General features: G+C 64.7%; 53 protein-coding genes. 37 read left to right on the top strand and 16 right to left on the bottom strand.

Going from position 1 to position 52,105, the window contains the following annotated elements:
• Positions 1–340: ATP-dependent protease subunit HslV (gene hslV / locus ORS3428_RS23730; protein ID WP_083355270.1), on the bottom strand; the 340-nt coding region annotated here is incomplete at its 3' end.
• Between the two features lie 217 nt (positions 341–557).
• Between hslV and hisB the strand changes: the two genes are divergently transcribed.
• The 13 genes from hisB (at position 558) to ORS3428_RS23665 (ending at position 10,334) form a co-directional block, all read left to right on the top strand.
• A complete protein-coding gene (hisB, locus tag ORS3428_RS23725; protein WP_071100722.1) occupies positions 558–1,157 on the top strand; it encodes an imidazoleglycerol-phosphate dehydratase HisB in 600 nt (199 codons plus the stop codon).
• Positions 1,158–1,161: 4 nt separating this feature from the next.
• Positions 1,162–1,638 carry a DUF2628 domain-containing protein gene (locus ORS3428_RS23720; RefSeq protein WP_071100721.1) on the top strand — a complete coding sequence of 159 codons (477 nt, stop codon included), beginning with the start codon at positions 1,162–1,164 and terminating at the stop codon, positions 1,636–1,638.
• Between the two features lies 1 nt (position 1,639).
• On the top strand, positions 1,640–2,290 hold the full coding sequence (hisH, locus tag ORS3428_RS23715; RefSeq protein WP_071100720.1) for an imidazole glycerol phosphate synthase subunit HisH: 651 nt from the start codon (positions 1,640–1,642) through the stop codon (positions 2,288–2,290).
• Between the two features lie 2 nt (positions 2,291–2,292).
• The gene (locus ORS3428_RS23710; RefSeq protein WP_071100719.1) at positions 2,293–2,583 is read left to right on the top strand and encodes a DUF1330 domain-containing protein; all 291 of its coding nucleotides are present in this window, start codon (positions 2,293–2,295) and stop codon (positions 2,581–2,583) included.
• A gap of 2 nt (positions 2,584–2,585) precedes the next feature.
• Complete coding sequence (gene hisA, locus ORS3428_RS23705) at positions 2,586–3,332, top strand: 1-(5-phosphoribosyl)-5-[(5-phosphoribosylamino)methylideneamino]imidazole-4-carboxamide isomerase (RefSeq protein ID WP_071100718.1); 747 nt, start codon at positions 2,586–2,588, stop codon at positions 3,330–3,332.
• The gene (locus ORS3428_RS23700; protein ID WP_071100717.1) at positions 3,329–4,168 is read left to right on the top strand and encodes an arginase family protein; all 840 of its coding nucleotides are present in this window, start codon (positions 3,329–3,331) and stop codon (positions 4,166–4,168) included. The genes hisA and ORS3428_RS23700 overlap by 4 nt, the downstream gene beginning before the upstream one ends.
• The gene (gene hisF, locus ORS3428_RS23695; RefSeq protein WP_071100716.1) at positions 4,165–4,959 is read left to right on the top strand and encodes an imidazole glycerol phosphate synthase subunit HisF; all 795 of its coding nucleotides are present in this window, start codon (positions 4,165–4,167) and stop codon (positions 4,957–4,959) included. Before ORS3428_RS23700 ends, hisF begins: the two co-directional genes overlap by 4 nt.
• A 71-nt stretch (positions 4,960–5,030) precedes the next feature.
• A complete protein-coding gene (locus ORS3428_RS23690; RefSeq protein ID WP_071100728.1) occupies positions 5,031–5,357 on the top strand; it encodes a phosphoribosyl-ATP diphosphatase in 327 nt (108 codons plus the stop codon).
• Between the two features lie 80 nt (positions 5,358–5,437).
• On the top strand, positions 5,438–6,397 hold the full coding sequence (gene coaA / locus ORS3428_RS23685) for a type I pantothenate kinase (protein WP_071100715.1): 960 nt from the start codon (positions 5,438–5,440) through the stop codon (positions 6,395–6,397).
• Positions 6,398–6,475: 78 nt separating this feature from the next.
• Positions 6,476–7,483, top strand: coding sequence for a glycosyltransferase family 2 protein (locus ORS3428_RS23680; RefSeq protein ID WP_071100714.1), 1,008 nt, complete (start codon positions 6,476–6,478; stop codon positions 7,481–7,483).
• Positions 7,483–8,253 carry a class I SAM-dependent methyltransferase gene (locus ORS3428_RS23675; RefSeq protein ID WP_071100713.1) on the top strand — a complete coding sequence of 257 codons (771 nt, stop codon included), beginning with the start codon at positions 7,483–7,485 and terminating at the stop codon, positions 8,251–8,253. The genes ORS3428_RS23680 and ORS3428_RS23675 overlap by 1 nt, the downstream gene beginning before the upstream one ends.
• A 16-nt stretch (positions 8,254–8,269) precedes the next feature.
• The gene (locus ORS3428_RS23670; protein ID WP_244508082.1) at positions 8,270–8,662 is read left to right on the top strand and encodes a GtrA family protein; all 393 of its coding nucleotides are present in this window, start codon (positions 8,270–8,272) and stop codon (positions 8,660–8,662) included.
• Positions 8,655–10,334: a hypothetical protein gene (locus ORS3428_RS23665; protein WP_201788339.1), complete on the top strand. Its 1,680-nt coding sequence runs from the start codon at positions 8,655–8,657 to the stop codon at positions 10,332–10,334. Before ORS3428_RS23670 ends, ORS3428_RS23665 begins: the two co-directional genes overlap by 8 nt.
• On the opposite strand, the gene ORS3428_RS23660 is transcribed toward ORS3428_RS23665, so the two are convergent.
• From ORS3428_RS23660 to ORS3428_RS23650, 3 genes are all read right to left on the bottom strand, one after another.
• A complete protein-coding gene (locus ORS3428_RS23660; protein ID WP_071100727.1) occupies positions 10,279–10,914 on the bottom strand; it encodes an alpha-ketoglutarate-dependent dioxygenase AlkB in 636 nt (211 codons plus the stop codon). The genes ORS3428_RS23665 and ORS3428_RS23660 overlap by 56 nt on opposite strands.
• A 187-nt stretch (positions 10,915–11,101) precedes the next feature.
• The gene (gene arfB / locus ORS3428_RS23655; protein ID WP_071100726.1) at positions 11,102–11,539 is read right to left on the bottom strand and encodes an alternative ribosome rescue aminoacyl-tRNA hydrolase ArfB; all 438 of its coding nucleotides are present in this window, start codon (positions 11,537–11,539) and stop codon (positions 11,102–11,104) included.
• A gap of 78 nt (positions 11,540–11,617) precedes the next feature.
• Positions 11,618–13,228, bottom strand: a complete 1,611-nt coding sequence (locus ORS3428_RS23650; RefSeq protein ID WP_071100710.1) for a phosphoenolpyruvate carboxykinase — start codon at positions 13,226–13,228, stop codon at positions 11,618–11,620.
• 341 nt (positions 13,229–13,569) lie between these two features.
• Here ORS3428_RS23650 and ORS3428_RS23645 point away from each other — a divergent pair, with 341 nt between their 5' ends.
• The 13 genes from ORS3428_RS23645 (at position 13,570) to ORS3428_RS23585 (ending at position 31,659) form a co-directional block, all read left to right on the top strand.
• Positions 13,570–14,271, top strand: coding sequence for a response regulator transcription factor (locus tag ORS3428_RS23645; protein ID WP_006201274.1), 702 nt, complete (start codon positions 13,570–13,572; stop codon positions 14,269–14,271).
• An 80-nt stretch (positions 14,272–14,351) separates the two neighbouring features.
• The gene (locus ORS3428_RS23640) at positions 14,352–16,136 is read left to right on the top strand and encodes a sensor histidine kinase (protein ID WP_071100708.1); all 1,785 of its coding nucleotides are present in this window, start codon (positions 14,352–14,354) and stop codon (positions 16,134–16,136) included.
• A gap of 35 nt (positions 16,137–16,171) precedes the next feature.
• Positions 16,172–16,633, top strand: coding sequence for an HPr kinase/phosphorylase (locus ORS3428_RS23635; protein WP_071100707.1), 462 nt, complete (start codon positions 16,172–16,174; stop codon positions 16,631–16,633).
• 164 nt (positions 16,634–16,797) lie between these two features.
• A complete protein-coding gene (locus ORS3428_RS23630; RefSeq protein WP_071100706.1) occupies positions 16,798–17,199 on the top strand; it encodes a PTS sugar transporter subunit IIA in 402 nt (133 codons plus the stop codon).
• The gene (locus tag ORS3428_RS23625; protein WP_071100705.1) at positions 17,196–17,492 is read left to right on the top strand and encodes an HPr family phosphocarrier protein; all 297 of its coding nucleotides are present in this window, start codon (positions 17,196–17,198) and stop codon (positions 17,490–17,492) included. The genes ORS3428_RS23630 and ORS3428_RS23625 overlap by 4 nt, the downstream gene beginning before the upstream one ends.
• Positions 17,493–17,818: 326 nt before the next feature.
• Complete coding sequence (ahcY, locus tag ORS3428_RS23620) at positions 17,819–19,219, top strand: adenosylhomocysteinase (RefSeq protein ID WP_071100704.1); 1,401 nt, start codon at positions 17,819–17,821, stop codon at positions 19,217–19,219.
• 188 nt (positions 19,220–19,407) lie between these two features.
• Positions 19,408–21,972 carry a sensor histidine kinase gene (locus ORS3428_RS23615; RefSeq protein ID WP_071100703.1) on the top strand — a complete coding sequence of 855 codons (2,565 nt, stop codon included), beginning with the start codon at positions 19,408–19,410 and terminating at the stop codon, positions 21,970–21,972.
• A 6-nt stretch (positions 21,973–21,978) separates the two neighbouring features.
• On the top strand, positions 21,979–23,490 hold the full coding sequence (gene tsaE, locus ORS3428_RS23610; protein WP_071100702.1) for a tRNA (adenosine(37)-N6)-threonylcarbamoyltransferase complex ATPase subunit type 1 TsaE: 1,512 nt from the start codon (positions 21,979–21,981) through the stop codon (positions 23,488–23,490).
• Positions 23,487–24,209 (top strand): nucleotidyltransferase family protein, encoded by a 723-nt coding sequence (locus ORS3428_RS23605; RefSeq protein ID WP_108723154.1) that lies wholly within the window; start codon positions 23,487–23,489, stop codon positions 24,207–24,209. Before tsaE ends, ORS3428_RS23605 begins: the two co-directional genes overlap by 4 nt.
• Positions 24,206–27,340 carry a double-strand break repair protein AddB gene (gene addB, locus ORS3428_RS23600; RefSeq protein WP_071100701.1) on the top strand — a complete coding sequence of 1,045 codons (3,135 nt, stop codon included), beginning with the start codon at positions 24,206–24,208 and terminating at the stop codon, positions 27,338–27,340. The genes ORS3428_RS23605 and addB overlap by 4 nt, the downstream gene beginning before the upstream one ends.
• Positions 27,337–30,849, top strand: a complete 3,513-nt coding sequence (gene addA / locus ORS3428_RS23595) for a double-strand break repair helicase AddA (RefSeq protein ID WP_071100700.1) — start codon at positions 27,337–27,339, stop codon at positions 30,847–30,849. Before addB ends, addA begins: the two co-directional genes overlap by 4 nt.
• A 75-nt stretch (positions 30,850–30,924) precedes the next feature.
• Positions 30,925–31,248, top strand: coding sequence for a thioredoxin (trxA, locus tag ORS3428_RS23590; protein WP_040972836.1), 324 nt, complete (start codon positions 30,925–30,927; stop codon positions 31,246–31,248).
• 129 nt (positions 31,249–31,377) lie between these two features.
• Positions 31,378–31,659 (top strand): cupin domain-containing protein, encoded by a 282-nt coding sequence (locus ORS3428_RS23585; RefSeq protein WP_071100699.1) that lies wholly within the window; start codon positions 31,378–31,380, stop codon positions 31,657–31,659.
• Positions 31,660–31,664: 5 nt separating this feature from the next.
• Here the strand turns inward: ORS3428_RS23585 and ORS3428_RS23580 are convergent, their stop codons facing one another.
• The 6 genes from ORS3428_RS23580 to ORS3428_RS23555 form a co-directional block, all read right to left on the bottom strand.
• A complete protein-coding gene (locus ORS3428_RS23580) occupies positions 31,665–32,084 on the bottom strand; it encodes a VOC family protein (RefSeq protein WP_071100698.1) in 420 nt (139 codons plus the stop codon).
• Positions 32,085–32,134: 50 nt separating this feature from the next.
• Entirely contained in the window at positions 32,135–33,460 is a 1,326-nt protein-coding gene (locus tag ORS3428_RS23575) for a bifunctional folylpolyglutamate synthase/dihydrofolate synthase (RefSeq protein ID WP_071100697.1), read from the bottom strand.
• Between the two features lie 222 nt (positions 33,461–33,682).
• Positions 33,683–34,609, bottom strand: a complete 927-nt coding sequence (accD, locus tag ORS3428_RS23570) for an acetyl-CoA carboxylase, carboxyltransferase subunit beta (RefSeq protein ID WP_071100696.1) — start codon at positions 34,607–34,609, stop codon at positions 33,683–33,685.
• A gap of 94 nt (positions 34,610–34,703) precedes the next feature.
• Positions 34,704–35,543, bottom strand: a complete 840-nt coding sequence (gene trpA, locus ORS3428_RS23565) for a tryptophan synthase subunit alpha (RefSeq protein WP_071100695.1) — start codon at positions 35,541–35,543, stop codon at positions 34,704–34,706.
• A 2-nt stretch (positions 35,544–35,545) separates the two neighbouring features.
• Complete coding sequence (trpB, locus tag ORS3428_RS23560) at positions 35,546–36,766, bottom strand: tryptophan synthase subunit beta (RefSeq protein WP_071100694.1); 1,221 nt, start codon at positions 36,764–36,766, stop codon at positions 35,546–35,548.
• Positions 36,767–36,858: 92 nt separating this feature from the next.
• On the bottom strand, positions 36,859–37,518 hold the full coding sequence (locus ORS3428_RS23555) for a phosphoribosylanthranilate isomerase (protein ID WP_071100693.1): 660 nt from the start codon (positions 37,516–37,518) through the stop codon (positions 36,859–36,861).
• 111 nt (positions 37,519–37,629) lie between these two features.
• Here ORS3428_RS23555 and ORS3428_RS23550 point away from each other — a divergent pair, with 111 nt between their 5' ends.
• Positions 37,630–37,848: a hypothetical protein gene (locus tag ORS3428_RS23550; protein ID WP_071100692.1), complete on the top strand. Its 219-nt coding sequence runs from the start codon at positions 37,630–37,632 to the stop codon at positions 37,846–37,848.
• A 149-nt stretch (positions 37,849–37,997) separates the two neighbouring features.
• Here the strand turns inward: ORS3428_RS23550 and ORS3428_RS23545 are convergent, their stop codons facing one another.
• The 4 genes from ORS3428_RS23545 to ORS3428_RS23530 form a co-directional block, all read right to left on the bottom strand.
• Entirely contained in the window at positions 37,998–38,765 is a 768-nt protein-coding gene (locus ORS3428_RS23545) for a M48 family metallopeptidase (protein ID WP_071100691.1), read from the bottom strand.
• Between the two features lie 119 nt (positions 38,766–38,884).
• Positions 38,885–39,364, bottom strand: coding sequence for a DUF2852 domain-containing protein (locus tag ORS3428_RS23540; protein WP_071100690.1), 480 nt, complete (start codon positions 39,362–39,364; stop codon positions 38,885–38,887).
• 115 nt (positions 39,365–39,479) lie between these two features.
• The gene (locus ORS3428_RS23535; protein WP_071100689.1) at positions 39,480–40,622 is read right to left on the bottom strand and encodes a benzoate/H(+) symporter BenE family transporter; all 1,143 of its coding nucleotides are present in this window, start codon (positions 40,620–40,622) and stop codon (positions 39,480–39,482) included.
• A gap of 3 nt (positions 40,623–40,625) precedes the next feature.
• The gene (locus tag ORS3428_RS23530) at positions 40,626–41,396 is read right to left on the bottom strand and encodes an alpha/beta hydrolase (protein WP_071100724.1); all 771 of its coding nucleotides are present in this window, start codon (positions 41,394–41,396) and stop codon (positions 40,626–40,628) included.
• Between the two features lie 226 nt (positions 41,397–41,622).
• Between ORS3428_RS23530 and infC the strand changes: the two genes are divergently transcribed.
• The 8 genes from infC (at position 41,623) to ORS3428_RS23490 (ending at position 48,557) form a co-directional block, all read left to right on the top strand.
• Complete coding sequence (gene infC / locus ORS3428_RS23525) at positions 41,623–42,159, top strand: translation initiation factor IF-3 (RefSeq protein ID WP_083355269.1); 537 nt, start codon at positions 41,623–41,625, stop codon at positions 42,157–42,159.
• 138 nt (positions 42,160–42,297) lie between these two features.
• A complete protein-coding gene (locus tag ORS3428_RS23520) occupies positions 42,298–42,945 on the top strand; it encodes a methyltransferase family protein (RefSeq protein ID WP_071100688.1) in 648 nt (215 codons plus the stop codon).
• A 183-nt stretch (positions 42,946–43,128) separates the two neighbouring features.
• Positions 43,129–43,332: a 50S ribosomal protein L35 gene (rpmI, locus tag ORS3428_RS23515; RefSeq protein WP_071100687.1), complete on the top strand. Its 204-nt coding sequence runs from the start codon at positions 43,129–43,131 to the stop codon at positions 43,330–43,332.
• Between the two features lie 37 nt (positions 43,333–43,369).
• Positions 43,370–43,771, top strand: coding sequence for a 50S ribosomal protein L20 (rplT, locus tag ORS3428_RS23510; RefSeq protein WP_071100686.1), 402 nt, complete (start codon positions 43,370–43,372; stop codon positions 43,769–43,771).
• A gap of 140 nt (positions 43,772–43,911) precedes the next feature.
• Positions 43,912–45,009, top strand: coding sequence for a phenylalanine--tRNA ligase subunit alpha (gene pheS, locus ORS3428_RS23505; RefSeq protein WP_071100685.1), 1,098 nt, complete (start codon positions 43,912–43,914; stop codon positions 45,007–45,009).
• Positions 45,006–45,428, top strand: coding sequence for a GFA family protein (locus tag ORS3428_RS23500; protein ID WP_071100684.1), 423 nt, complete (start codon positions 45,006–45,008; stop codon positions 45,426–45,428). Before pheS ends, ORS3428_RS23500 begins: the two co-directional genes overlap by 4 nt.
• Positions 45,425–47,833 (top strand): phenylalanine--tRNA ligase subunit beta, encoded by a 2,409-nt coding sequence (gene pheT / locus ORS3428_RS23495; RefSeq protein ID WP_071100683.1) that lies wholly within the window; start codon positions 45,425–45,427, stop codon positions 47,831–47,833. Before ORS3428_RS23500 ends, pheT begins: the two co-directional genes overlap by 4 nt.
• 121 nt (positions 47,834–47,954) lie before the next feature.
• On the top strand, positions 47,955–48,557 hold the full coding sequence (locus tag ORS3428_RS23490; protein ID WP_071100682.1) for a nucleotidyltransferase family protein: 603 nt from the start codon (positions 47,955–47,957) through the stop codon (positions 48,555–48,557).
• Positions 48,558–48,701: 144 nt separating this feature from the next.
• Here the strand turns inward: ORS3428_RS23490 and ORS3428_RS23485 are convergent, their stop codons facing one another.
• On the bottom strand, positions 48,702–49,697 hold the full coding sequence (locus tag ORS3428_RS23485; protein WP_071100681.1) for an aldo/keto reductase: 996 nt from the start codon (positions 49,695–49,697) through the stop codon (positions 48,702–48,704).
• 198 nt (positions 49,698–49,895) lie between these two features.
• Complete coding sequence (locus ORS3428_RS23480) at positions 49,896–50,207, bottom strand: DUF1272 domain-containing protein (RefSeq protein ID WP_071100680.1); 312 nt, start codon at positions 50,205–50,207, stop codon at positions 49,896–49,898.
• Between the two features lie 54 nt (positions 50,208–50,261).
• Between ORS3428_RS23480 and ORS3428_RS23475 the strand changes: the two genes are divergently transcribed.
• A complete protein-coding gene (locus ORS3428_RS23475) occupies positions 50,262–51,245 on the top strand; it encodes a GlxA family transcriptional regulator (protein ID WP_071100679.1) in 984 nt (327 codons plus the stop codon).
• 39 nt (positions 51,246–51,284) lie between these two features.
• On the top strand, positions 51,285–52,105 hold an 821-nt coding region (locus ORS3428_RS23470), incomplete at its 3' end, for a LysR substrate-binding domain-containing protein (RefSeq protein WP_071100678.1).

Genomic DNA, 52,105 nt, shown 5'->3' with positions numbered 1-52,105 from the left:
GCGAGATCGACTTGTCGGCCACCAGCATCATCGCCTCCAGCCGGCGCAGGTAGCGGTCGGTGCGCCAGTCCTTGGCGAGCTCGACGCAGGCGCGCGTCAACTGGTCCGGATATTGTTCGAGCTTGGCCTCGAGCCGTTCCAGGAGGGTGAAGGCATCGGCGGTGGCGCCGGCAAAACCGGCAATGACGCTGCCGCCCTTGCCRATGCGGCRCACCTTGCGGGCGTTGCCCTTCATGACRGTCTGGCCAAAGCTGACCTGGCCGTCGCCGGCGATCACAACCTTGTTGCCCTTGCGCACGCTGACGATGGTTGTGGCGTGCATGGTCAATTCATTCGACATTTGGTGCTCCGATTCGYGCTATCCCTTTGAAAGGCGATCGGCGCGGTACGAGTGACTTTGATTGCCATATGTATGCATGGGGCGAAGGTTTGCAAACCGCCCTTTCGGCTACGCCGATACCGCCCGGAATGGCAACTGGCAATCGCCGGATCATGCTGATAGAAGGCTTCCGTTTTCAAGCCCGTGCCACGGGACAAGGACCGCAAGGACTTAAATTATGCCGCCCCGTTCCRCCGAAATCAGCCGCAAGACCAAGGAAACCGAGGTTTCGGTGTCGGTGCATGTCGATGGCAAGGGCAAATCCGACATTTCGACGGGCGTCGGCTTCTTCGACCACATGCTCGACCAGCTTTCCCGCCATTCGCTGATCGACWTGACGGTGAAGGCGAAGGGCGATCTGCATATCGACGACCACCACACGGTCGAGGACACAGGCATCGCGATCGRCCAGGCGCTGAGCAAGGCGCTCGGCGAACGGCGCGGCATTATGCGCTATGCCTCGATCGACCTCGCCATGGACGAGACGCTGACCAGGGCGGCGATCGACGTTTCCGGCCGGCCCTTCCTGGTCTGGAACGTTTCTTTCTCCTCGCCCAAGATCGGTACCTTCGACACCGAACTGGTACGGGAGTTCTTCCAGGCGCTGGCGCAGAATGCCGGCATCACGCTGCATGTGACCAACCACCACGGCGCCAACAACCATCATATTGCGGAGACCTGCTTCAAGGCGGTGGCCAGGGTGCTGCGCGCGGCGCTGGAACCCGACCCGCRCCAGCCGGATGCGGTGCCGTCCACCAAGGGATCCCTGAAAGGATGACCCTATGGCCAGCTATGTCGTGATGGAGCCGCCTGCAGGCGGCGGAAACGCCGAAGCGACGGCCTTCGTGCGCGAYGGCTTCACCTGGCTCGGCTTCCTGGTTGCGCCGGTCTGGCTCGCGTGGCACCGGCTGTGGGTCGAGGCTCTGCTCGCTTTCGCGGTCATGGCGATCCTGTCGGTGCTTGGCGAAAGGCTGGGGATCGAATGGGTTGGATCGGCCCTTTCGCTGCTGGTCTCGCTCTATGTCGGGCTCGAAGGCCAGGGGCTGCGGATCTCGGCGCTGCGGCGCCGCGGCTGGCGCGAATGGGGCATAGTGGAGGCGGGCGACCGCGGCGACGCCGAAATCCGCCACGCCCTGGAAACCGATGAAGACGACGACGAGCCTGAACCGATGCCGCGCATCGTTCCCGATGCGAACCTGGCGCGCCCCGCCCAGACGGGCTTGGCGCTTGGACTGACCCACACGCCTGGAAGGCCCTGAGATGCGGGTTGCGATCATCGACTACGGGTCGGGCAATCTGCGCTCGGCGACCAAGGCCTTCGAGCGCGCCGCGCATGAGGCCGGAATTGCCGCGGCCATCGAGCTTACGGCTGACGCCGAACGGGTGCGCAGCGCCGACCGCATCGTGCTGCCTGGGGTCGGGGCCTATGCCGACTGCGCGGCGGGCCTGCACGCCGTCGCCGGCATGTGGGAAGCGGTGGAAGAGGCGGCCCTTCGCAAAGGACGGCCGTTCCTCGGCATCTGCGTCGGCATGCAATTGATGTCGGAACGCGGCCTCGAGAAGACGATCACCAGGGGTCTCGGYTGGATCGCCGGCGACGTCAAGGAAATCACCCCGAACGATCCGGCGCTGAAGATCCCGCAGATCGGCTGGAACACGATCGAGCTCACGCGCAAGCATCCGCTGTTTTCCGGCATCGAAACCGGTCCGAAAGGGCTGCATGCCTATTTCGTCCATTCGTACCATCTCGAGGCGAAAAATTCCGACGAGGTGCTGGCCGTCGCTGACTATGGCGGGCCGGTAACGGCAGCGGTTGCCCGCGACAACCTCGCCGGYACGCAGTTCCACCCCGAGAAAAGCCAGGCGCTCGGCCTGGCGCTGATCACCAATTTCCTGACGTGGAGGCCCTAGACATGAGCAAGAAGGGCTATTGGATCGCCATGATCGATGTCCGCGACCCGGGCGMCTACAAGAATTACATCGAGGCCAACGCAAAAGCCTTCGCCAAATATGGCGCCAAGTTTCCGGTCCGGGCCGGACGCTACACAAGTCCCGAGGGGCCGACGGGGAACCGCCATGTGGTGGTTGAGTTTGACTCCTACGAAACGGCGCTCGCCTGCTATGAGTCGCCGGAGTACCAGCAAGCCCTGAAATTCCGGCTGGCGGCGTCGACCGGCAATTTCGTCATCGTCGAGGGCGCCTGACCGTGATCCTGTTTCCCGCGATCGACCTCAAGGATGGCAAATGCGTGCGCCTGAAGCATGGCGACATGGCGACCGCCACGATCTACAACGATGATCCGGCCGCCCAGGCGAGAGCCTTCGAGGAGCAGGGCTTCGAATGGCTGCACGTCGTCGACCTCAACGGCGCCTTCAAGGGCCAGAGYGTCAATTCAGCGGCTGTCGGCGCCATCCTCAAGGCGACGAAGAACYCGGTGCAGCTCGGCGGCGGCATCCGCACGCTGCCGCAGATCGAGGACTGGCTGGATCGCGGCCTGGCGCGCGTCATCCTGGGCACGGTGGCGGTGCGCGAACCCGAGCTGGTGAAGGAAGCCTGCAGGGCGTTCCCCGGCAGGATAGCGGTCGGCATCGACGCCAAGGGCGGCAAGGTGGCCGTCGAGGGCTGGGCCGAGGCCTCGGAGCTCGGCGTCATCGAGCTGGCGAAGAAATTCGAGGGCGCAGGCGTCGCCGCCATCATCTACACCGACATCGACCGCGACGGGGTGCTTTCCGGCATCAACTGGGATTCGACGATCACCCTCGCCGAGGCGGTGACGATCCCGGTGATCGCCTCCGGCGGACTGGYCTCGATCGCCGATATCGTGCGCATGACGATGCCCGACGCCAAGAGGCTGGAAGGCGSGATCTCCGGCCGGGCGCTCTATGACGGACGCATCGACCCGGCGGAAGCGCTGGCGATACTGCGGGGCGAACGGACGGAGGCAGGAGCGTGAACGTCTCGATCATCCTGGCGCCTTACGACAGCGGCCACTATCACGGCGGCTGCGGGCAGGGCCCCGACGCGCTGATCTCGGGCGGACTGGCCGAGGCGCTGAAGCTCGCCGGCCACGAAGTCGTCGTGCACGACATCGGAAGGGTAAGCGAGGAGGAAGACGAGCGCGAGATCGCAACCGGATTTGCGGTTTGCAACGCCGTGTGCGGCGAAGTCCGTATCGCGCTGGACAACGGTCGATTCCCCATCGTGCTGGCAGGCAATTGCCTGACCAGCGCCGGCTCGGTCGCCGGCGAAGGCGCCGATGCCATCATCTGGGCCGACCAGCATGGCGACCTCAACACACCCGATAGCTCTACCTCCGGCTTTCTCGACGGCATGGCGCTGGCAACCGTGCTTGGCCTCTGTTGGCGGCCGATGGCGGCGCAGATTCCAGGYTTCAAGGCAATCGATCCGGCCCGCTRCATTCTGGTCAACGCGCGCGACCTCGACCCGGCTGAGAAAGAGCGTCTGGAGCTGTTGCCCATCATCCGCACCGAATGCCCGGACTGGGGCGCTGCCGCCGAGAAGCTGAAGGCCACCGGCGCCGAGCGGATCCACCTGCATATCGATCTCGACATCCATGACCCRGAGGAGCTGCAGGCCAATCGCTATGCCGCGCCCGGCGGCCCTTCGCCGGAGCAGATGCGCGCGGCGATGTGCGGTCTTGCCGGCCCGCTGACCATCGCCGGCCTCACCATTTCCGCCTATGATCCGGCCTTCGACGCCAAGGGCGACGTGCCGCCGCTGGTCGGCGAGCTGGTCGTTGACCTGCTCTCGTCCATGGAGGGCAAGTGATGCTGAAGGCGCGCGTCATCCCCTGCCTCGACGTCAAGAACGGCCGTGTCGTCAAGGGCGTCAATTTCGTCGATCTGGTCGATGCCGGTGATCCGGTCGAGGCCGCCAAGGCCTATGACGCGGCCGGCGCCGACGAGCTCTGCTTCCTCGACATCACCGCGTCGTCGGACAATCGCGAGACGATCTTCGACGTCGTCGCCCRCACGGCCGAACAATGCTTCATGCCGCTCACCGTCGGCGGCGGCGTGCGCCAGGTGGCCGACATCCRAAAGTTGCTTCTGGCGGGTGCCGACAAGGTGTCGATCAACACCGCAGCGGTGAAGAATCCGGATTTCGTCGCGGAAGCGGCCGACAAGTTCGGCAACCAGTGCATCGTCGTCGCCATCGACGCCAAGAAGGTATCGGCGCCCGGCGATGCCGACCGCTGGGAGATCTTCACCCATGGCGGGCGCGAAAAGACCGGCATCGACGCAGTCGAATTCGCCAAACAGATGGTCGATCGCGGCGCGGGCGAGATCCTGCTGACCTCGATGGACCGCGACGGCACCAAGGCCGGCTACGACATCGCGCTGACACGCGCCATCGCCGACGCGGYGCGCGTGCCGGTCATCGCTTCGGGCGGCGTCGGAACGCTCGACCACATGGTCGAGGGCATTCGCGACGGCCATGCAGGCGCCGTACTTGCCGCCTCGATCTTCCATTTCGGCACCTACACCATCGCCGAGGCCAAGGCGCATATGGCGAGCGCCGGCCTGCCGATGCGGCTGGACTCAGCCGTCCATCGGGCTTAAAGCATGATCTCGAAAAGTGGGAACCGGTTTTCGCAAAAGATCTTGCTTAAACAAGCAGATAGATGACTGCCATGGCGCAATTTTCGCTCGCCGAGCTGGAAACGATCATCCACCAGCGCGCCCATTCGGGCGACCCGGAGTCGTGGACGGCGAAGCTGTTCGCCAAGGGCATGGACAAGGCGGCGCAGAAGCTCGGCGAGGAAGCCGTGGAGGCCGTGATCGCCGCCATTCGCGGCGACAGGCAGGCCCTCGTTTCGGAAAGTGCTGATCTTCTATATCATTGGCTGGTCGTCCTCGGCATTGCGGGCATTCCGCTTGACGACGTGCTGAAGGAGCTCGAGCGCCGCACCGGCCGCTCGGGCATCGCCGAGAAGGCGTCCCGGCCGCGGGCTGATTAGAAGAGACGGATAGAGCATGATGTCGCCCGAAAACCGCTTCACACTTTTCGGCATCATGCTCTAGGAGGGCAGGAGACTCGATGGACCAGCTCGCTCCGACCGAGAAGTATTCCCCCTACCGCTTCTTCTCGGCCGAGCAATGGTCACAGTTCCGCGCCGATACGCCGCTGACGCTCACCGAGGACGAGATCGACCGGCTGCGGTCCCTCAACGACCCCGTCGACCTCGAAGAGGTCAAGCGCATCTACCTGTCGCTATCCCGCCTGCTCTCGGCGCATGTCGAGTCGAGCCAGCTTCTGTTTAGGCAGCGTCAGGCCTTTTTCAACGCGCAGGACGTGGTCAAGACGCCGTTCATCATCGGCATCGCCGGCTCGGTTGCAGTCGGCAAATCGACCACGGCGCGCGTGCTCAAGGAATTGCTGGCGCGGTGGCCGTCCAGCCCGAAGGTCGATCTCATCACCACCGACGGCTTCCTCTTGCCCAACGAGATCCTGCGCCGCAACAATCTGATGGAGCGCAAGGGCTTYCCCGAAAGCTACGACGTCGRCGCGCTGCTGAGGTTCCTGTCCGGCATCAAGTCGGCGCAGCGCAATGTCCGCGCGCCGGTCTATTCGCACCTGACCTATGACGTCATTCCTGGCGAATTCGTCACCATCGACAGGCCGGACATACTGATCTTCGAAGGCATCAATGTTCTGCAGCCGGGCAAATTGCCGAAGGACGGCAAGATCGTGCCGTTCCTGTCGGATTTCTTCGACTTCGCCATCTACATCGATGCCGACGAGAAGCTGATCCACCAATGGTACATCCAGCGCTTCATGCGCTTGCGCGAGACCGCCTTCCGCAATCCGGACTCCTTCTTCCACCGCTACTCGCAGCTTTCGGAAGATGCCGCGCGCGCTATTGCCGAAGGCCTGTGGACCAATATCAACCTGAAGAACCTGCGCGACAACATCCTGCCGACGCGGGCGCGGGCCGACCTCATCCTGCGCAAGGGCACCAACCACCTGGTCGAGGAAGTGGCGCTCAGGAAACTGTGAAATTTCCGCGCATACCTTAAAGCCATCTTAACCCCGGCGTTTCTATTGTCGTGCCCGGTCGGCGGGCTTGGGCAGGCAATGAACGCGCCATTTCTTCACATCGATCGCACGACGCCGGATCGTCTCACCGGTCCGAAGAGCGGCGTGGCGACGATCGCGCTGATCGTACCGGTCCACAATGAGGAAGCCGCAGTAGCGCCGTTTCTGGGAGCCGTGCGCGAGACCGTCGACCCGCTGYGCGAGCGTGGCACCACCTTCGAGTTCATCTTCGTCAATGACGGCAGCAGCGACGCGACGCTGGAGCGGCTTGTCGAGGCGCAGCGCGCCGACGCCCGCATCAGCGTCATCGACCTTTCGCGCAATTTCGGCAAGGAAGCGGCGCTGACGGCCGGGCTCGACGCATGCGATGCGGACGCGGCGATACCGATCGACGTCGATCTGCAGGATCCGCCGCACGTCATCCCGCTGCTCATCGAAAAATGGCGCGAAGGCTATGAGGTCGTCCTTGCCAGGCGCGCGGACCGGTCGAGCGACAGTTTCCTCAAACAGCGTTCCGCCTCGCTGTTCTACCGCGTGCACAATTGGATCGCGCAACAGAAGATCCCGGATGATGTCGGCGACTTCCGGCTGATCGACCGCAAGGTGATCGACGCGCTGCGTTCCCTGCCGGAGCGCAGGCGTTTCATGWAGGGTCTGTTCGCCTGGGTCGGCTTCCGCACCGCGACGGTCGAGTATGTGCGCGRCCAGCGCGTCGCCGGCCAGTCGAAATTCTCCGGATGGCGGCTGTGGAACTTCGCGCTGGAAGGCATCACCAGCTTCTCCACCGTGCCGCTCGAAATTTGGACCTATGTCGGAGCGGCGATCTCCGCCCTTTCCTTCCTCTATGGGCTGCTTATCATCGCCAAGACAATGATCCTCGGCATCGATGTGCCCGGCTATGCGTCGTTGCTGGTCAGCGTCCTTTTTCTCGGCGGCATCCAGCTGCTGGGGATCGGCATCATCGGGCAATATCTCGGCAGGGTCTATGCCGAGATCAAGCAGCGTCCAATCTATATCGTGCGCCGCGTGTTCGAGGGTGGGGCCTGATGGAACTCGATGCCTATCGCAACATGGCGGYAACCGAAGACGAGCACTGGTGGTTCTGCGGCCRCCGCGCTATCGCCGATGCGGTCATCCGCGGACTTGCGCTGCCCGGCGGCGCGCAAATCCTCGAGATCGGCGCCGGCACCGGCGGCAATATTGCCATGTTGGAGCAGTTCGGTGCCGTCACCGCGGTGGAGATGAGCGACCTCGCGCGGCAGATCGCGCGCGAGAAGACCGGCCGCGACTTCCTTGCCGGATATCTTCCCGACAACTTGCCCGTGGCGCCTGCGAGCTTCGACCTCATCTGTCTGTTCGACGTRCTTGAGCATGTCGCGGAGGATGAGGCATCGTTGGCGGCGATCAGACAGATGCTGAAGCCAAACGGCAGGGTCGTTCTCACTGTGCCCGCGCATCAATGGCTCTGGAGCACGCATGATGTCGGACTGCATCACATGCGGCGCTACTCGCGCAATCTRCTGAAAGCGCGCATCGAGCAGGCAGGATACCGGATCGAGAAGCTGAGCTACACGAACGCGGCGCTGTTTCCGGTGGCGGCGCTTGCCCGCCTTGCCGATCGTCTGCGCCGCTCCAACACCGCATCAGGRCAGGCAATGCCGCCGAAGCCRATCAATGCTGCGATGAAAGCGCTGTTTTCGGYGGAAAGCCGGATACTGCCGAATTCCGAACTGCCCTTCGGAGTCTCGCTGCTTGCGGTATTCGGCAAAGACGCGGCTTCCGACGCTCAACCCGCCGACACCAGGGTGGCGGCCTGACCCCCGGATGCTGAATATGCTGCGCCACTACCGGCTTTCACGTTTCGCTGTGATCGRCATGGCGGCGACGCTGATCTACGGCGGCTGCGCGTTGCTGCTGTCGGGAGGTGCCACCGGTGCGGCCCTGTTGCCGGCGATGCCTGCATCCATCGTCGCCTATGCGGTAGCCGGCCTGTTTTCTTATGCCGGGCATAAATATTTCACCTTTGTTTCGGCAGGTGCCCACGCCTTCGAACTGCCGCGCTTCCTGCTGCTCAACGCTGCGGGCCTGGCCATCGCCATCGCCTTGCCCGGACTGCTGGCTGGAAGGCTGGGCATGCCCGCGGCAGTGGCCGTCCTGCTCACCTGCATCGCCGTGCCGCTCGTGAACTACATCGTGCTCGGCCGCTGGGTGTTCCGGAATGTCTAGGGCGGAATATTTCGGCAAGCCGGTGACGACTATGGGCCTGTCGCTGCGGCCGGCACGGCTGACGGCCATACCGCTTTTCCTGACGCTGGCGGTCGTCGGCTACGCGTCATGGCTGGCGATTGCCATCGTACCGACCAATGTCGACGTGTCGTGGCTGCTGGTCGTCTGCGATCGGTTGCTCAAAGGTGAGCATCTTCATACCGATGTCATGGAGATCAATCCGCCCTTCTCGATCTGGCTCTACATGCCGTTCATGCTGCTGGAGCGGTTGACCGGCGTGCGGGCCGAACTCTGGCTGACCCTCGGCATGGTCGGCCTGGCACTGGCGAGCCTCGCCTTCTCGGCCCGAATCCTCGTGCGTGCCGATCCAGCCTATCTGCGGMCTCGCGCCGTATGGRCATTGCCGGCGGTGYTCTTCCTCATCCTCTGTTTTCACCCCGGTGAGTTCGGCCAACGCGAACACTTCGCCACGGTCGCGATCTTGCCCTGGATTGCGCTTCAATGCGCCCGTCAGCGCAGCCCCGGATATGCCGCAGGCGCTGGATGGGAACATGTCGTCGCGGGCCTGTGCGCGGCCGCCGTGGTCATGGTCAAACCGCCRCATTTCGCGCTGGCCCYTGCATTGCCGGCCGCCTGCCTGGCCATCGCGCGCCGCTCCGCCAGGCCGCTGCTCGTCACGGAGAACATCCTCGGCGCTGCGATCGTTRCTCTCTACGTCGGCTATGTCCTGCTTTTCCAGGCCGAGTTCGTGACCGACATCCTGCCCTTTGCGAGAGACGTCTATCTACCGGTGCGAGAGCCACTGTTGGCGCTTCTGTTGAACTGGCCGCGGTGGCTGCTGTTTCTGGCAGGCGCGACCGTCCTTCTGGCGGGCGGTCCCGGGCGGATGCATTGGGATGCGAAGATCCCGCTGCTCGCGGCGCTGGGATTCTTGCCGGCCTTCCTGGCCATGGGCAAGGGCTGGCCGAACCATGCCCTGCCGATGATAGTGCTTGGCATTGTCGCCTTCGTCGTGCAGCTTCTGTATGTCGAGGATTTCCGCCGGCTGACGCCCGTCAACAGAATTGCCGCGGTTTTCGGCTGCTTTGTGGTGCTGCAAATCGCGACCAGCATCCAGTGGTTCATGCTGACCGCCGACAATGGCGCCCTCGAGCGGACGATCGCCTCGATCCAGCGGGTCGATCAAAGGCCGACGATCGTCTCCCTTGCAGCTCGGCTGCAGGCGGCRCATCCGCTCGCCCGGCGGGTCGACGGCAATTTCGTCTCGCGTTACCCGGCCGCGTGGGCGGTCTACAACGCCAACACGCTCGCCGAAGCAGCCGACGATCCCGGGGAGCGACGCCGGCTTGCAGGCATCCGAGACGATCTGATCGGGCAGCTTGCGTCGGAGATCGCCACCAAGAAACCGGACATCGTGCTCTATAGCGCAGAGACCGGGCGGGACTGGGATGATCTGATGCTGCACGATCCGAGGATTGCGCTCGAACTGCAGCAATACGAGGTCCTCCATCGCGAGCCGGAGGTGACGGTGTATTTGCGCAAAGGCGTGCGGCTGCAGCCAGTTGCGGGGACGGTTGCGGTCGAGGCGAAGAGCCAGTCCGTTGGCCCCAGCCAACTCACCGATCCTGGTTCTCGGTTGGAGGCACCGTCACCCGCCGCAGCGTCAGATTGATCCGGCCGCCATTCTTCAACAGCGCCGAGGTCGACGGGTAGATGCGGTCGACACCGTGGAAACAGAGGCGCCCCTCGCCGCCGAGGACCACGACATCGCCGCTCTTCAGCCTGAATGACTTGGTGGCTCCGTCGCGCGAGGTCTGGCCGACGCGGAAGAGRCAGTCGTCGCCAAGCGACACCGAGACGACGGGTGYTGCGAAATCCTGCTCGTCGCGGTCCTGGTGCAGGCCCATCCTGGCTTCGCTCGAATAGAAGTTGACCAGGCAGGCCTCCGGCGGATGCGGATAGGCCGAAACCTCGCGCCACAATTGCAGCAATGCCTCCGGGATCGGCGGCCAGGGCTCGCCCGTCACCGGGTGCGTCGGCTGGTAGCGGTAGCCACGCTCCCTGTCGGTCACCCAGCCGAGGGCGCCGCAATTGGTCATGCGCACGCTCATTTCCTTGCCGCTGCGCGGCATGGCCGGCACGTAAAGCGGTGYGGCCTGAACGACGCGCCTGATCTCCTCGACCAGCGCTTCCTGGGCGGGGCGTGCAATGTAGCCCGGCATGTGGCGGACGCCCTTGGGCAGAACGAGCATGAATTCTATCCGATCGGTTCGCCCGAGCATGCCACCTCAGGGACGGCTCCGCGACCCGAAAGCGGTCGCTGATCAGATCTCGGGCCTTAAAGCGCGTCGCGTCGAAACGGGTTCGAGCAACGCGCTTTAGGTCTTTGTCTCATGCATGTCGTTTCCCAAACCGCTGCACATTTTTGGGCGACATGCGTTAGTCGCTATCGACCCGGCCGCGCAGCTTCTTCACTGTCGAGCGGCCGGCCTTGGTCTTGAGGCGGCGCTCGACGGCGCCTTTCGAAGGCTTCGTTTTCTTGCGTGGCGGCGGCGGYGGTTCGGCCGCCTTGGCGACCAGTGCCGTCAATCTTGCCCGCGCGTCGGCCCGGTTCTGCTCCTGGGTGCGGAAGCGGCCGGCCTCGATGACGATAACGCCATCCTTGGTGGCGCGCTGGCCGGCAAGCTTGATGGCGCGCTCGCGCACGCGCTCCGACAACCCGGCAGCATTCGCCGCGTCGAAGCGCAGCTGCACGGCCGTCGCCACCTTGTTGACGTTCTGGCCGCCCGGGCCTGATGAGCGGATGAAATCCTCATGCAGGTCATCCGGATGGATGACCGCGTCATTGGCGATGATGATCCTGTCGTCGGCACTCATGCGCGCAGTCATGACGCGGCGGCGGCAAAAAGAAAAGGCCCGGCGGAAGCCGGGCCGAGGGCAAGGAACGCGTCGATATTATTCGGCCGCCTCCTGCAGGCGCGGAGCCGCGCCGAGGATGGCCGCGTCGACATGCGTTTCGAATTTCTCGAAATTGACGGCGAACATATTGACCAGCTTCGAAGCCTGCCGGTCATAGGCCGCCTTGTCGGCCCAGGTCGAGCGCGGATCCAGGATGGCGCCGTCGACGCCCGGAACCACCACCGGGACCTCGAAGCCGAAATTGGCGTCGGTGCGGAATTCGGCGGCATTGAGCGAGYCGTCGAGGGCGGCGCCAAGCAGGGCGCGCGTCACCCTGATCGGCATGYGGCGGCCGGTGCCGTAGGCGCCGCCGGTCCAGCCGGTGTTGACCAGCCAGCAATCGACGCCGTGGCCGGYGATCAGCTGGCGCAGCAAATTGCCGTATTCCGACGGATGGCGCGGCATGAAGGGCGCGCCGAAGCAGGTCGAGAACGTCGCCTCAGGTTCGGTGACGCCCTTCTCGGTTCCGGCGACCTTGGCGGTATAGCCGGAAAGGAAATGGTACATCGCCTGCGCCGGGCTTAATCTGGCGATCGGCGGCATGACGCCGAAGGCGTCGGCCGTCAGCATGATGATGTTCTTCGGGTGGTCGGCGCGGCCGGTCCGTGAGGCATTGGGGATGTAGTCCAGCGGATAGGCGCAGCGGGTGTTCTCGGTCAGGCTGCCGTCGTCGAAATCCGGCATGCGATCGGCGTTCAGAACCACATTCTCCAGCACGGTGCCGAAGCGCTGCGTGGTGGCGAAGATCTCCGGCTCGGCCTCGGCCGACAGCCTGATCGTCTTGGYGTAGCAGCCGCCTTCGAAATTGAAAATGCCGTGCGGACCCCAGCCATGCTCGTCGTCGCCGATCAGCGTGCGCGACGCATCGGCCGACAGCGTCGTCTTGCCTGTCCCGGACAGGCCGAAGAAGACGGCGGTGTCGCCGGCGGGTCCCTCATTGGCCGAGCAATGCATCGGCATCACGCCCTTTTCCGGCAGCAGGTAGTTCAGCATCGTGAACACCGACTTCTTCATCTCGCCCGCGTAGGACGTGCCGCCGATCAGCACGATCTTGCGAGTCAGGTCGACCGCGATAACCGTCCCGGAGCGGGTGCCGTGGCGAGCCGGGTCGGCGCGGAAGGACGGCAGGTCGATGATCGTCATCTCCGGCAGGAAGCGTTCCAGCTCGGCGGCCCGCGGGCGGATCAAGAGATTGCGGATGAACAGAGAGTGCCAGGCGAATTCGGTGACGACCCTGACCGGCAGCTGCAACCCGGCGTCGGCGCCGCCGACGAGATCCTGTACATAAAGGTCCTTGCCAAGCGCATGGGCGCGAAAATCTCCAAGCAGCGTCTCGAACTGCACCGGCGAGATCGCCTTGTTGTTGTCCCACCAGACATGCGGGGCGGTGCTGTCGTCGCGCACGATGAACTTGTCCTTGGGCGAACGGCCGGTGTGCTGGCCTGTCTCGGCAACCAGCGCCCCTTGCGCCGTCAGTTTCGCCTCGCCGCGGCGGAGCGCTTCCTCGTAGAGCTCGGCGGCAGCGAAATTGTAACGCACCGTGCCGGTTGTCTTCAGGCCGATGGCGTCAATGGCGCAATCGGGGTTGCGTTTGCCGGCTTCCGACATCAAAATTTCCTCTCTGGATTTGGCCGCACTCGTCCGGTGGGTTCCGGAGCCCGCAAAGGGGCTGATAGCTTCAGAACCAGAAAAACCGAATGATATCAAATCATTAATCGATTTAAAAAATTTGAAAGTTGTTTAAATCGTTTATATGTGCGAAAAACCACAGAGGTTGCCCAGAGGATTGACGGGCTTTGTCTGTCCAATCCCCGAGTCGGGTGCGATCGTATGTAGCGGCAGGCCGACCGTGACTTCGGAGAGGGCCCATGCCACATTTTGTACCCAATTTGTCCACAAAAGCCCCTTCTCGACGACAGAAGGGACAGCTCATGAGGRAGCCGCTTGAAATGGCAACTATCGCGCTTGTCGATGACGACCGCAACATCCTGACTTCGGTGTCGATCGCGCTCGAATCCGAGGGCTACCGGGTCGAAACCTATACAGATGGTGCGTCGGCGCTGGAAGGCTTGGCGGCTCGGCCGCCGAACCTCGCCATCCTCGACATCAAGATGCCACGCATGGACGGCATGGAGCTGTTGCGCCGGATGCGCCAGAAATCCGACCTGCCGGTGATATTCCTGACCTCGAAGGATGACGAGATCGACGAACTTTTCGGCCTCAAGATGGGCGCCGACGACTTCATCCGCAAACCGTTCTCGCAGCGCCTGCTGGTCGAGCGCGTGCGGGCGGTGCTGCGCCGCACCAGCGCCCGCGAGGCGGCCGCCAAGGCGCCCAGCCAGCAGGCCCGCTCGCTCGAACGCGGCCAGCTGGTGATGGACCAGGAGCGGCACACCTGCACCTGGAAGGGCGAGCCGGTGACGCTGACGGTGACGGAGTTCCTGATCCTGCATTCGCTGGCGCAGCGCCCCGGCGTGGTAAAAAGCCGTGATGCGCTGATGGATTCGGCCTATGATGAGCAGGTCTATGTTGACGACCGCACCATCGACAGCCACATCAAGCGGCTGCGCAAGAAGTTCAAGGCCGTCGACGACGACTTCGAGATGATCGAAACCCTTTACGGAGTCGGATACCGGTTCCGGGAAGCATGAGTTGATGCATGTCGCCCAAAAATGCGCAGCCGGTTTTGGGGCAACGACATGCATAGGAACAGGCCGGGAGCTGCTATTCGATGGCAGTTGAGATAGAGCGAGGCAGGCGGGCGGGCATGGCGAAGCGCCCGCCACGGATCGTCCCCGCATTCGTGTCGAAGATCACGGTGCCGATGCGCCGGTTCCTCGGCCATCACGTCTTCTCCAGCCTGACGCGGCGCATCCTGTTCCTCAACCTGGCCGGCCTCGCCGTGCTGGTCACCGGCATCCTCTACCTCAACACCTTCCGCGACGGGCTGATCGACGCCCGCGTCGAAAGCCTGATGACACAGGGCGAGATCATCGCCGGCGCGATCGCGGCCTCGGCGACGGTCGAGACCGACTCGATCAGCATCGATCCGGAAAAGCTGCTCGAGCTGCAGGCCGGCGAAAGYCTGGGCCCGGGCTCCGACCAGCTCGACAATCTCGACTTCCCRATCAATCCCGAGCGCGTGGCGCCGGTGCTGAGACGGCTGATCTCGCCGACCCGCACGCGCGCCCGCATCTATGACCGCGACGCAAACCTTTTGCTCGWTTCGCGCCATCTCTATTCGCGCGGACAGATCCTGCGCTACGACCTGCCGCCCGTCGATGACGAGCAGCCGGACCTTCTGGAGCGCGTCGAGAAATTTGTCTTCGACTTTTTCCGCAACAAGGATCTGCCGGTCTATCACGAGCAGCCGGGCGGCAATGGCGCGGCCTTCCCCGAAGTGGTCAAGGCGCTGACCGGCAGTCCCTCCACCATCGTGCGGGTGAGCGAGCAGGGCGAGCAGATCGTCTCGGTCGCGGTGCCGATCCAGCGCTTCCGCGCCGTRCTCGGCGTGCTGATGCTGTCGACCGAGGGCGGCGACATCGACAAGATCGTCGCGGCCGAACGCAAGGCAATCCTGCGCGTGTTCGGCATCGCGGCCCTCGTCACCGCCATACTCTCACTGCTTTTGGCCTCCACGATCGCCAATCCGCTGCGGCGGCTTTCCGCCGCCGCCGTGCGGGTGCGGCGCGGCGTCAAGAGCCGCGAGGAGATCCCGGACTTTTCCGATCGTCAGGACGAGATCGGCAACCTGTCGATCGCCGTGCGCGACATGACCAATGCGCTCTATGCCCGCATCGAGGCGATCGAGAGCTTCGCCGCCGACGTTTCGCATGAGCTCAAGAATCCGCTGACCTCGCTACGCAGCGCGGTCGAAACGCTGCCGCTGGCGAAGAATGATACCTCACGCGCTCGCTTGATGGAGATCATCCAGCACGATGTTAAGCGGCTCGATCGGCTGATCACGGACATTTCGGATGCTTCCCGCCTCGACGCCGAGCTCGCGCGGGAAGACGCGACCACCGTGGACCTGAAGACGTTCATCACCGACCTCATCGCGGTCTCGCGCGAGACGACGCGCAACAAGAAGGCGGTCCAGATCGAATTCAAGGTCGCAAAGCTGCCGCAAGGCGTCAAAGGCTATGTCGTCGTCGGCCATGACCTCAGGATCGGCCAGGTCGTCACCAACCTGATCGAGAACGCCCGCTCCTTCGTTCCCGAGGAGCATGGCCACATCACGATCTCGCTGGCCCGCGCCGGCAAGTTCAACATCGTCACTGTCGACGACAACGGCCCGGGCATCAGGGCCGAGAAGATCGATCGCATTTTCGAGCGCTTCTATACCGACCGGCCCGCCGGCRAGGCTTTCGGCCAGAATTCCGGCCTTGGCCTGTCGATCAGCCGCCAGATCGTCGAGGCGCATGGCGGCACGCTGACGGCGGAAAACATCCCCGGCACCAAGCCCGGCGAGATCAAGGGCGCGCGCTTTGTGGTGACCCTGCCGGCCGAAGGCTGATCGCAGGCCCAGGGATACGATTTCAAGACACGACCATGCCCGACCCTACCGTGAAGCCTGAAAACATCCACGGGACGGCGATCCTCATCGGCGAGCGCGGCGTGCTCATCACCGGGCCGTCGGGCGCCGGCAAGACAACTCTGGCGCTGACGCTGATCGATCATTGCCGGGCGCGCGGGCTGTTCTCGCGGCTGATCAGCGACGATCGGCTGCTTGCCACCGCGCATCAAGGACGGCTGGTCTGCCGGGCGCCGGCCACCATCGCCGGCCTCGCGGAGGTGCCGGGCTTCATTCCGAGCCCGCTGCCGTTCGAGCCGGGCGGTGTGATCGACCTTCATATCCGGCTGGTGCCGAAGAAAGAAATGGCCCGTTTCCAGGAAGAGATCAGCGAGCCGGTCGCGGGCTGCCCGGTGCCGCGCATAGATCTGGCCGAGCGCAATGCCGTCACCGCCCTGCCGGCCGTGATGGCGCGGCTGTCGATACCGCCTTTTTTATGATCCGCCCGGGGTTTTTTGCTRCAATGCGTCAAAATGGCTCGGGCCGTCGCAATTTTGGGCTTGTCAACCGGCCGCACGTCGACAAGATAGCGCTCCCGCYGCCTTGAATGGCCGGCGAAGATAAGAAACGCCAGTGAAGCGGCGATGACGGGAGCCACCAGAGAATGATTGGACTCGTGCTCGTGACGYACGGTCAACTCGCCACCGAGTTCCGACATGCCGTGGAACATGTGGTGGGGCCACAAGACAATTTCGAAACCGTGGCGATCGGTGCCGACGACGACATGGAGAAGCGCCGGGCCGACATCGTCGACGCGGTCGCGCGCGTCGATACCGGGGCCGGCGTGATCGTGCTTACCGACATGTTCGGCGGCACGCCTTCCAACCTCGCCATATCGGTGATGGAATCCGGCCGCACCGAGGTTATCGCGGGCATGAACCTGCCGATGCTGATCAAGCTCTCCTCGGTCCGCAAGGGCGACAACATGGCCGTGGCGCTCGACGAGGCGCAGGCTGCGGGTCGCAAATACATCAACGTCGCCAGCCAGCTTCTGAGCAGCAAATGAACGACCAGGYGCCGGACAAGCACGAGGTGGTGCGCGAGTTCCCGATCGTCAACCAGCGCGGCCTGCACGCGCGCGCCTCGGCCAAGTTCGTCCAGGTCGCCAGCGGCTTCGATGCCACCATCCATGTCGAGAAGGACGGGGTGAAGGTCGRCGGCACGTCGATCATGGGCCTGATGATGCTGGCGGCAAGYCCTGGCTATTCGATCCGCGTCACCGCCATAGGGCCCGAAGCYRCCCCGGCCATGGACGCGCTGGAGCAGCTGGTCGCCTCGCGCTTCGGCGAGGAAATCTGAACTTCTTTGCCTTGGTGCATGTCCTAACCCCAAATCCGCTRCACAGTTTTGGGCGACATGCTGTTTTGTCTGTGCATGTCGCGTTCCCAAAACCGCTGCACACTTTTGGGCGACATGCTGCTTTGTCTGTGCATGTCGCGTCCCCAAAAACCGCTGCACAGTTTTGGGCGACATGCACTGGCCCCGAAGACATGCACGAATAAAGATTTCTTTATATCCCATTGTCGTTTGGCGGCCGATCTGYTAGTCAGGCCGGCAAATCCGCGCCCCTCCATGCGCCGTCCCCGGCGCGGCGCGGTTTGAGACAATCACACCGGAGCACTGCCATGACGGGTAGCAAGGACTATGTGGTCGCCGACATCTCGCTTGCCGGCTGGGGCCGCAAGGAGATCGAGATCGCCGAAACCGAAATGCCGGGCCTGATGGCCTGCCGCGAGGAATTCGGCGACAAGAAGCCGCTCAAGGGCGCGCGCATCTCCGGCTCGCTGCACATGACGATCCAGACGGCGGTGCTGATCGAGACGCTGAAGGCGCTGGGCGCCGATATCCGCTGGGCGTCCTGCAACATCTTCTCCACCCAGGATCATGCCGCCGCGGCCATCGCCGAGGCCGGCATCCCGGTGTTCGCCATCAAGGGCGAGTCGCTCGAAGACTATTGGGAATACACCGACCGGATCTTCCAGTGGGCCGATGGCGGCAGCTCCAACATGATCCTCGACGACGGTGGCGACGCCACCATGTATATCCTGCTGGGCGCCCRCGCCGAGGCCGGCGAGGACGTGCTGTCYAATCCCGGCAGCGAGGAGGAAGAGATCCTGTTCGCYCAGATCGAGAAGCGCATGAAGGCGTCGCCGGGCTTCTTCGCCAAGCAGAGGGAAGCAATCCGGGGCGTCACCGAAGAGACGACAACCGGCGTCAACCGGCTCTACCAGCTGCAGAAGAAGGGCCTGCTGCCGTTCCCGGCAATCAACGTCAACGACTCCGTCACCAAGTCGAAGTTCGACAACAAATACGGCTGCAAGGAATCGCTGGTCGACGGCATCCGCCGCGGCACCGACACGATGATGGCCGGCAAGGTCGCCGTGGTCTGYGGCTATGGCGACGTCGGCAAGGGCTCGTCGGCCTCGCTGCGCGGCGCCGGCGCCCGCGTCAAGGTGACCGAGGTCGACCCGATCTGCGCGCTGCAGGCGGCGATGGACGGCTACGAGGTGGTGACGCTGGAAGAGGCAGCCCCCACCGCCGACATCGTCATCACCACTACGGGCAACAAGGACGTCGTCACGCTCGACCACATGCGGGCGATGAAGGACATGGTGATCGTCGGCAATATCGGCCACTTCGACAACGAGATCCAGGTGGCGGCGCTGCGCAACCTGAAATGGACCAACGTCAAACCGCAGGTGGACATGATCACCTTCCCCGACGGCAAGCGGATGATCCTGCTGTCGGAAGGCCGACTCCTCAACCTCGGCAATGCCACCGGACATCCGAGCTTCGTCATGTCGGCCTCGTTCACCAACCAGGTGCTGGCGCAGATCGAGCTCTTCACGAAGCACGGCCACTACCAGAACCAGGTCTATKTGCTGCCCAAGCACCTCGACGAGAAGGTCGCGCGGCTGCATCTCGGCAAGCTCGGCGCCCGCCTGACGGAGCTGTCTGCCGAGCAGGCGGCCTATATCGGCGTGACGCCCCAGGGGCCCTACAAGCCGGAACACTACCGCTATTAACCAAAACGAAAATATCTACAATATATTGAAGCCGGGTGTTGACATTTCGCCCGGCTTTATTTTTTGCGCCCATGATTCTTCACGCCGATTCCGGCAGGCGTTATTGTTGTGATTCGCGGTCCGGGGACAGTTGGGCCGGGGRACGCATCAGGGCGGTCTTGCATTCAAGCGGCGAAGAGGACCAAGACATGCCGGGGGAAAACCCGCCACGCGCGGGACAGGCCGTTTCCGGYGGCCATGAGGATTCGATAAACACCGGCTCCGCCGCGACGGGCCGGGGTTTTGCATGGCGCGCCGGCGCCCGCATAGGCGTGCTTCTTGCCACCTCCACGCTCGCCTGCCCGATATTCGGGCTCACCGCGCATGCTGAGACCGGCATCGCCGCGAATGCCGGGCAGTCGGTCAGCGCAGTCGAGGTGATGCAGCTTGCCATGTTCGTCGGCGTCATGGGCGCGGCGCTTCTCTCGGCCATTTTCCTGATCCGCGAGCGGGCGCGCACCTCGGCGCAGAATGTCGAGCTCAGAGCCCGCATCGCCGACGTCAACGCGGCGCTGCAGCGTTCCGAGGCCCTGCTCAATTTGCGCGACCAGCGCGTCGTCGTCTGGACTTCGGAAAACAAGAAGCCGGAGCTGATCGGCAGCCTGCCGCTGGAAAGCGGCGCTCCCGACGAGCGGTCCGCTTTCCTCGCCTTCGGCCGCTGGCTGATGCCGCGCTCGGCCGCAGCGCTGGAAAACGCCATCGCGGCGCTGCGCGACCGGTCGAAGGCCTTCGACCTCGTCATCGAAACGCAGGCTGGCATGCCGCTCGAAGTGCATGGCCGCAAGAGCGCCGCGCATGTGCTGGTGCGCTTCATCTCGCTGTCGGAAACGCTGCGCAGCCAGGCCAGGCTGAAGATCGAGAACCAGCGGCTCAGCGCCGACTACGACACCATGCTTGGCCTGCTCGACGCGCTGAAGATGCCGGCATGGCTGCGCGGGACCGATGGGCGGCTGAAATGGGTCAATCGAGYCTATGCCGAAGCGGTGGAGGCGGGCGGCGCCGAGGCCGCCGTGCGCGAGGCGAAGGAGTTTCTCGGGGGACAGGCGCGCGAGCAGATCGGGGAGCAGCACAAGTCGCGCCCCGTCTTCGAACAGACGCTGTCGACGGTGATCGAAGGCGACCGCCGCATGTTCGCGGTCACCGACTTCGCTGGCGTCGATGGCTCGGCCGGGCTCGCTTGCGACACCAGCGCCATCGAGACGATCCGCGCCGAATATGAGCGGACCGTGCGCAGCCATGCCGACACGCTCGACCAGCTCAACACGGCGGTGGCGATCTTCGACACGGACGAGAAGCTGCGCTTCTTCAACCAGGCATTCCAGAAGCTGTGGGGCCTCGACAGCGGCTTCCTGCACAGCGCCCCTTCCAACGCGCTGCTGCTCGACCGGCTGCGAAGCGAAGGCAAGATCGCCGAGCAGCCGGAATGGCGGCGCTGGAAGGAGAACCTGCTCGGCGCTTATCGCGCCGTCGAACCTCAGGAGCACTGGTGGCATCTGCCGGACGGCAAGACGATCCGCGTGGTGGCAAACCCGCAGCCCAAGGGCGGCGTGACCTGGGTGTTCGAGAACCTGACCGAGAAGATCGATCTCGAAAGCCGCTACCAGACCGCCGTGCGCGTGCAGGGCGAGACGCTGGACAATCTGGCGGAGGGCGTGGCCGTGTTCGGGCCGGATGGACGGCTGCGCCTGTCCAACCCTGCCTTCGTCACCCYGTGGGGACTGCAGCCGGACGCGATCAAGCCCAATGTCCATGTCTCGGCGATCCGCGATCTCTGCGACCGCCGCGCCGCCGACAGCCCCYGGAGCGGCTTCGTCGCCGCCATCACCGGCTTCGACGATGAGCGCCGCGACCGCCGCGGCCAGACCGAGCTCGTCAACGGCACRGTGCTGAGCTATGCAGTGATCCACCTGCCCAACGGTCAGGTGATGATGACCTTCGTCGACGTCACCGATACCGTCAATGTCGAACGGGCGCTGAAGGACAGGAACGAGGCGCTGGAGAAGTCGGACCAGTTGAAAAACGAGTTTGTGCAGCACGTTTCCTATGAGCTGCGCTCGCCGCTCACCAACATCATCGGCTTCACCGAGCTTTTGTCGCTGCCTTCCACCGGGCCGCTGACGCCGAAGCAGCGCGAATATGTCGAGTATGTCGGCTCGTCGTCCTCGGTGCTGCTCACCATCGTCAACGACATACTGGACCTTGYGACGGTCGACGCCGGCATCATGCAGCTCGACATTTCCGAGATGAGCGTCGACAGGACGATCGCGGCGGCAGCCGAACTGGTTGCCGACCGGCTTGAGGAGCATCAGATCAAGCTCAAGGTCGAAGCGGCGTCGGCGCCCAAGAGCTTCCATGGCGACGAGACACGCGTCCGTCAGATCCTCTATAATCTTTTGAGCAACGCCGCGAACTATGCGCCGGAGGCGAGCACGATAACGCTTGCCTGCCGCCGGGCGGTCGAGGGTGTGGAATTCTCCGTGCATGACGACGGACCCGGAATGCCGCCGGACGTGCTGGAATCGGTCTTCCGCCGCTTCGAGCCGCGGGCCAATGGCGGCAGGCGCCGCGGCGCGGGACTGGGGCTCTCGATCGTCAAGAGCTTCGTCGAACTGCACGGTGGAACCGTGCGCATCGAAACGGGCGCGGACAGGGGCACAACGGTCATCTGCACCTTCCCCGACACGCCTTCGGGCATCCGCGAAGCGGCCGAGTAACACGCATTGGCAGAGACTGTGCTGGAACGTTTTCTCGCCGACGAGGCGGCAACGGCAAGGCTTGGCGAAGACCTTGCCGTTGCCGTGCGCGCCGGCGACGCGATCGCGCTGAAGGGTGATCTCGGCGCGGGCAAGTCGACGCTGGCGCGCGCTCTGATCCGGGCGCTTGCCGACGATGCCAATCTCGAAGTGCCGAGCCCGACCTTCACACTGGTGCAGAGCTACGAGACGCGCATACCGGTCCATCATTTCGATCTCTACCGCCTGTCTTCGCCGGACGAGCTTGACGAGCTCGGCCTCGACGACGCGCTGGCGCAGGGCGTGGCGCTGATCGAGTGGCCGGAACGGGTCGGAGACCGTTTGCCGGCAAATGCGCTCCAGGTCGAGCTTGCCGAGCAGGGCGCGGGCCGGACGGCGAGGATTGCCGGACAGGGAGCCGCGTTCGAGCGCGCGGCTCGCTCGCTCGCGATGCGCGGTTTTCTGACCTCCGCCGGATGGGGCGAGGCGAGCCGCCGCCACTTCGTCGGTGACGCTTCCGCCCGCTCCTACGAGATCGTCTCGCTTCCCGGCGAGGCGCCGCGYGTGCTGATGAACTCGCCGCGTCTCGTGCTCGGGCCGCCGGTGCTTGACGGCAAGCCCTATGCGGTGATCGCCCACACGGCCCAGTCCGTCACAGCCTTCGTCGCCATAGACCGGGCGCTGCTTGYCGCCGGCGTCAGCGTTCCGGTCATCCACGCGCAGGACCTCGAACAGGGTTTCCTGCTGCTGGAGCATCTCGGCTCGGAAGGATTCTTGGGCAGCGATGGCCGGCCCATCGCCGAGCGCTACGAGGCAGCGGCTGAGCTGCTTGCCATGATGCACGGAAAGCAGTGGCCGGACCGCATGGAGGCCGCGCCCGGCGTGTTCCACGACGTGCCGCCTTTCGACCGCGACGCCATGCTGATCGAGGCCGACCTGCTGGTCGACTGGTATGTGCCGATGGTTACCGGCAAGCCGGCAAGCGACGAATTGCGAGCCGGCTACCACAAAGAGTGGAACGCCGTGCTCGACCGCCTCGCAGGCAGCGAATATACGCTGATGCTGCGCGACTTCCATTCGCCCAACATCATCTGGCGCGCAGAGCGCTCCGGGCTCGACCGGCTCGGCATCGTCGATGTGCAGGACGCGTTGATCGGCCCGGCCGCCTACGATGTCGCTTCGCTCGCCATGGACGCGCGCGTCACCGTCTCGCCAGAGATCGAGCGGCGGACAGTCGACGCCTATGTCGCGGCCCGGCGCGCCGCGGGCAGCTTCGACGAACAAGGTTTCGCCGAGGCCTATGCGATCATGGCGGTGCAGCGCAATTCGAAGATCCTGGGCATTTTCGTTCGGCTCGAAAAGCGCGACGGCAAACCCTACTATCTGAAGCACCTGCCGCGCATCCGCGATTATCTGAGGCGGGCGCTCAAGCACCCGGCGCTCGCCAGTATGAGGGATTTCTACATGGCCCACGGCCTGCTCGAGGAACGCTCGCCATGAAGCCGAAGACCGCGATGGTGCTTGCCGCGGGACTCGRCAAGCGGATGCGGCCGATCACCGACACGATGCCGAAGCCGCTGGTGAAGATCGCCGGCAAGACCTTGCTCGACTGGGGGCTGGACAGCCTGGAAGCCGCGGGCGTCAACAAGGCGGTGGTCAACGTGCATTACCTGCCGGAGCAGATCATCGCCCATGTCGCCGCCCGCAAAGCGCCGAAAATCGTCATTTCCGACGAGAGCGAGGCGTTGCTGGAATCGGCGGGCGGCATCGTCAATGCGCTGCCGCTCTTGGGCACTGAGCCCTTCTACATCATCAACGCCGATACCTTCTGGATCGACAGCGGCGAGCCCAGTCTCGAGCGCCTTTCCCTTGCATGGGACGCTGCCAGAATGGATATTCTGCTGATGCTCACCGATCTCGACTCAGCGACCGGACATTGCGTCGGCACCGATTTCCTGATGGCGTCGGACGGCGCTTTGCGACGTTCGAAAGGCGATCCGGCCGGCCTGATCTATGCCGGCGCCGCGATCATCCATCCGCGCATCTTCAGGGATGCGCCCAAAGAAGCGCATTCGCTCAATGTCTATTTCGACAAGGCGATTGCCGCCGGCCGGCTGTTCGGCATGCCGATGAGCGGCCGCTGGATCACCGTCGGCACGCCCGACGCCATTCCGGCCGCCGAGGCGGCGGTCGCCGGCGCGCTCGCGAAGGCGGTATGAGYGGCTCGCGCCGCGTCTTTTCGATCCCGCCCGGAGCGCCGTTCCTGCCGACGCTGGCGGAGGCGTTGCTCGACGGCATCCTCATCCCCGGCTTCCGCTTCGACGGCGACCCGCTGGCGCTGGCCGACGCCACCATCTACGTGCCGACGCGCCGCGCGGCACGCGCATTGCGCGGCGCCTTTGTCGATGCGTTTTCCGGATCGGGAGGGGGCAGACGCTCGGCCATCCTGCCGACAGTGCGTCCGCTTGGCGAATTCGACGAGGACGAGACCGCCTTCGATGCCGAGACGGCACCGGCCATCGATCTCGCGCCGCCGATCGCGGCGCAGGAGCGGCTGCTTTTGCTGGCGCCGCTGGTGCGCGCCTGGAAGGAGAGCCTGCCAACACATGTGAGGGAGCGGTTCAACGAGGAATTCGTGGTGCCGACTTCGGCCGCCGACGCCATCTGGCTGGCGCGCGACCTCGCCCGGCTGATGGACGAGATCGAGACCGAGGGTACGGACTGGGCCAAGCTCGCGACGCTGGTGCCCGGCAATCTCGCCGGCTGGTGGCAGGTGACGCTCGATTTCCTCGGCATCGTCACCGACAACTGGCCGAAGCTGCTTGAGGAACGCAACCGCTCCAACCCTGCCGCGCATCGCAGCGCGTTGATCCGTCTTGAGGCGGCGCGGCTGAAGCGCAATCCGCCGGCCGGACCGGTGATCGCTGCCGGCTCGACCGGCTCCATTCCCGCGACCGCAGAGCTGCTTGCTGTGATTGCCGGCCTGCCCAAAGGCGCCGTGGTGCTGCCCGGACTCGACCGCGAATTGGACGATGCCTCCTTCGCGGCGATAACGGCGCCCGGCGCGCGGCCGGCGACACTCGGCCATCCGCAATACGGCCTGGCCAAGCTGATCGGCGGCATCGGCGTCGAGCGCCGCGATGTCGAGGAGATCGGCATGGCGACGAGGCCGCTTGCGCTGCGCTCGGCCCTCGTCGGCGAAGCGCTGCGGCCGGCCGAAACCACCGAGCATTGGACCGAGACGCGACCGCGCTTCGCGGCAGCAGATGTCGAGCAGGCGCTGGCCGGCGTGACGCTGGTCGAGGCGGCCAACGAGCGCGACGAGGCGGTGGCGATCGCGATCGCCCTGAAGCGCGCCGTGGAAGTACCGGGTAAGCGCGCGGCGCTCGTCACCGGCGACCGCGCGCTGGCGCGGCGGGTTTCGGCCGAGCTTCTGCGCTTTGGCGTCGTCGCCGACGATTCCGGCGGCACGCCGCTCGCCAACACGCCGGCGGCCGGCCTGCTCAGGCTGGCGCTTCAGGCGGCATTCCGGCCGGGCGATCCGGTGGGTCTGTTGTCCCTGCTCAAGCATCCGATGCTTGGGCTCGGGCTCGAACGCCAAATCGTGCGCAGGGCGGCCGAATTGATCGAGCTGGTGGCGCTGCGCGGCGGCACCGGCAGACCGGACATCGCGTCGCTCGGCGAGCTTTTCGAGGCGCGGCTCTCCGGTCTTGGCGGCGAGAGCCGCCACCCCTTCTGGTTCCCCCGCCTCACCGTGCGCGGCATTGAGCAGGCGCGAGATGTGCTTAGCCGACTTACAAATGCGCTTTCCCCGCTTACGGCGATGCGCGGCGAGAAGGACGCCGATATCGCGACCTTGACGCGGGCGAGCGTTGTGGCGCTGGAAGGTCTCGGCCGCGCCGCCGACAGCAGCGTGACCGGGCTCTATGGCGGAGACGCCGGCGAGAAGCTGGCCGATCTCCTGCGGGGGCTGGTTGCCGCGTCATCCCCCTTCACCTTACCCGCCGGCGAATGGCCGGATGTCATGGAGGCGATGGTCGCGCCGGAGACGGTCAAGCCGGCGCAAGGCACCGACCGCAACATCGCCATCTGGGGCGCGCTGGAAGCGCGCCTGCAGAGCGTCGACACGCTCGTCATTGGCGGGCTCAATGAAGGTGTGTGGCCGCGCAAGCCGGAGAGCGACCGCTTCATGTCGCGGCTGATGAAGACCGGCATCGACCTCGARCCGCCGGAGCGCCGCATCGGCCTTGCCGCGCATGATTTCCAGATGGCGATGGGCTCCAGGCAAGTGGTGCTGACGCGTTCGGCGCGATCCGGCGACGCGCCGGCGGTGCCGTCGCGCTGGCYGCAGCGCATCCTCACCTTTATCGGCAAGGAACAGGCCAAGGCGCTTAGCCGGCGCGGCGATGCGCTGCTTGGCTGGGCGCGCGCGCTCGACGCCGGCGAAAGACAAGAATTCGCGGCCCGCCCGCAGCCAAAGCCGCCTCTGCGGGTCAGGCCGCAGCATTTTTCGGTCACGGAGATCGAGACGCTGCGCCGCGACCCCTATGCCATCTATGCAAGGCGGATTCTCGGCCTGATGCCGCTCGACCCGGTGATCCGCGACCCGGGCGCTRCCGAACGCGGCACGCTGTTCCACGAAATCCTGCATCTGTTCTCGCGGCGAGTGGAGGACCCGAGGGCGTCCGGCGCGCTGGCAGGCCTCCTCGAGGCCGGGCGCTTGTGCTTTGCCGACGCAGCACTCCCGCCCGACATCGAGGCGGTGTGGTGGCCGCGTTTCGAAAAACTCGCCGCCAACATCATAGAATGGGAGCACACCCGCGCCGAGGCGGTCGTGCGGCGCCATGCCGAGGAGCGCGCCGAAAGAACCGTCGTCGGTCGCACCAGCGTGACGCTTTCCGGCTATGCCGACCGCGTCGACCTGCTTGCCGGCGGCATGGCCGACATCCTCGACTACAAGACCGGCTCCTCGCCCTCGAAAGCGCAGGCGCACACGCTTTTGTCGCCGCAGCTCGCGCTCGAAGGCGCGCTTCTGCGGCGCGGCGCCTTCAAGGAGCTCGGCATTTGCGAGCCTTCGCAGCTTGCCTTCGTGCGGCTGAAGCCGAATGGCGAGGTGTTCGAGGAATCGATCCTCGAATACAACCGCAAGCCGAAGACCGCCAACGAGCTTGCCGAGGAAGCCTGGGCCCGGCTGGAAAGGCTGCTCTTCCACTATGCGGATCCTGCGACCGGCTATCTGTCGCGCGCGCTGCCGTTCCGCGAGGGCGAGGCCGATGGCGACTACGACCATCTCGCCCGCGTGCTCGAATGGTCGGCTGGCGGCGAAAGCGAGGACGAGGCGGAAGGATGAGATATCCGATTCCCTCCGATACCGCGACCAGCCAGGCGCGCGCCTCCGATCCGGCCAATTCCGCCTGGGTGTCGGCCAATGCCGGGTCGGGCAAGACACATGTGCTGGCGCAGCGCGTCATCCGGCTGCTGCTCAACGGCACCGATCCGTCGAAGATCCTGTGCCTGACCTACACGCGGGCTGCCGCCGCCAACATGTCGAACCGGGTCTTCTCGACCCTGTCCGAATGGACCTCGCTTCCCGACGCCGAGCTTGCGGTCAGGATCGCCGCGCTCGACGCACGCAATGCCGATCGCGACACCATGCGCCGCGCGCGCCGGCTGTTCGCCGAAGCGTTGGAAACGCCGGGCGGGCTGAAGATCCAGACCATCCACGCCTTCTGTGAATCGGTGCTGCACCAGTTCCCGCTTGAGGCCAATATCCCGGCGCATTTCGAGATGCTCGATCCGCAGATGGAAGCCTCGCTGTTCGCCGATGCCCGCCGCGACATGATCTCGGGCGMGGGCGCCGGCGTCGAGGGCCTGGCGGAAGCCTTTGCCATGGTGCTGGAGCGCGGCGGCGAATTCGGGCTCGACAGCCTGCTCTCCGAAATCGTCGGCAAACGCGACGAGTTGCGCGCTTTCATCCAAAAGCTCGGCAAGGACCGGGATTTCCGGCCGCTCTTTGCCGAATTCGGTTTCAGGCCCGGCCAGTCGGCCGACGACATCGCCGCCTCCGTCTGGCCGCTACCGGGCTTCGCGCCGGGCCAGTTCGTCGAGTTCGCGCGCGCTGCTGAAGCCRCCGACGCGCGGCAGGTGCTGAACAACGTGCTGCCTTATGCGCGGAGCGCCTTTGCCGAGGCCGATCCGATCCGGCGGCTGCGGCTGCTCGCCAAGGCCTTCCTGCGCTCCGACGGCGACCCTTACGATCCGCCGAAAATCTTCAAGAAGGCGCTGGTCGACCGGCTGCCCGATCTGCCGGAGCGTTATCTGGCGGCAGCCAGGGCGATCCTCGACGTGTCGGACCGGCTGGCGCTGTTCCGCATGCTGGAAGGTACGGCGGCGGCGCTCACCGTCGCGCGCTGGCTGATCGCGCGTTACGAGCAATTGAAGCGCAGCCGCGGCTTCCTCGACTTCAACGACCTGATCACCCGCACCGTCGGCCTGCTGTCGCGGCCGGACGCCGGGCCGTGGGTGCAGTTCAAGCTCGACCAGGGCATCGACCACATCCTGCTCGACGAGGCGCAGGACACCAGCCCCGACCAGTGGGAGGTGGTGAAGAAGCTGACCGAAGAGTTCTTTGCCGGGCTCGGCCAGCGCGAGGCGGTGCGGCGCACCGTCTTTGCGGTCGGCGACGAGAAGCAGTCGATCTACTCGTTCCAGGGCGCGGCGCCGGATTCCTTTGCCGAAAGCCGACTTCTGTTTGCGGGCCGCGTGCGCGGTGCGCACGCTTCCTTCGCCGACCTCAAGCTCACCTGGTCGTTCCGCTCGAGCGACGACGTGCTTGCCGCCGTCGACCGCGTTTTTGCCGAGCCGGGTGTGCGGCGCGGCATCAGCCACGATCGCGATCCGCTGAGCCACAAGGCGATCCGCACCGACGCGCCGGGTTATGTCGAGGTCTGGCCCTCGATCGGCGCCGAAATGGTCGAGGAACCYGACGACTGGACCTTGCCGGTCAACCATGCCAGCGCGCCGGCCGTGCGTGTCGCCGAGCATGTCGCCGCTACCATCCAGCACTGGCTGAGGACTGGCGAAATCATCGAGGGCAAGGGCCGGAAGCTGACGGCAGGCGACATCCTTGTCCTGGTGCGCAAGCGCGACCGCTTCGTGCACGCGCTGTCGCGCAGCTTGAAGAACCGTCAGATTCCGGTTGCCGGCGCTGACCGGCTCAGCCTGCCCGGCCATATCGCGGTTCAGGACCTGATCGCGCTCGGCCACTTCCTCATCCAGCCGGAGGACGACCTGTCATTGGCTGCCGTGTTGCGCAGCCCGATCTTCGACGTTTCCGAGGAAACCCTTCTGACGCTCGCCGGGGAGCGGCCACCCGGCCAGTCGCTGATCACTTCGCTCCGGCAGCATGCGACCGGAGACGAGGCCTTGACCGCCATCGTTAGCCGGCTCGATGCCTGGGCGAACGATGCGGCGTTCAAGCCGGTGTTCGAATTCTATGCCGCGATGCTTTCGCGCGACGGCCTGCGGCGCAAGATGACGGCGCGGCTCGGGCCGGAAGCCGGCGACATCCTCGACGAATTCCTGAGCTTCTGCCTGGCCGAGGAGCGGACCGGCCTGCCTGGGCTGGAATCCTTTCTTTCGACGCTGGAAAACAGCGGTCCCGAGATCAAGCGCGAGATGGACCAGACGCGCGACGAGGTGCGTGTCATGACCGTGCATGCAGCCAAGGGCCTCGAAGCGCCGGTCGTCTTCCTGGTCGACGGCGGTTCGGCGCCGTTCAGCGACCAGCATCTGCCGCGCCTGATGGCCTTCGAAGGCTCAGGCTCGCAGTGGAAGGGCAAGGGCTATCTCTGGCGCTCGGCCAATGATGTCGCCAACGGCGTTTCGCGCGCAGCCTCGGCGCGGGCGCGCGAGCTTGCCGACGACGAATACCGGCGGCTGCTTTATGTCGGTATGACGCGCGCCGAGGACCGGCTGATCGTCTGCGGCTATCACGGCAAACGGGCGCCGAGCGCCGGCACCTGGCATTCGATCGTCAGCCGGGCGCTGCCCGGTGCGCCGGAAAGCACGGAGTGCCGGCATCCGGCGACGRCTGAGGTGGCCGTGCATCGCTTCCATATGACCAAGCTGCCGCCGGTGGCGCTCGATGAGGCCGGCGAGACGGCGCCGTTCGAGCATGCTGCGCCGYTGCCGGACGGCCTGTTCCGGCCGCTGCCGCCCTATGAGGAACTGCCGCGGCCGCTCTCGCCCTCCGGCGCCTCGGCGCTGATCGACGAGACGACAGAAGCTACTCCCGACACGCGCTCGCCGGTGCTCGACGCCGAGGCCGAACCCGGCTTTGCGGTGGTGCGTGGCCTTGTCCTGCATAAACTGCTTCAGATGTTGCCCGCGATCACCGAAAACGAAAGGCGGGACGCCGCGGAGCGCTATCTGGGGCGCGCCGGCGCCGATTGGCCGRCAGGCGAGCGCGACAAGGCGCTGGCGGCGGTGCTTTCGATCCTCGCGGACAATCGCTTCGGCGCGCTCTTCTCGCCATCCTCGCGGGCGGAAGTTGCGGTCATGGGCAGCCTGGAGGTCATGGGCAAGCTGCGTTCGATCTCGGGCAAGATCGACAGGCTTGCCGTCACTGCCGAAAAGGTTTCGATCGTCGACTACAAGACCAACCGGCCGGCCCCGGCGAGCCTGACCGAAGTGCCGCCGGCCTATGTGCTGCAGCTTGCGCTCTACCGCGCGCTGCTTCAGCCGCTCTATCCGGGCCGCGAGGTGACGGCTGCGCTGCTCTTCACCGAAGCGCCCCGTCTCATCGAGCTCTCCGCGAAGGCGATGGACGATGCCCTTGCCCGACTCACGGGAGCGTGACACAAGAACTGCTTGAACATCGCCGCCACAACCACCACATTTGGTGCAACCCCGAGTTTTCGAAAGGATTTCAGCATGGCCACCGTCAAGGTCGACAAGGGCAATTTTCAGGCCGATGTGCTCAACGCCAAGGAGCCGGTCGTGGTGGATTTCTGGGCGGAATGGTGCGGTCCCTGCAAGATGATCGCTCCGGCGCTGGAAGATATCGCCAAGGAGCTCGGCTCGAAGATCAAGGTCGCCAAGCTCAATATCGATGAGAATCCCGAATTGGCCGCGCAGTATGGGGTGCGCTCGATCCCGACGCTGATGATCTTCAAGGGTGGTGAAGTGGCCGACATGAAGGTGGGCGCGGCGCCCAAGACCGCGCTGTCGCACTGGATCAACGGCAGCCTCGCCTGAGCCAATCCGAATATTCAAAGAACGAGCCCGGCCATCGCGCCGGGCTTTTCTTTGGCGCCATCGCTGGTGGTGCTCTGGCCCTGACGTTGAGACCCGCCATCTCCTCTTCTACGAGAAAAGGAGAGTGCCATGACCGGAACAGCCAGGGCCACCGTCTTCGTCGACAATGAGCGGGTGATCGTCACCGAATACCGCTTCGCGCCGGGCGCCAACACCGGCTGGCACCGCCACGGGCATGACTATGTCGTCGTGCCACTGATGGACGGTAAGCTGAAGCTTGTGACCAAGGACGGCGAATCCTTCGCCGAGATGAAGAAAGGCGCGCCCTATTTCCGCAGGGAAGGCGTCGAGCACGACGTCATCAACGCCAATGACGGCGAATACGCCTTCATCGAGATCGAGCTGAAATAGGCGCCTCACCAGTCGGCGACGCGATCGCCGGCGGCGAATTGCGCGCTCTTGCCCGTGTATTCGAACAGCTCGATCCTCACGCCGTTGGGATCGGTGATCCAGGCCTGAAAAGTGTCGTCGCAGGCGAGCTTCTTTGGCGTTACCTCGATGCCTTTCGACCGGATATGGGCGATCGCGGTATCGATATCTTCCACTTCGAGACAGAAGTGGTTGATCTGGTTCCGGTCGCTGTAGCTGCTCTCGCTCTTCTCGAACACCTCGACGTGGCTGCGGCCGCCGCAATCGAGGTAGAAGCCGAAGATCTTGCCGTCGCGCAGGAAATTGAACCTTGTGTCGATGCCGAGCACGTCACGGTAGAAGCGTCGCGTCGCCTCCAGGTCATGCGCGAAGATGCAGACATGGGCGAGTTGCTTCACCTCGATCATGGTCGGCTCCTCGGCCCCCGCCGAAATTCGCCCCAAGTCTTCCTGGGTGTTCAGGTCGGCGGCGTTCCGTTTTCTTCCAGCACCGCGCCGGCGAAATAAAGCGAGCCGCCGATCAGGATACGCGGCGCCGGACCGTCCCATGTGTCGCGCAGGAGCATCAGCGCATTGGCGACTGAGCTGACCGGCTCGGCCGACAGGCCGGCCTCAGCGGCGCGCAGCGCCAGCTCGTCATTCGGCACGCCGGAATCGCTCTTGCTCACCGGCACCGTGTAGACATGCCGGGCCAATCCCTTGAAGGCGCTGAAATAGCCGCTCTGGTCCTTGGTGTTGATCATCCCGGAGATGAGRATCAGTGGGCGCGGGTTCTTTTCCTCCTGCTCGGCCAAGGCCTCGGCTATGACAATGCCGGCGCCCGGATTGTGGCCGCCGTCGAGCCAAATCTCGGCGCCCTTGGGTGCCAGATCCACCAGACGGCCCTGCGTCAGTTTCTGCATCCGGGCTGGCCAGGCGACGTTGGCCATCGCGCGTTCGGCGGCGCGGTGGCCGATCTCGAAGCCGGYGGCCTTGACCGCGGCAATCGCCGCGGCGGCATTGGCAAACTGGTGCCGTCCGGGCAGGCGCGGCAGCGGCAGGTCCATGAGGCCGTCCTCGTCTTGATAGACCATGCGGCCGTTCTCCTCGAAGGCGAGGAAATCCTGGCCGTAGACGAGGGTCGGGCAATCCAGCCGCTCGGCGGTCTCGATCAGCACTTCGAGGGCCGTCTCGCTTTCCTGTGCGCCGATCACCACCGGGCAGCCGCGTTTCATGATGCCGGCCTTCTCGGCCGCAATCACCTCGACCCGGTCGCCGAGATAGGCTTCGTGGTCCAGCGACACCGGCATGATGACCGAGACCGCCGGCCGGTTGATGACATTGGTGGCGTCGAAGCGGCCGCCGAGACCGACCTCGATGATCGCGGCCTCGGCCGGATGCTCGGAGAACAAAATGAAGGTGACGGCGGTGAGGATYTCGAAGACGGTGATCTTCTGACCCTGATTGGCCTTGGCGACGCGGGCGATGGCCTCGGCAAAGACATGATCGTCGACCAGCTTGCCGCCGCCTTCGGCCGCCAGCCGGTAGCGCTCGTGCCAATTCACCAGGTGCGGCGAGGTATGGACATGGACCAGATGACCCGCCGCCTCCAGCAGCGCGCGCGAGAAGGCGGCGCAGGAGCCTTTGCCGTTGGTACCGGCAATATGGATGACCGGCGGCAGCCGGTCCTGGGGGTTGCCGAGACGGTCGAGCAGGCGGGTGATGCGATCCAGCGAARGGTCGAAACCTTTCGGATGGAGCGTCATCAGGTGTTCGATTTCGCGGTCGGCGGCAAGCGTTGTCATGGCGGAATCCTAGAGCGGTTCATCATTTCATGGAAATGCAGAAACCGCTCTATCTTTTGTTTGAGGCAATTCCGGACGGAAACCCGTTTCACACATTTCCAGGAATTGCTTTTGGCGCATGACCCAAGAAGCCGGGGATCGGCTACGGAAGGACCATGTGAAATCAAAGCCTACAGTACACAAGACGCGTCGCAATCGCGTTTGGCGRCAAACGATGTCGCGTCAGGCCTGCGGCCGCGATTCCGGCTGGGTTAGYGCCGGCGGCAGGAACTCCTGCTCGGCCGGCTTCTCGGCGGCCGGGGCCTTGAGCAGCATCTTGAGAAGCCGCGCGATGGTCGGGCGCATCTCCAGYCGGGAGACCACCATGTCCACCATCCCATGCTCCATCAGATATTCGGCGCGCTGGAAGCCGTCCGGCAGCTTCTCGCGGATGGTCTGCTCGATGACTCGCGGCCCGGCAAAGCCGATCAGCGCGCCGGGCTCGGCGATGTGAACGTCACCCAGCATGGCGTAGGAGGCGGTGACGCCGCCGGTGGTCGGGTTGGTGAGCACAACGATATAGGGCAGGCCCGCTTCCTTCAGCCGGTCGACGCCGACCGTGGTGCGCGGCAACTGCATCAGCGAGAGGATGCCTTCCTGCATGCGGGCGCCGCCGGAGGCCGCGAACAGGATCAGCGGCCGTTTGCGCTGCAGGGCAACGTCGAAAGCGTGCAGTATGGCATCGCCTGCCGCCATGCCGAGCGAGCCGCCCATGAAGGCGAAATCCTGCACGGTGACCACCACCGGCAGGCCTTCGATGGTGCCGGTCGCGTTGAGGATGGCGTCTTCCAGCCCGGTCTTGGTCTTCGCCTCTTTCAGGCGATCGGTGTAGCGTTTCTCGTCGCGGAACTTGAGCGGGTCCTGGACGACCTTGGGGTTTTCCAGCGTCTCGTATTTGCCGTCGTCGAAGAAATATTTMAGCCGCTCCTTGRCCGAAATCTTCATGTGATGGCCGGAGGACGGGATGACGAACTGGTTGGATTCCAGGTCCTTGTGGAAGATCATCTCGCCGGTCTCGGGATCCTTGATCCAGAGGTTTTCCGGCATGTCCGTGCGTCGGCCGAGCATCGAATTGATCTTCGGGCGAACGTAATTGGTGATCCAGTTCATGGCTTCGGCTCCTGTCCTGGAAGGACTTCGCGCAATTCCGGGAAAACTGTGTGGCGGCTTTCCGTTTGGAACTGCGTAACAACAAATAGTCGGGCTATTCGGCAGCAGCAAGGCGGGCCGAACGGACACCCTGGGCCAGGCCGCTGACCAGGGTGGCGACGGCCTCGGCCGGATCGGCCGTCTTCTCGCCCTTCGGTCCCAGCACATTGGCGACCGCGTTGACGATCGCGGTGCCGACAACGACGCCATCCGCCGAGGCGCCGATGACGCGGGCCTGCTCGGCGGTCTTGACGCCGAAGCCGACGCAGACCGGCAGAGCGGTATGGCCTTTGATGCGCTTGACCGCAGCCGCCACCTTGGCCGTGTCGGCAAGGGCGGAGCCGGTGATGCCGGTCATCGAGACGTAGTACACGAAGCCGSAGGTGTTCTCGAGGACCTTGGGCAGGCGCTTGTCGTCGGTAGTCGGCGTCGCCAACCGGATGAAGTTGATGCCGGCCTTCAGCGCCGGGATGCAGAGTTCCTCGTCCATTTCCGGCGGCAGGTCGACGACGATCRGCCCGTCGATGCCGCTCGCCTTGGCATCGGCGAGGAAGCGGTCGACGCCGTAAWTGTAGATCGGGTTGTAGTAGCCCATGAGCACGATCGGCGTCTCGTCGTCGCCGGCGCGGAATTCGGACGCCATCTTCAGTGTCTTGACCAGCGTCTGGCCGCCCTTGAGCGCCCTCAGCCCCGCCGCCTGGATGGCAGGACCGTCGGCCATCGGATCGGAGAAGGRCATGCCGAGCTCGATGATGTCGCTGCCGGCGCCGGGAAGCGCCTTCATGATGGCTAAAGAGGTGTCGTAGTCGGGATCGCCGCCCATGAAATAGGTGACCAAGGCCGGACGGCCTTCGGACTTGAGCTTTGCCATGCGGCGGTCGATGCGGGTCGTCATTATCAGATCTCCATGCCCAGCATCTTGGCCACCGTGTGCACGTCCTTGTCGCCGCGGCCGGACAGGTTGACGATGACGATCTGGTCCTTGTCCATGGAAGGCACGATCTTCATCGCGTGCGCAATGGCGTGCGCGGATTCCAGCGCCGGAATTATGCCTTCGACGCGCGTCGTCAGCTGGAAGGCTTCAAGCGCCTCGTCGTCGAGGATCGGCTGATATTCGACGCGGCCGGTGTCGCGCAGCCAGGCATGCTCGGGCCCGACGCCGGGATAATCGAGACCGGCCGAGATCGAATGGCCGTCGAGGATCTGGCCGTCCGCATTCTGCAGCAGATAGGTGCGGTTGCCATGCAGCACCCCGGGCGCGCCGGCATTCATCGAGGCGCAATGCTCGACGCCGTCCAGGCCACGCCCGCCGGCCTCGATGCCGATGATGCGGACATCCTTGTCGTCGAGGAAGGGATGGAACAGGCCGATGGCATTGGAGCCGCCGCCGACGGCGGCGATGATGACGTCCGGCAGGCGGCCTTCCTGCTCCAGCATCTGGGCGCGGGCTTCCGAGCCGATCACCGACTGGAAGTCGCGCACCAGCTCCGGATAGGGATGCGGGCCGGCGGCGGTGCCGATCAGGTAATAGGTGTCCTCGACATTGGTCACCCAGTCGCGCAGCGCCTCGTTCATGGCGTCCTTCAGCGTGCCGTGGCCGGCGGTGACCGGCCGGACCTCGGCGCCGAGCAGCTTCATGCGGAAGACGTTGGGGCTCTGCCGGGCGACATCGGTGGCGCCCATGTAGACGACGCAGGGATACCCGAAGCGTGCCGCGACGGTTGCCGAGGCGACGCCGTGCTGGCCTGCGCCCGTCTCGGCGATGATGCGCCGCTTGCCCATGCGCTTGGCGAGCAGGATCTGGYCGAGGCAGTTGTTGATCTTGTGCGAGCCCGTATGGTTCAGGTCCTCGCGCTTGAAATAGACCTTGGCGCCGCCGAGATGTTTCGTCAGGCCTTCGGCGAAATAGAGCTTTGAAGGCCGCCCGGCATAATGGGTGGACAGGTTCTGCAGCTCGGCCTTGAACTCCGGATCGTTCTTGGCCCTGTTCCACTGTTTTTCGAGATCGAGGATCAGCGGCATCAGCGTCTCGGCGACGAAGCGGCCGCCGAAAATGCCAAACATGCCCTGCTCGTCGGGCCCGGTGCGGAAGGAATTGGRCATAGCCGGCTTGTTCATCGCCGATCTCCTCAATATTGGCCTTTGAGCATGTCCTTATCGGAAAACCGGTTCCCACTTTTCCGGGACATGCTCGGGTTTGAAAGAGTTCCTCAGGCGGCGCGATCGTCGCGCGCGGCCCTGACGGCCCGGAAAAACTGCTCGATCAGCGCCGGATCCTTGACGCCCGGAGYGCTTTCCACGCCGGACGACACGTCTATTCCGCGCGGATTGGCCAGACTCAGGGCATCGCCGACATTGGCGGCGTTGAGCCCACCGGAAAGCATGTAATCGAGCCCGGCGTCAAGGCCGGCAAGGATGCGCCAGTCGAAGGCGACGCCGTTGCCGCCCGGCAATTGCGAACCCTTGGGTGGCTTGGCGTCGAACATGAAACGGTCGGCAACGCCGATATAGGGCTTTATCCGTTCGAGATCCGCCCTCTCACTGACCGACAGCACCTTCATCACCGGCAGRCCATAGCGGGCCTTGAGTTCCGCCACCCGCGCCGGCGTCTCGGCGCCATGCAGCTGCAGCATRTCCGGCTGCATGCTGGCGACAATCTCGTCGAGAAAGGCATCGTCGGCATCGACGGTGACGGCGACCGACTTGGCCTTGCCGATGGCAGCCTGGCGCAGACGGCCGGCCTCGGCGGGAGCGACATAGCGCGGGCTTTTGGCAAAGAAGATGAAGCCGACATGGCTGGCGCCGCCGGCGAGCGCCGCGGCCATTGYAGCGTCGGTCTTCAATCCGCAGATCTTGATGTCGAGCGTCATGGCGCGGGATTGGCATGAAACGGCCGAAGAGTCRAGAAAAAGCATGCTGTTGCCGGGCGGCCGGAAAGCGCTAACTTGGAAACAAGGCAACGCAGGCGGGAGGAGACGACCATGGCCGACCAGACCGTAGCCGAACTCAGGCAAAAGATCGCGCAGGCGCGCGAGGTGATCGCGCATCTGATGGAGAAGTCCGACTTCAACGGCGCCGAGGCGCACCGGGCGCTCGATTATTTCGGCAGCGACACTTTCGATCGCAATTTCTTGCCCTGGCCGCATCAGAGCGAAGAGGGGCTGCGGCCGGAGGAACTGAATGCGGCGAATGACGATTGAGGGTTTCGTAGGGCGCCAGCCGTAACTTCGTCATCCCAGGATCTGCGCGCGTCGCTTCGCTCCTTGCTCCGCCCTAGGATGTCGACGCTTAAGCGGCTCAGCCAATCTCCGACCTCGCCTCATGGCGGGCGGTATTCGGCGCGCCCAGCCTACTCAAACACGATCGCCTGCAGTGCGCCACCGTTGCGCTTCAGCCAGTCCTTGCAGCGATCGGTGTCGGGGCAGAGTTTTTCGCACAGCTTCCAGAATTTCGGGCCGTGGTTCATCTCTTTCAGATGCGCGACCTCATGCGCCACCAGGTAATTGATGACCGCGGGCGGTGCCATCATGATGCGCCACGAGAAGGAGAGGTTGCCCTCCGAGGTGCATGACCCCCAGCGACTGGAGGTATCCTTGTAACGGATCGCCTTGGCGCGCTTGCCGATCGCCTCGGTGTGCTTGACCACAAGCTTCTCGATCTCGCGCTTGGCCTCGCGCTTCAGATAGTCGGCGATGCGRCGCGGCAGGTGCACGCGCTCGCCATGGACGATCAGCAGCGGTCCGCGCTCGTCGCGCACGATGGTGACGGTGCCGCGCTTTGCCGGCTCATGGACGATGCGGTGCGGCACGCCGCGGATCGGAATCTTGATGCCGGGCCRCACTTGCGGCCTCAGCGGCACCTTGGCCAGGCGYTGCTCCAGCCAGTCCTGATGGCGGTCGAGAAATTTTTCGACTTCGCCGCGGCGCAATCCCGGCGGCACGGTGACGCGCAGGCCCTGGCCGCCGGAATCGATGCGCAACGTCAGCCGCCTGGCCCGCGCGCTCTCGACGATCTTGAGCGGCAGCGTGCGTCCGGCGACGCAATGCTCGCGCTCTACAACGGGAGCGGAGGGAGCGGACTTGGGCTTGGTGAGATTCCGAAAAAAGCCGAGGGTCATGGCTGGACGATACGCGATTCGAGAAAAACGGCCAGTGGACTGAAGGTACTATGGAGAACAAAAAAGAAACGGCGCCGCTGGCGCGACGCCGTATGTCATACCGGGTCTATGGGTGAGCCTTAGTCGTCAAGCAGGTTCGTGCCCTTGCCGCGCTTCGGCCCCGTCGCTCCGGTCGCGCCGCGCGTGGTCGGCGCGGTCGACTTGTTGCGCTCGGCCATGAAGCGGTCGAACTCTTCCTGGTCCTTGGCGCGGCGCAGTTCGCGCACATACTCGTCGAACTCGGTCAGCATTTCATCGAGCTTGCGACGCTCCTCGGCGAGGCGCTCGAGCTCCTTCTCGCGCCATTCGTCGAAAGCGACGTTGCCGGTGCGGGACGAGCCGTGGCCCCAGYGGGCGGCCCTTTCGGAGCCGCGGCGGCAGCCGGCGAAGATACCGTCCGTGGCGCGGTTGACGTCGCGCTTGAAGCCATCGAGCCGGTCGCCCCAGAGGATGTAGGCGAGCATGGCGAAGCCGAGCGGCCAGAACACCATGAAGCCGATCACCATCAGCGCGATGGTGGCCGGCGTCCAGGCCGGACGGATCAATGCGGTTGTATTCATTTCTCCCAGTCCTTCCGTTGGAGACAGCCAAACCGGCTGCGTGGAATCGAAATGGGAAGGCGAAATCGGCGATTCAAGGCAAGTTCGGCCAAAACCGGCGAAGCGCCTGAAATGGTTATCGCTTTTTGAGTTTTTCGAGGAAAAGCACTGCCATTCCGGCAACCAGCCCCCAAAACGCCGCGCCAACGCCGAAAAGCGTGAGCCCCGAAGCGGTCACCGCGAAGGTGACCGTTGCCGGCATGCGCTCGCCCGCGTCATGGAGGGCTATCGAGAGCGCGTTGGCGAGCGGCGCCATCAGCGCCAGGCCGGCGACCAGCACGATCAGGCTCTGCGGCAGCACGGCGAAGATCGCCACCAGCGAAGCGCCGAAGATGGCGAAGACCAGGTAGGCGAGCGCATAGAACGGCCCGGTCTTCCAGCGCTCGGCCGGGTCCGGATGGACATCCGGGCCGGTGCAGATCGCCGCCGAGATCGCCGCCAGATTGGTGGTCGACGCGCCGAACGGCGCCGAAAGCAGCGAGAAGAGGCCGGTGACGCCGATCAGCGGGCCGGGCTCCGGGTGGTAGCCGGCGGCTTTCAGCACGGCGAGGCCGGACAGGTTCTGCGAGGCCATGGTGACGAGGTAGAGCGGCAAGGCGAGGCCAACGATGGCCGAGGCGGTGAACTGCGGCGCGATCAGCGTCAGCGTCGAAAGTTCCGGCGCCGGCAGGCCACCGACACGGCCGGTGAGGAAGGCGGCCAGGCCGCCGCCGATCAGCACCACAAGCACTGAGACCGCCGGATTGAACAGCCGGATGACGAAGAAGGCTGCGATCAGCGGCAGGATAAGCCAGGGATCGGAGGGAATGGCCTTCACCGCATTGATAGCGAAGCCGATGAGAATGCCGGCCAGCATGCCGGACGCGACCGAGGCCGGGATCGTCGCGATCAGCCGCGTCAGCGGCTTGAACAGGCCGGTGGCGATCAAAAGGATGCCGGTGACGATGAAGGCGCCGACCGCCTCCGGCATGGTGAAGCCGCTGGAGGCCGCGACCAGCGCGAGGCCGGGCGTCGACCAGGCGGTGATGACCGRCATCTTCGTGCGCCAGGACAGCCACAGGCATTCGATCGCCATGGCAAGACAGATCGCCGTCACCCAGCTCGCCGTCTCGATCYGAGTGGCGCCGACCGCCTTAGCAGCGGCAATGACGATGGCGAGCGTGCCGCCGAAGCCGACGATCGCCGCGACGAAGGCGGATATCGGGATGGAAATGCGCACTGGTCAGGCTGCCCGCTGGACCAAATCGCCGACGGCGCGCAGCAGCATGTCGATATCCTCCGGGCGGGAAAGGCGGTGATCGCCGTCGGGGATGAGCGACAGCGTGACATCGTCGGACGGCAGTAGGGCGGCGAGCTTCAGCGCATGGCCGGACGGCACATCGGGATCGGCGAGGCCTTGCAGGATGTGCACCGGGCAATGGGTGTCGATCGGCCCGGTCATCACAAGATTCGCCCGGCCGTCCTCGATCAGCGCGCGCGTGTAGATGTAGGGCTCGTCCGAATAATCCGACGGTTCCTCGAAAAATCCTTTCTTCGAAAGATCGCGCTTCTGGGCCTTGGTCAGCACCGGTTCGATCAATTCGGCGGTAAAATCCGGCGCCGGAGCCAGCAGAACCAGCCCGGCGACGCGATCCTCGCCGGCCTTGCGCAATTCCTGCACCATGCGCAGCGCGATCCACGCCCCCATCGAGGAGCCGACCAGGATCTGCTTGCCTTTGCTGAAGCGGCGAAAGACGGCAAGGCTCTCGGCCAGCCATTTCGAGATCGTGCCGTCGGCAAAGTCGCCGCCGGATTCGCCGTGGCCTGAATAGTCGTGGCGGAGACAGGCGCGCCCTTCGCTGGCCGTCCAGGCCGACAGCGCCTCGGCCTTGGTGCCCAGCATGTCGGACTTGTAGCCGCCTAGCCAGACGATGCCGGGTGCTGAGCCCGGCGTCTGCCTGACGGCGATATTCGACCCGTCCACGTCGATGAAAACTGGTGCGCTGGCGTTCATGACCTTGTCCTTCCCGGCCGGTCTTTTGRCATAACCGATGCTTCGCCGAAAAGTGCTCGCGCCATTTCTTTGCTTGGTGCAGACGATGGCAGCTTCCAGGGCAAGCTTTGAGGTGATTTCCTGGCGAGGCTGTGCTATTGACTCCGGCCGCGCGCTCACCACATACGCGCGTCCACGCATTTGAATCTAAAGAACCCTGAACGAAACGGCCGAGGAGACCACGACCATTCGCAGACCTTTCAAAGCAGCGGCASCCACCAAGGACGGTCCGCGCTCCAACCGAGAGATCCGGGTGCCCCGGGTCCAGCTTATCGACRCAGAAGGCCACAACCGTGGCGAAGTTTCCATCAACGAAGCGCTGCTTCTGGCCGAAGAGGCCGGGCTCGATCTCGTCGAGATATCGCCCAACGCGCAGCCGCCCGTCGTCAAGATCCTCGATCTTGGCAAGCTGAAATACGCCAACCAGAAGAAGGCGGCCGAAGCTCGCAAGAACCAGAAGGTCATCGAGATCAAGGAGATCAAGATGCGCCCGAACATCGACAGCCATGACTACGAGACCAAGATGAAGGCCGTGYGGCGCTTCTTCGAGGATGGCGACAAAGTCAAGCTGACGCTGCGCTTCCGCGGTCGCGAGATGGCGCATATGGAGCTTGGCATRCAACTCCTGAACAAGGTGCGCGAGGAAGTGGCGCCGATCGCCAAGGTCGAGGCCGAGCCGAAGCTCGAAGGCCGCCAGATGATGATGGTGCTGGCGCCCCGCTAAAAGCAATTCCAGGAAAAGTGCGCGGCGGTTTTCCCGGAATTGCTCTAAAATCCGCCTGAATTGGCGAGCACGGCGTCCCGACGATCGGCGGGGCGCCTATCCGATCGCCGGCAAACTCTCGACGATCGGACTCCAATCATGGTCGATGACGTGAAATCTACGAACGACAACCCGCCTGCCGGGTTGGGCGGCTACCAGCAGATGCGCCGGCTGGTGCTTGCGGTGCTGATCGCAGTGYTGTTCGCGGCGCTGCTCTTCGGCCAGTCGAGTTTTCCGCCCGAAACGCCAGTCCACGAGACGATCGAGATGGTCGGCGTTCTGTTGATCTTCCTTGGCATCGTCGGGCGACTTTGGTCGACGCTCTATATAGGCGGGCGCAAATCCGCCGAAGTGGTCACCGGAGGGCCCTATTCGATCACCCGCAACCCGCTCTACGTGTTCTCGACGGTGGCCGCAGCCGGCGTCGGGGCGCAGATCGGCTCCTTCACCGGCATTATCCTTTTCGCCGTTCTGTGCGCCGGCGCGTTCCACATCGTCATCCTGCGCGAGGAGAAATACCTCAAGCAGGTGCTCGGCGCCCCTTACGAAGCCTATCTGGCGCGCGTGCCGCGCTTCTTTCCAAAACTCTCGCTCTACCAGGAAGGCGACACCGGCAGCTTCAAGCCGCGCCTGCTTTTGAACACGCTGCTCGACGGACTGGTGTTCCTGGTGGCGCTGCCGGCCTTCGAACTGATCGACGGTGCGCAGCAGTCGGGCATGCTGCCGGTGTTGTTCAGGCTACCCTGATCGAGGACAGAGCRCCGCACCGTCTGAGGTGTTGCGCGTGGGCGCTCTTTGATCTATAGGACCGCCGTTTCCAAAAAGCCGCCCGGCAGGGCATGCCGTGGCGGTTTCATTTGCTTTTCGGGCTCTGGTCGGCCCGAAGCGAACAACGGCCCGACTGCGGGCCCCCACGAAAGGACAAGYAAAATGCCCAAGATGAAGACCAAGTCGGCCGCCAAGAAGCGGTTCAAGATTACTGCCACCGGCAAGGTGCTGTCGRCTGCCGCCGGYAAGCGCCATKRCATGATCAAGCGTTCCAACAAGTTCATTCGCGATGYCCGCGGCACGATGGTTCTGGCTGAACCGGACGGCAAGAAGGTCATCAAGAATTTTCTGCCGAACGGCCTCTAATCCCTCGGCTTGGACAACGTTTTAAGGAGATCATGACATGGCACGCGTAAAGAGAGGCGTCACCGCCCACGCCAAGCACAAGAAGGTCCTGAAAGCCGCCAAGGGTTTCTACGGCCGCCGCAAGAACACCATCCGCATCGCCAAGCAGGCGGTGGAGAAGTCGCTGCAGTACGCCTATCGCGACCGCAAGAACCGCAAGCGCTCGTTCCGCGCGCTGTGGATCCAGCGTATCAATGCAGCGGTGCACGAGCACGGCCTGACCTATGGCCGCTTCATCGACGGCCTCAACAAGGCCGGCATCGAGATCGACCGCAAGATCCTTTCGGACATGGCCATCCATGAGCCGCAGGCTTTCGCAGCACTCGTCGCCAAGGCCAAGGTCGCGCTCGAATACCTGAAGAACACCACGCCGAATGCGTTTGAGAGCGCTGTAGCCTAACCAGCGCCTTCCCAAGCATTTTCGACACTTGATTTGGGAAACCCGCGCTGGCAGGGCTGGCGCGGGTTTTTTCGTTCCTGATGCAACCAAAATGGTAACACAGCGCCCAGTCTGGTTACCCGATCGAAGAGAGTTTCGCCGTGAACGCCACTGCTGGAAATCTTGAAACCCTTGAAGTTTCGCTGCTTGCCGAGATTGCCGCCGCGGCCGACGAGCAGGCGATCGAGGCTGTGCGCGTCTCGGCGTTGGGCAAGAAGGGCTCGGTCTCCGAAATGCTGAAGACGCTTGGCGCGATGAGCGCCGAGGAGCGGCAGGTGAAAGGCCCCGCGATCAACGGCCTGAAGAACCGCGTCACCGAGGCGCTGACGGCGCGCAAGGCGGAACTGAGGGATGCGGCGATCGCCGCCAGGCTCGCGGCCRAGAAGGTCGACGTCACGCTGCCGGTGCGCCAGTCGCCGGCCGAGCGCGGCCGCATCCATCCGATCAGCCAGGTGATCGACGAGATCGCCGCGATCTTCGGCGATCTCGGCTTCGCGATCGCCGAAGGTCCGGACATCGAGACCGACTATTACAACTTCACTGCACTCAACTTCCCGGAAGGCCATCCGGCGCGCGAGATGCACGATACCTTCTTCTTTCAGCCGGACGAGAAGGGCGAGCGCAAGCTGTTGCGCACGCACACCTCGCCCGTGCAGATCCGCACCATGGAGCAGCAGAAGCCGCCGATCCGGATCGTCATCCCCGGCAAGACCTACCGGCAGGATTCGGACGCCACGCACTCGCCGATGTTCCATCAGGTCGAGGGGCTGGTGATCGACAAAACCGCCAACATCGCCAACATGAAATGGGTGCTGGAGGAGTTCTGCAAGGCCTTCTTCGAAGTGCCAAGCGTCAAGATGCGCTTCCGGCCGTCCTTCTTCCCATTCACCGAGCCCAGCCTCGAGGTCGACATCCAGTGCGACCGCTCGCGGCCCGGCGAAGTGCGCTTCGGCGAAGGCTCCGACTGGATGGAGATCCTGGGCTGTGGCATGGTGCATCCCAACGTGCTGCGCTACGGCGGCCTCGATCCCGACGAGTACCAGGGCTTCGCCTGGGGCATGGGCATCGACCGCATCGCCATGCTGAAATACGGCATGCCGGACCTGCGCGCCTTCTTCGACGCCGATGTGCGCTGGCTCTCGCATTACGGCTTCCGGCCGCTCGACCTGCCGACGCTGTTCGGGGGCTTGAGCACATGACGGCCCCGCACACCGGGGGCTGCCGCTGCGGCGCGGTGCGGTTCGAGGCTTCGGCCGAGCCGCACCACATCAGCTATTGCCACTGCAGCGATTGCCGGCGCGCGACAGGCGCGCCGGTGTCGGCCTTTGTCGGCTTCATGGCCGACCAGATCGCGCTCGACGGAAAGTCGCTGAAGAGCTACCGGAACGGCCCGGTGGAGCGATCGTTCTGCGGCATCTGCGGCTCGCCGATCGCCTATGTCGACGAGCGGCTTGCAGGCCACATCTATTTCATGCTCGGCGCCATGGACATGCCTGCCTATTTCAGGCCGACGCTGCACGCGCATGTGCGCGAGCAGTTGCCCTTCCTGCACATGCCCGATTCACTGCCGCGTCATTTGAAGACCAGCGTGCCCAGACCTTCGGAAACACAGTCATGAAATTCACCCTCTCCTGGCTCAAGGACCATCTCGAGACCGACACCTCGCTTGCCGAGATCGTCGAGCGGCTGACTGCGATCGGCCTCGAARTCGAACATGTCGACGACAAGGCGAGCCTGAAACCCTTCGTCATCGCCAAGGTGCTGACGGCGGTACAGCATCCAGACGCCGACCGRCTGCGCGTGCTCACCGTCGATACCGGCGACGGCAAGCCGCCGGTGCAGGTGGTATGCGGGGCGCCCAACGCCCGCGCCGGCCTGATCGGCGCCTTCGCCGCACCCGGCACCTATATTCCCGGCATCGACGTGACGCTTTCGGTCGGCAAGATCCGCGGCGTCGAGAGCCATGGCATGATGTGCTCCGAGCGCGAGCTGCTGCTTTCGGACGAACATAGCGGCATTATCGACCTGCCTGAGGATGCGCCGGTCGGCACCAGCTTCGCTGCTTACGCGCATCTCGACGACCCGGTGATCGAGATCAATCTGACGCCAAACCGGCCCGACGCGACCAGCGTCTACGGCATTGCGCGCGATCTTGCGGCAAGCGGGCTTGGCCGCCTCACCGGCGGGGCGATCATGCCGCATGTCGRCAACGGCCTGTGCCCGGTCAAGGTCACGATCGAGGCGCCCGAACTCTGCCCCGGCTTCGCGCTGACACTGGTGAGGGGCGTGAAGAACGGCCCGTCGCCCAAATGGCTGCAGCAGCGGCTGATCGCCATCGGGCTCCGGCCGATCAGCGCGCTGGTCGACATCACCAACTACGTCACCTTCGACCGCGGCCGGYCGCTGCATGTCTTCGACGCCAACAAGGTTGCCGGCAACCTCGTCGTGCGCCGCGCCAGGGACGGCGAGAAGCTGCTGGCGCTCGACGGCCGCGAATACACGCTGACGCGGGAAATGTGTGTGATCGCCGACGACAAAGGCGTCGAATCGATTGCCGGCATCATGGGCGGCGAGCATTCAGGCTGCGACGAGAACACCACCGACGTGCTGATCGAATCGGCGCTCTGGGACCCGATCACCACCGCGCGCACCGGCCGCACGCTCGGCATCATCAGCGACGCGCGTTACCGCTTCGAGCGCGGCGTCGACCCCGAATTCATGGTGCCGGGCGTCGAGCTCGCGACCAAGCTGGTGCTCGATTTCTGCGGCGGCACGCCGACGGAGATGGAGGTGGCGGGCTATGCCGGTCACAAGCCGAAAATCATCTTTTTCCCACTTTCGGAAGTGAAGCGGCTGACCGGCATCGAGGTGCCGAGAGAGGAAGCGCTTGKCATTCTGACGCGGCTAGGCTTCGAAACGCATGGTTCCGGCGACGTCGTCGAGGTGAGGGTGCCATCCTGGCGGCCGGATGTCGACGGCAAGGCCGACCTCGTCGAGGAGGTGATGCGCATTCACGGCGTCGACAATATCGCGCCGCAGCCGCTGACCTCGCATGACGCGGTCAACGGCAAGATCCTGACCACGCTGCAGGTGCGCACCCGCGCGGCCAAGCGCGCGCTGGCCGTGCGCGGCATGATGGAGGCCGTCACGTGGTCGTTCATCCCGGCCAGGCACGCCGCGCTGTTCGGCGGCGGCCAGAACGGGTTGAAGCTCGCCAACCCGATCGCCGCCGACATGTCCGACATGCGGCCCTCGCTGCTGCCGGGGCTGATCAGCGCCGCGCAGCGCAATGCCGACCGGGGCATCGGCGATGTGGCGCTGTTCGAGGTTTCCGGCACCTATGAGGGCGACACGCCCGAGCAGCAGCGGCGCGTTGCCGCCGGCGTGCGGCGCGGCACGGCCAAGCTCGACGGCTCGGGCCGCAGCTGGGCCGGCAACGCTGCCCCAGTCGGCGTGTTCGATGCAAAGGCCGACGCGATCGCGGCACTCGAGGCCTGCGGCGCGCCTGTCGACCGGCTGCAGATCGAGCCCGGCGGCCCGGCCTGGTATCATCCTGGACGCTCCGGCACGATCAAGCTCGGACCGAAGACCGTGCTCGGCACCTTCGGCGAATTCCACCCGAAGACGCTTGAGGTGCTCGACGTTTCCGGGCCGCTCTGCGGCTTCGAGGTCTTTGTCGATGYAGTGCCGGAGCCGAAGGCCAAGCCGACGCGCACCAAGCCGAAGCTGGAGCTGTCGCCCTTCCAGGCGGTGAAGCGCGACTTCGCCTTCGTCGTCGACAGGTCGGTCGAGGCCGGCACGCTGGTCAGGGCGGCTTTAGCCGCCGACAAGAAGCTGGTCACCGGTGTTTCTGTGTTCGACGTCTTCGAGGGCGCTTCACTGGGCGCCGCCAAGAAGTCGATCGCCATCGAAGTGTCGATCCAGCCGGTCGAGAAGACGCTGACCGACGAGGATTTCGAGGCGCTGGCAAAACGCATCGTCGAGAACGTCAACAAGCAGACGGGCGGCGTGCTGAGAGCGTAGAGCGGCTCGCTGCCGCTCTACTTATTTGCTTTACGCAATTTCGGACAGAAAACCGCTCGACAATTTTCCTGGAATTGCGCTGCGGATTGCTGAGCTATGGCGAATCGCCCTTCAAAGGGCGATGGACCATCTTCGCTATTCCGGCCTTCCCTTCGAAGAGCAGCGCGCAGCCTTCCTCGCCATCATCGCGGCCGACCCGCTGGTGGCCGAAACGCTGGCGCGGGTGCGCCAGCTCGCGCTGCCGGACTGGCTGGTGGTTTCCGGCGCGCTCTACAACAGCGTCTGGAACCATCTCACCGGCAAGGCGCCGGGATACGGCATCAAGGACGTCGACCTGTTCTATTTCGACGACACCGACCTCTCCTACGAAGCCGAGGATGCGGTGATCCGCCGGGCGGCACGGCATTTCAAAGGCCTGGCGCTCCCGGTCGAGGTGCGCAACCAGGCGCGCGTGCATCTGTGGTATCCGGCCAAGTTCGGGCAGGAATGCCCGCGCTACAGGAGTGCCAGCGAATCCGTCAGCTATTTCGCGTCGAAGACGCATGCGGTCGGGGTGCGGTATGACGGAGACGGGGCGCTGGAATTGGTGGCGCCGTTCGGGCTCGACGATATTTTTTCGTTCCGCATCACGCCGAACAGGGTGCTGGACAATCAGCGGACGCATGAGGCCAAGGGGGCGCGGGCCGAGAAGTACTGGCCGGAGATTACAGTTGTGCCTTGGTGACCACCCTCCCCCTTGTGGGGAGGGTCGATCCGCATCGCGGATCGGGGTGGGGGTTCTCGTAGGGCGCCACCCCCACCCCGTCTCACTGCCTCCGCTTCGCTGCGTCAGCGAGCCGACCCTCCCCACAAGGGGGAGGGTAGGAGCTCACCCATTCACCAGCGCCAGCAACTCTTCCGTATAGCGCTTGCCGACCACCTTGTCGGGCGACAGCGCATCGCCGATCGCCGCGACATCGGCGGCGCTCAACTCGATCCCGGCCGCCGCGGTGTTCTGCTCCAGGTGGCGGATCTTTCGCGCGCCGGGGATCGGCACGATGAAATCACCCTGGTGCAGCACCCAGGCGAGCGCCAGCTGCGCCGGCGTCACCCCCTTTTCCGCCGCCATCTTCTCCAGCACGGCGATGACGGCGTTGTTGGCTTCCATGGCTTCGGCCTGGAAGCGCGGCAAGCCAAGGCGCCAGTCGCCGGCGCCCAGCACATCCGGCTTGGCGATCGTGCCGGTCAGCAGACCGCGACCGAGCGGGCTGTAGGGTACAAAGCCGATGCCGAGCTCGCGGCAGACGGCGAAGACCTCGTCCTCGGGATCGCGGCTCCACAGCGAATATTCGCTCTGCACGGCGGCGATCGGGTGCACGGCATGCGCCCGGCGGATGGTTGCGGCACTTGCCTCCGAGAGGCCGAGCGCCCGCACCTTGCCCTCGCGCACCAGGTCGGCCATGGCGCCGACCGTATCCTCGATCGGTACGTTCGGGTCGACGCGATGCTGGTAGTAAAGATCGATCACGTCTGTATCGAGCCGCTTCAGCGAAGCTTCGGCCACCGCCTTGACGTGCTCGGGACGGCTGTCGACGCCGATCATACGATCGGTGCCGCTGCCTTGCTCGGCGATCTTGAAGCCGAATTTGGTGGCGATCGTCACCTTGTCGCGCACCGGCTTCAGCGCCTTGCCGAGCAGGATCTCGTTCTCATAGGGGCCGTAGACCTCGGCCGTGTCGAAAAAGTTGACGCCGATCTCGACGGCGCRGCGCAACGTGGCGATCGCCTCGGCTTCCGGCTGACCGCCATAGCCGAAGCTCATGCCCATGCAGCCGAGGCCGACGGGGAAAACTTCGAGTTCAGTTCCAAGCTTGCGGGTTTGCATCTCGCTTCTCCTTGTTGTGATGCTAAAGCGCGTCGACAACGCGCTTTAGGTTTTGGTTATGCATGTCGTTGCCCCAAAACCGCTGCGCACTGCTGGGCGGCATGCAATGGAGATAGCGCCTTGCATTCCGTTCGATAATTGTCTCTCATTTGCACGGCTTGATCTATAAGATAGATCAATTGGTGGTCGTGATCCCATTCACCTGAAGGCAGGCGGGATATGACGGATACGCTGCGAAAACGCCGTCACCTCGACCAGCGGATAGCGCATGTGGACCCGCTTCGTGGACGCCGGATGGTGGCGGAGCGACTCGCCCTCGCGCCATTCCTGTGCCGGCCGGATCGGCCGCGGCGCGAAKCCGCCGCCGCAATTGGGGCAGACGTTCTGCAGCCTGCTTTCCACGCAATCCGCGCAAAATGTGCATTCGTGCGAGCAGATGCGCGCCATCTCCGAATCCGGCGGCAGGTCGATATCGCAGCATTCGCAGTTCGGTCTGAGTTGCAGTCCCATGCGGCCGTCTCCTTGCAATGGACACACCTCGTAGCAGGCGGTAGGCTGRCTGGAATGACAAAGTCCCCACTAATCCAGCCAAACCAGGCAAGGACGATCGAGATCCTCGCCTTCGCCGACGTACAGATCCTCGACATCACGGGGCCGCTGCARGTCTTCGCTTCCGCCAACAAGCTCGCCACCGGGACGCTCCCCTACGCTCTCAAGGTGGTTGCGCGGCATGGCGGGGCTGTCTCCAGTTCGGCGGGCCTTGCCGTCGTGGCCGAGCCCTTGCCCGAAATCCATGCGCCGCTCGACACGCTGATCGTGCCCGGCGGGCAGGGCATCGAGGCAGCTGTCGCCGATCCCGGCCTGCTGGAATGGATACGGGGACGAGCCGCGACTGCTCGCAGGACGGCTTCGGTCTGYACCGGCGCATTCGTGGTGGCCGCCGCAGGCCTTTTCGACGGACGCCGGGTCGCGACGCACTGGGAGCGCTGCCGCGAGCTCTCGCAACGGTTCCTCTCGCTTGCCGTCGAGGCAGAGCCGATCTTCGTGCGCGACGGTCCGATGTGGAGCTCGGCCGGCGTCACGGCGGGTATCGATCTCTGCCTTGCCATGGTCGAGGAGGATCTGGGGCGCGACATGGCTCTCGCGGTTGCGCGCGACCTCGTCGTCTACCTGAAACGCCCGGGCGGACAGGCCCAGTACAGCGCCATGCTTTCCGTCCAGCAGTCGAGCCGGTTTGCCGAGCTTCATGCCTGGATCGGCGAAAATCTCGCGCAGAAGCTCACGCTCGGCCAGCTCGCCAATCGCTGCGGAATGAGCGAGCGGAATTTCAGCCGGCGCTATGTCGAGGAGATGGGCGTGACCCCTGCCCGATYGGTCGAGCGGCTGCGCATAGAGATGGCGCGAACGCTGCTCTCCGACACGCGACTGCCGGTCAAGAGCGTGGCGCGGCGATGCGGCTTTCAGAACGAGGAAACGTTGCGGCGCGCCTTCATTCGCCTGTTTTCGATGTCGCCGCAGGACTACCGGAAAAGCTGGCATGCGGCCTGAGGCGGCGTAGCGACCAAACTCCTCGATTGGCATATATCAATGAATCGATCTCATCTCTCGCAACTYGCCGTGCTCGCCACCGTCGCCCAATGCGCCAGCTTCCGCGGCGCGGCGCGYGAACTCGGCATCGCGCCGTCGGCGGTGAGCCATGCGGTGGCGAGCCTGGAAGCGCGGCTCGGCGTGCGGCTGCTGGCGCGCAGCACGCGCAGCGTGGCACCGACCGAGGAAGGCGCGCAGCTCCTGGAACGGCTGCGGCCGGCACTGTCCGAAATCGACCTGGCGCTGGAGACGGCGGTCGAGGCGCGCGACCGGCCGGCCGGCAATCTGAGACTCAGCGTCCCGCGCACCGCCGCGCATCTGGTGCTGACGCCGCGGCTCGGCGCCTTTGCCGCCGCCTATCCGGACATCGTGCTGGAGATCGTCATCGAGGACCGTTTCACCGACGTGGTCGAAGGTGGGTTCGACGCTGGTGTCAGGCTTGGCGAAAGCCTGCAGCGCGACATGATAGCGGCGCGCATCGGCCCCAACATTCGCGGCGCGGTGGTTGGCGCGCCGTCCTATTTCGAAACCATGCCCCGGCCGCGCCACCCGCGCGAGCTGGCCGGCCATCGTTGCATCCGCTTCCGCTTTTCCAGCGGCATCCTCTATCGCTGGGAGTTCGAGAAGGAGGGCGAGGAAATCGAGATGGCAGTCGAGGGGCCGCTGATCCTCGACGAGGACCATTTGATCGCCCGCGCGGCGGTGGACGGCGCCGGGCTCGCTTTCGTGTTCGAGGACTATGTGCGGGCGCCCCTCRGCGACGGCAGGCTGATCCGCGTGCTGGAGGACTGGTGCCCGACCTTCGACGGCTTCTTCGTCTA

This window comes from Mesorhizobium sp. ORS 3428 (assembly GCF_001854785.1).
Lineage (GTDB): Bacteria > Pseudomonadota > Alphaproteobacteria > Rhizobiales > Rhizobiaceae > Mesorhizobium.
The sequence above is the reverse complement of the archived record's forward strand: the minus strand, read 5'-3'. Positions and strand labels throughout refer to the sequence as shown.

What these genes read in the sequence shown, in the direction of transcription:
- trxA (WP_040972836.1), top strand. Translation starts at nt 30,925, where the DNA reads ATGGCCACCGTCAAGGTCGACAAGGGCAATTTTCAGGCCGATGTGCTC.
- ORS3428_RS23580 (WP_071100698.1), bottom strand. Translation starts at nt 32,084, where the DNA reads ATGATCGAGGTGAAGCAACTCGCCCATGTCTGCATCTTCGCGCATGAC.
- ORS3428_RS23645 (WP_006201274.1), top strand. Translation starts at nt 13,570, where the DNA reads ATGGCAACTATCGCGCTTGTCGATGACGACCGCAACATCCTGACTTCG.
- ORS3428_RS23530 (WP_071100724.1), bottom strand. Translation starts at nt 41,396, where the DNA reads ATGAACGCCAGCGCACCAGTTTTCATCGACGTGGACGGGTCGAATATC.
- ORS3428_RS23500 (WP_071100684.1), top strand. Translation starts at nt 45,006, where the DNA reads ATGACGGCCCCGCACACCGGGGGCTGCCGCTGCGGCGCGGTGCGGTTC.
- ORS3428_RS23585 (WP_071100699.1), top strand. Translation starts at nt 31,378, where the DNA reads ATGACCGGAACAGCCAGGGCCACCGTCTTCGTCGACAATGAGCGGGTG.
- ORS3428_RS23635 (WP_071100707.1), top strand. Translation starts at nt 16,172, where the DNA reads ATGCCCGACCCTACCGTGAAGCCTGAAAACATCCACGGGACGGCGATC.
- ORS3428_RS23690 (WP_071100728.1), top strand. Translation starts at nt 5,031, where the DNA reads ATGGCGCAATTTTCGCTCGCCGAGCTGGAAACGATCATCCACCAGCGC.
- rplT (WP_071100686.1), top strand. Translation starts at nt 43,370, where the DNA reads ATGGCACGCGTAAAGAGAGGCGTCACCGCCCACGCCAAGCACAAGAAG.
- ORS3428_RS23490 (WP_071100682.1), top strand. Translation starts at nt 47,955, where the DNA reads ATGGACCATCTTCGCTATTCCGGCCTTCCCTTCGAAGAGCAGCGCGCA.
- ORS3428_RS23550 (WP_071100692.1), top strand. Translation starts at nt 37,630, where the DNA reads ATGGCCGACCAGACCGTAGCCGAACTCAGGCAAAAGATCGCGCAGGCG.